51 protein-coding genes, 1 pseudogene and 1 riboswitch (2 of these 53 cut by a window edge) are annotated in these 56,244 nt (G+C 72.5%); of the genes and pseudogenes, 18 read left to right on the top strand and 34 right to left on the bottom strand.

The genetic code is table 11. The features are described from left to right. A protein-coding gene (locus OG867_RS01575) for an MBL fold metallo-hydrolase (RefSeq protein ID WP_406281846.1) crosses the window boundary here: on the bottom strand, window positions 1-1,231 show its 5' portion. Its footprint begins 38 nt before the window's first position; only the first 1,231 of its 1,269 coding nucleotides appear in the window; its start codon is at window positions 1,229-1,231; its stop codon lies beyond the left edge, outside the window. 328 nt (window positions 1,232-1,559) lie between these two features. Here OG867_RS01575 and OG867_RS01580 point away from each other — a divergent pair, with 328 nt between their 5' ends. Together OG867_RS01580 and OG867_RS01585 are read left to right on the top strand one after the other, a co-directional pair. Then, window positions 1,560-2,768, top strand: a complete 1,209-nt coding sequence (locus tag OG867_RS01580; RefSeq protein ID WP_406281849.1) for a Glu/Leu/Phe/Val dehydrogenase dimerization domain-containing protein — start codon at window positions 1,560-1,562, stop codon at window positions 2,766-2,768. A gap of 88 nt (window positions 2,769-2,856) precedes the next feature. After that, entirely contained in the window at window positions 2,857-3,447 is a 591-nt protein-coding gene (locus tag OG867_RS01585; protein WP_328904532.1) for a TetR/AcrR family transcriptional regulator, read from the top strand. Between the two features lie 16 nt (window positions 3,448-3,463). Here OG867_RS01585 and OG867_RS01590 read toward each other — a convergent pair whose 3' ends face one another. After that, entirely contained in the window at window positions 3,464-4,468 is a 1,005-nt protein-coding gene (locus OG867_RS01590) for a DUF6745 domain-containing protein (protein ID WP_406281852.1), read from the bottom strand. Window positions 4,469-4,559: 91 nt separating this feature from the next. Beyond that, window positions 4,560-4,886: a hypothetical protein gene (locus OG867_RS01595; protein ID WP_018100127.1), complete on the bottom strand. Its 327-nt coding sequence runs from the start codon at window positions 4,884-4,886 to the stop codon at window positions 4,560-4,562. A gap of 173 nt (window positions 4,887-5,059) precedes the next feature. On the opposite strand from OG867_RS01595, the gene OG867_RS01600 reads away from it, so the two are divergent. The 6 genes from OG867_RS01600 to OG867_RS01625 are packed head-to-tail and all read left to right on the top strand — an operon-like array spanning window position 5,060 to window position 11,203. Further along, on the top strand, window positions 5,060-6,007 hold the full coding sequence (locus OG867_RS01600; RefSeq protein WP_328903697.1) for an STM4015 family protein: 948 nt from the start codon (window positions 5,060-5,062) through the stop codon (window positions 6,005-6,007). A gap of 7 nt (window positions 6,008-6,014) precedes the next feature. Then, a complete protein-coding gene (locus OG867_RS01605) occupies window positions 6,015-6,986 on the top strand; it encodes an STM4015 family protein (RefSeq protein ID WP_406281857.1) in 972 nt (323 codons plus the stop codon). Then, a complete protein-coding gene (locus tag OG867_RS01610) occupies window positions 6,967-8,112 on the top strand; it encodes an STM4014 family protein (RefSeq protein ID WP_406281860.1) in 1,146 nt (381 codons plus the stop codon). Before OG867_RS01605 ends, OG867_RS01610 begins: the two co-directional genes overlap by 20 nt. A gap of 31 nt (window positions 8,113-8,143) precedes the next feature. Continuing rightward, on the top strand, window positions 8,144-8,956 hold the full coding sequence (locus OG867_RS01615; protein ID WP_328904531.1) for an STM4013/SEN3800 family hydrolase: 813 nt from the start codon (window positions 8,144-8,146) through the stop codon (window positions 8,954-8,956). After that, on the top strand, window positions 8,953-10,302 hold the full coding sequence (locus tag OG867_RS01620; RefSeq protein ID WP_328903694.1) for an STM4012 family radical SAM protein: 1,350 nt from the start codon (window positions 8,953-8,955) through the stop codon (window positions 10,300-10,302). Before OG867_RS01615 ends, OG867_RS01620 begins: the two co-directional genes overlap by 4 nt. A 7-nt stretch (window positions 10,303-10,309) precedes the next feature. Further along, on the top strand, window positions 10,310-11,203 hold the full coding sequence (locus OG867_RS01625) for an STM4011 family radical SAM protein (RefSeq protein ID WP_328903693.1): 894 nt from the start codon (window positions 10,310-10,312) through the stop codon (window positions 11,201-11,203). An 18-nt stretch (window positions 11,204-11,221) separates the two neighbouring features. Here OG867_RS01625 and OG867_RS01630 read toward each other — a convergent pair whose 3' ends face one another. Then, a complete protein-coding gene (locus OG867_RS01630) occupies window positions 11,222-12,076 on the bottom strand; it encodes an SGNH/GDSL hydrolase family protein (protein WP_328903692.1) in 855 nt (284 codons plus the stop codon). 183 nt (window positions 12,077-12,259) lie between these two features. Beyond that, window positions 12,260-13,168 (bottom strand): peptidoglycan DD-metalloendopeptidase family protein, encoded by a 909-nt coding sequence (locus OG867_RS01635; RefSeq protein ID WP_406281865.1) that lies wholly within the window; start codon window positions 13,166-13,168, stop codon window positions 12,260-12,262. Window positions 13,169-13,171: 3 nt separating this feature from the next. Continuing rightward, window positions 13,172-13,327, bottom strand: a riboswitch (cyclic di-AMP (ydaO/yuaA leader). Window positions 13,328-13,734: 407 nt separating this feature from the next. Here OG867_RS01635 and OG867_RS01640 point away from each other — a divergent pair. Continuing rightward, complete coding sequence (locus tag OG867_RS01640; protein ID WP_328903690.1) at window positions 13,735-14,547, top strand: tyrosine-protein phosphatase; 813 nt, start codon at window positions 13,735-13,737, stop codon at window positions 14,545-14,547. Window positions 14,548-14,558: 11 nt separating this feature from the next. On the opposite strand, the gene OG867_RS01645 is transcribed toward OG867_RS01640, so the two are convergent. From OG867_RS01645 to OG867_RS01730, 18 genes are all read right to left on the bottom strand, one after another. Continuing rightward, complete coding sequence (locus OG867_RS01645) at window positions 14,559-14,735, bottom strand: DUF6126 family protein (RefSeq protein ID WP_328903689.1); 177 nt, start codon at window positions 14,733-14,735, stop codon at window positions 14,559-14,561. A 43-nt stretch (window positions 14,736-14,778) separates the two neighbouring features. Next, a complete protein-coding gene (locus tag OG867_RS01650; RefSeq protein ID WP_328903688.1) occupies window positions 14,779-15,387 on the bottom strand; it encodes an XRE family transcriptional regulator in 609 nt (202 codons plus the stop codon). A 62-nt stretch (window positions 15,388-15,449) separates the two neighbouring features. Next, the gene (locus OG867_RS01655) at window positions 15,450-16,847 is read right to left on the bottom strand and encodes an aspartate aminotransferase family protein (protein WP_328903687.1); all 1,398 of its coding nucleotides are present in this window, start codon (window positions 16,845-16,847) and stop codon (window positions 15,450-15,452) included. Continuing rightward, window positions 16,844-18,772, bottom strand: a complete 1,929-nt coding sequence (gene dxs, locus OG867_RS01660; RefSeq protein ID WP_328903686.1) for a 1-deoxy-D-xylulose-5-phosphate synthase — start codon at window positions 18,770-18,772, stop codon at window positions 16,844-16,846. Before dxs ends, OG867_RS01655 begins: the two co-directional genes overlap by 4 nt. Before the next feature lie 82 nt (window positions 18,773-18,854). After that, complete coding sequence (gene hpnH / locus OG867_RS01665; RefSeq protein ID WP_406281871.1) at window positions 18,855-19,874, bottom strand: adenosyl-hopene transferase HpnH; 1,020 nt, start codon at window positions 19,872-19,874, stop codon at window positions 18,855-18,857. Window positions 19,875-19,879: 5 nt separating this feature from the next. After that, window positions 19,880-20,530 carry a 1-hydroxy-2-methyl-2-butenyl 4-diphosphate reductase gene (locus OG867_RS01670; RefSeq protein WP_328903684.1) on the bottom strand — a complete coding sequence of 217 codons (651 nt, stop codon included), beginning with the start codon at window positions 20,528-20,530 and terminating at the stop codon, window positions 19,880-19,882. Beyond that, a complete protein-coding gene (gene shc, locus OG867_RS01675; protein WP_406281874.1) occupies window positions 20,527-22,533 on the bottom strand; it encodes a squalene--hopene cyclase in 2,007 nt (668 codons plus the stop codon). The genes OG867_RS01670 and shc overlap by 4 nt, the downstream gene beginning before the upstream one ends. Window positions 22,534-22,639: 106 nt before the next feature. Continuing rightward, window positions 22,640-23,743 carry a polyprenyl synthetase family protein gene (locus tag OG867_RS01680; RefSeq protein WP_403986402.1) on the bottom strand — a complete coding sequence of 368 codons (1,104 nt, stop codon included), beginning with the start codon at window positions 23,741-23,743 and terminating at the stop codon, window positions 22,640-22,642. Continuing rightward, on the bottom strand, window positions 23,740-25,128 hold the full coding sequence (gene hpnE / locus OG867_RS01685) for a hydroxysqualene dehydroxylase HpnE (RefSeq protein WP_406281877.1): 1,389 nt from the start codon (window positions 25,126-25,128) through the stop codon (window positions 23,740-23,742). The genes OG867_RS01680 and hpnE overlap by 4 nt, the downstream gene beginning before the upstream one ends. A 149-nt stretch (window positions 25,129-25,277) precedes the next feature. Further along, window positions 25,278-26,231, bottom strand: a complete 954-nt coding sequence (gene hpnD, locus OG867_RS01690) for a presqualene diphosphate synthase HpnD (protein ID WP_406281880.1) — start codon at window positions 26,229-26,231, stop codon at window positions 25,278-25,280. Beyond that, the gene (gene hpnC, locus OG867_RS01695) at window positions 26,228-27,148 is read right to left on the bottom strand and encodes a squalene synthase HpnC (protein WP_406281883.1); all 921 of its coding nucleotides are present in this window, start codon (window positions 27,146-27,148) and stop codon (window positions 26,228-26,230) included. The genes hpnD and hpnC overlap by 4 nt, the downstream gene beginning before the upstream one ends. 441 nt (window positions 27,149-27,589) lie before the next feature. Next, entirely contained in the window at window positions 27,590-28,375 is a 786-nt protein-coding gene (locus OG867_RS01700) for an ABC transporter ATP-binding protein (RefSeq protein ID WP_018100148.1), read from the bottom strand. Next, the gene (locus tag OG867_RS01705) at window positions 28,368-29,297 is read right to left on the bottom strand and encodes an ABC transporter permease (RefSeq protein ID WP_328903678.1); all 930 of its coding nucleotides are present in this window, start codon (window positions 29,295-29,297) and stop codon (window positions 28,368-28,370) included. Before OG867_RS01705 ends, OG867_RS01700 begins: the two co-directional genes overlap by 8 nt. A gap of 106 nt (window positions 29,298-29,403) precedes the next feature. Further along, window positions 29,404-30,276 carry a glycosyltransferase gene (locus tag OG867_RS01710; RefSeq protein ID WP_328904530.1) on the bottom strand — a complete coding sequence of 291 codons (873 nt, stop codon included), beginning with the start codon at window positions 30,274-30,276 and terminating at the stop codon, window positions 29,404-29,406. A gap of 8 nt (window positions 30,277-30,284) precedes the next feature. Then, window positions 30,285-31,064, bottom strand: a complete 780-nt coding sequence (locus tag OG867_RS01715) for a CDP-alcohol phosphatidyltransferase family protein (protein WP_026171139.1) — start codon at window positions 31,062-31,064, stop codon at window positions 30,285-30,287. Further along, window positions 31,042-32,103, bottom strand: coding sequence for an iron-containing alcohol dehydrogenase family protein (locus OG867_RS01720; protein WP_403986386.1), 1,062 nt, complete (start codon window positions 32,101-32,103; stop codon window positions 31,042-31,044). Before OG867_RS01720 ends, OG867_RS01715 begins: the two co-directional genes overlap by 23 nt. Beyond that, window positions 32,091-32,828, bottom strand: coding sequence for a sugar phosphate nucleotidyltransferase (locus OG867_RS01725; RefSeq protein ID WP_406281888.1), 738 nt, complete (start codon window positions 32,826-32,828; stop codon window positions 32,091-32,093). The genes OG867_RS01720 and OG867_RS01725 overlap by 13 nt, the downstream gene beginning before the upstream one ends. Then, window positions 32,825-34,648, bottom strand: coding sequence for a DUF5941 domain-containing protein (locus OG867_RS01730; RefSeq protein WP_406290699.1), 1,824 nt, complete (start codon window positions 34,646-34,648; stop codon window positions 32,825-32,827). The genes OG867_RS01725 and OG867_RS01730 overlap by 4 nt, the downstream gene beginning before the upstream one ends. Before the next feature lie 364 nt (window positions 34,649-35,012). Between OG867_RS01730 and OG867_RS01735 the strand changes: the two genes are divergently transcribed. From OG867_RS01735 to idi, 3 genes are all read left to right on the top strand, one after another. Next, window positions 35,013-35,951 carry a cation diffusion facilitator family transporter gene (locus tag OG867_RS01735; protein ID WP_406281891.1) on the top strand — a complete coding sequence of 313 codons (939 nt, stop codon included), beginning with the start codon at window positions 35,013-35,015 and terminating at the stop codon, window positions 35,949-35,951. 101 nt (window positions 35,952-36,052) lie between these two features. Then, window positions 36,053-36,559: a GNAT family N-acetyltransferase gene (locus tag OG867_RS01740; protein ID WP_406281894.1), complete on the top strand. Its 507-nt coding sequence runs from the start codon at window positions 36,053-36,055 to the stop codon at window positions 36,557-36,559. Between the two features lie 126 nt (window positions 36,560-36,685). After that, a complete protein-coding gene (idi, locus tag OG867_RS01745; RefSeq protein ID WP_328903674.1) occupies window positions 36,686-37,279 on the top strand; it encodes an isopentenyl-diphosphate Delta-isomerase in 594 nt (197 codons plus the stop codon). 10 nt (window positions 37,280-37,289) lie between these two features. On the opposite strand, the gene OG867_RS01750 is transcribed toward idi, so the two are convergent. Together OG867_RS01750 and OG867_RS01755 are read right to left on the bottom strand one after the other, a co-directional pair. Further along, window positions 37,290-37,745: an ATP-binding protein gene (locus tag OG867_RS01750; RefSeq protein ID WP_026171141.1), complete on the bottom strand. Its 456-nt coding sequence runs from the start codon at window positions 37,743-37,745 to the stop codon at window positions 37,290-37,292. 133 nt (window positions 37,746-37,878) lie between these two features. Continuing rightward, window positions 37,879-38,523 carry an HdeD family acid-resistance protein gene (locus OG867_RS01755; protein ID WP_406281897.1) on the bottom strand — a complete coding sequence of 215 codons (645 nt, stop codon included), beginning with the start codon at window positions 38,521-38,523 and terminating at the stop codon, window positions 37,879-37,881. A 78-nt stretch (window positions 38,524-38,601) separates the two neighbouring features. Between OG867_RS01755 and OG867_RS01760 the strand changes: the two genes are divergently transcribed. Continuing rightward, window positions 38,602-39,363 (top strand): enoyl-CoA hydratase/isomerase family protein, encoded by a 762-nt coding sequence (locus OG867_RS01760; protein ID WP_406281900.1) that lies wholly within the window; start codon window positions 38,602-38,604, stop codon window positions 39,361-39,363. On the opposite strand, the gene OG867_RS01765 is transcribed toward OG867_RS01760, so the two are convergent. Beyond that, window positions 39,350-39,985: a DJ-1/PfpI family protein gene (locus OG867_RS01765; RefSeq protein ID WP_328903671.1), complete on the bottom strand. Its 636-nt coding sequence runs from the start codon at window positions 39,983-39,985 to the stop codon at window positions 39,350-39,352. The genes OG867_RS01760 and OG867_RS01765 overlap by 14 nt on opposite strands. Before the next feature lie 29 nt (window positions 39,986-40,014). Then, window positions 40,015-40,974, bottom strand: coding sequence for a GlxA family transcriptional regulator (locus OG867_RS01770; RefSeq protein WP_406281904.1), 960 nt, complete (start codon window positions 40,972-40,974; stop codon window positions 40,015-40,017). 134 nt (window positions 40,975-41,108) lie between these two features. Between OG867_RS01770 and OG867_RS01775 the strand changes: the two genes are divergently transcribed. Next, window positions 41,109-41,966, top strand: coding sequence for an SCO6745 family protein (locus OG867_RS01775; protein WP_328903669.1), 858 nt, complete (start codon window positions 41,109-41,111; stop codon window positions 41,964-41,966). Window positions 41,967-42,115: 149 nt separating this feature from the next. After that, complete coding sequence (locus tag OG867_RS01780) at window positions 42,116-44,479, top strand: Tex family protein (RefSeq protein WP_406281908.1); 2,364 nt, start codon at window positions 42,116-42,118, stop codon at window positions 44,477-44,479. 138 nt (window positions 44,480-44,617) lie between these two features. Here OG867_RS01780 and OG867_RS01785 read toward each other — a convergent pair whose 3' ends face one another. From OG867_RS01785 to OG867_RS01795, 3 genes are all read right to left on the bottom strand, one after another. Then, window positions 44,618-45,832 (bottom strand): amidohydrolase, encoded by a 1,215-nt coding sequence (locus OG867_RS01785; RefSeq protein WP_406281911.1) that lies wholly within the window; start codon window positions 45,830-45,832, stop codon window positions 44,618-44,620. Between the two features lie 39 nt (window positions 45,833-45,871). Continuing rightward, complete coding sequence (locus OG867_RS01790; RefSeq protein ID WP_406290701.1) at window positions 45,872-46,540, bottom strand: GntR family transcriptional regulator; 669 nt, start codon at window positions 46,538-46,540, stop codon at window positions 45,872-45,874. 110 nt (window positions 46,541-46,650) lie between these two features. Next, entirely contained in the window at window positions 46,651-48,288 is a 1,638-nt protein-coding gene (locus OG867_RS01795; RefSeq protein WP_328903666.1) for an ABC-F family ATP-binding cassette domain-containing protein, read from the bottom strand. A gap of 16 nt (window positions 48,289-48,304) precedes the next feature. Here OG867_RS01795 and OG867_RS01800 point away from each other — a divergent pair, with 16 nt between their 5' ends. Beyond that, window positions 48,305-49,288, top strand: coding sequence for an FAD-dependent oxidoreductase (locus OG867_RS01800; protein ID WP_328904527.1), 984 nt, complete (start codon window positions 48,305-48,307; stop codon window positions 49,286-49,288). 139 nt (window positions 49,289-49,427) lie between these two features. On the opposite strand, the gene OG867_RS01805 is transcribed toward OG867_RS01800, so the two are convergent. Beyond that, on the bottom strand, window positions 49,428-51,173 hold the full coding sequence (locus OG867_RS01805; protein ID WP_406281914.1) for a BCCT family transporter: 1,746 nt from the start codon (window positions 51,171-51,173) through the stop codon (window positions 49,428-49,430). A gap of 74 nt (window positions 51,174-51,247) precedes the next feature. Further along, window positions 51,248-52,573 (bottom strand): M14 family metallocarboxypeptidase, encoded by a 1,326-nt coding sequence (locus tag OG867_RS01810; protein ID WP_406281917.1) that lies wholly within the window; start codon window positions 52,571-52,573, stop codon window positions 51,248-51,250. 172 nt (window positions 52,574-52,745) lie between these two features. Between OG867_RS01810 and OG867_RS01815 the strand changes: the two genes are divergently transcribed. Continuing rightward, a complete protein-coding gene (locus OG867_RS01815) occupies window positions 52,746-53,786 on the top strand; it encodes a LacI family DNA-binding transcriptional regulator (RefSeq protein ID WP_328903663.1) in 1,041 nt (346 codons plus the stop codon). On the opposite strand, the gene OG867_RS01820 is transcribed toward OG867_RS01815, so the two are convergent. Continuing rightward, on the bottom strand, window positions 53,749-54,648 hold the full coding sequence (locus tag OG867_RS01820) for an oxygenase MpaB family protein (RefSeq protein ID WP_406281921.1): 900 nt from the start codon (window positions 54,646-54,648) through the stop codon (window positions 53,749-53,751). The genes OG867_RS01815 and OG867_RS01820 overlap by 38 nt on opposite strands. A 142-nt stretch (window positions 54,649-54,790) precedes the next feature. On the opposite strand from OG867_RS01820, the pseudogene OG867_RS01825 reads away from it, so the two are divergent. Next, window positions 54,791-55,691 (top strand): annotated as a pseudogene (locus OG867_RS01825) (oxygenase MpaB family protein). 10 nt (window positions 55,692-55,701) lie between these two features. Here OG867_RS01825 and OG867_RS01830 read toward each other — a convergent pair. Continuing rightward, on the bottom strand, window positions 55,702-56,244 hold the 3' portion of the coding sequence (locus OG867_RS01830) for a tetratricopeptide repeat protein (RefSeq protein ID WP_406281924.1). It continues 270 nt past the right edge of the window; only the last 543 of its 813 coding nucleotides appear in the window; the start codon falls outside the window, past its right edge; it ends in the stop codon at window positions 55,702-55,704.

The following is a 56,244-nucleotide window of genomic DNA, read 5'->3' on the forward strand; positions in this document are numbered from 1 at the left end:
CCGGCGCGGGACGGTCCGCCGGTTCGTGGAGCTGTACGTGGACGGGGGGCCAGTTGCCCCAGCCGGGGGCCGGTTCGGCGGCGACGGCGCGCCACCACGGCTCGACGGCCGGCGGATCGGCGGGCTCGAACGGCTGGCCGGGGAGCGGGGCGGCCATGGTGACGCCCACGGACCGGGTGGCGCGCATCGACCACTCGGCGGGCTCGGCCCAGGGGTGCAGCGCGAGGTTGAACGTCCCCCAGTGGATCGGCAGCATGACGCCCGCGCCGGGGTCGTCGCCCTGGAGGTCGAGGTGGGCGCGCACGCCCTCGTCGGGGCTCATGTGGATGTCGGGCCAGGCGCCCGGCTCCGGCATGCTGTCCGTCCGGTCCTTGGGCCAGTACTGGCTGTAGGCGCCGATCTGGATCATGGTCGCGTCGAACGGGCCGTGCTCGGCGCCGATGGTCCGGAAGCCGGGGAAGTATCCGGTGTCGCCGCTGTGGTAGATCCGGTGCACGGGCCCGGCGACGGCCCAGGAGGCCCAGAGCGTGTGCTGCTGGTTGCGCAGGCCGCGTCCGCAGAAGTGGCGGGCGGGGGTGGCGGTGAGGCTGATGCCGCCGACCGTCGTGGTCTCGTTCCAGTCGAGCTCGCGGATCCGGTCGGGCGCGACGCCCCAGCGCTCCAGGTGTGCGCCGACGCCGAGCGGGACCGCGAAGACCGTGTCCGTACGGGCCAGGGCGCGGACCGTCGGGAGGTCGAGGTGGTCATAGTGGTCGTGCGAGATCACCACCACGTCGACCGGCCCCAGGGCGCTGAGCGGCGCGGGGGCCGGGTGCAGGCGCCGGGGCCCGGCGAACGCGAAGGGGGAACAGCGCTCGCCCCAGACCGGGTCGAACAGCACGCGCCGCCCGTCGATCTCGGCGAGGACGCTGGAATGCCCCATCCAGGTGATCCGGAGCCCGGAGGCGGGCGGCCTGGCGAGGTCGGCGACGGTCGTGGCGTGCACGGGCACCGGGGCGGCGGGGGCCCGGAGCGCCCGCTCCTCCTTGCGGAAGTAGACCCGGGCGAACTCAAGGGTGGAGCCGGAGGGTCTGATCCGCGCGCCCACCGGGTTCTGGAAGACACCGTCGGCGAAGTGGGGGGAACGGCGGATGCGCTCCATGCGTGCGCCGTCCGGGTCGGCCCCGAAGGCAGCGGGGCGCAGCGCACGCAGCCGGGTGCGGAGCGGAAGCCTGTGGTCAGCGCCGGTCACGGGGTCTCCTGAGGAGTCGGGGTCGTCCCATTATGGACAAGGGGTACGACAGTGCGAGAGCGGAACACCCGGGTGGGTGGCGTTCCGCACCGACCGCCTTACCCCCGTCGCTGTCCGTACACGTGCTCGCCTCCCGCAATACAGGCGCGTTCCGGCCACCGGGGCCGCGCGGCGGCGGAGGCCGCGTTGACAGGGGCGCCCCGGCTCCCAATACTGACCGACGGTTCAGTAATGTGGCCGGTGACGCCGGCCCGCCGGACCCGCCCGCCCAGGGCCGTGGCCCGCCCGCCCGGGACCGCCCGCCGACAGTGACCGAGGAGCACTCCCGATGACGACGCCTCCGGTGTCCCCGCCCGCCCCGCTCATCTCGCTGACCTGGACCGACCACGCCACCGGCTGCCGGGGCCACCTCGTGGTGGACCGGCTGGTGCGCGGGGTGTCCAGCGGCGGCCTGCGGATGCGCCCGGGCTGCACGCTGGAGGAGGTGGCGGGTCTCGCCCGGGGCATGACGATGAAGGAGGCCCTGCACTTCGACGCCGACCGGCCCGGGGCCCGCTACATCCCGCTGGGCGGCGCCAAGGGCGGCATCGACTGCGACCCGCGCGACCCGGCGGCTTACGGCGTCCTGGTCCGCTACCTGCGGGCGATGCGCCCGTACATCGAGAGCGTCTGGACGACCGGTGAGGACCTGGGCCTCTCCCAGGACCTGGTGGACCGCGCGGCGGCGGAGGCGGGGCTCGTCTCCACCGTGCAGGCCGTCTACCCGCTGCTCGATGACGAGGCCGGGGCCCGGCGCCGGCTGGCCGACGCCTTCGCCCTGGAGGTGGACGGCATCGGCCTGGACGAGCTGGTCGGCGGCTGCGGGGTCGCCGAGGCGGCGCTCGCCGCGCTGGACCGGGACGGGGTCGCGTACGAGGGTGCGCGGGTGGCGCTCCAGGGGCTCGGGACCATGGGCGGGGCGACCGCCCGCTTCCTGTCCCGGGCCGGGCTCCGGGTGGTCGCCGTCGCCGACGTCAAGGGCACGATCGCGAACCCGGCCGGACTCGACGTCGAGGCGCTGCTCGCCGCGCGGGACGCGCACGGCACCGTGGACCGGGGCGCGCTGCGCGCCGGTGACCGGGAGCTGCCGGCCGACGCCTGGCTGGCGCAGGACGCGGAGGTGCTCGTCCCGGCCGCCGTGTCCTACGCCGTGGACGGGGTGAACCAGGCCGGGATCAGGGCCCGCTGGGTGGTGGAGGCCGCCAACATGCCGGTGCTGCCGGAGGCCGAGGCGCTGCTCGCGGCACGCGGGATCACCGTGCTGCCCGATGTGGTGGTCAACTCCGGGACCAACGCCTGGTGGTGGTGGACCCTGTTCGGCGATATCCGGGCCGACGCGGAGGAGGCGTTCGCGCACACCCGGCGCGCGATGCGCGAGCTGGTCGGCCTGGTGCTGGCCCGCGCGGCGGCTGACGGCTGCTCACCGCGGGCGGCGGCGCACGCGGTGGCCGCCGACCGGCTGCCGGTGATGGCGGAGCGCTTCGGCTGGTACCGCTGACCTGGGCCGCCGGTCCGCCTCCGGTCCGCCCGCCCTGATCCGGGCGGGCATTGGTTAGGGTGACCGCGTGGCAAGAGTGCGGTTGGGAGTGGCGGAGCGGCGCGAGGAGTTGCTGCGCGCCGCCGTCGAACAGATCGAGGTGCGCGGTGTCGCGGCCGTGCGGATCGCCGATGTGGCGTCCGTGCTCGGCGTGAGCAACGCACTCGTGCTGTATCACTTCTCCACCAAGGAGAAGCTGGTCGCGGCCGCCTTCGCGCACGCCGCCGAGAGCGATCTCGCCCATCTGCGCAAGCTGTTGGGCCGCCGCACGACCGCCGTACGCAGGCTGCGCGCGGCCGTCCGCTGGTACGCGCCGACGGGCCAGGCCAAGGGCTGGCGGCTGTGGATCGAGGGCTGGACGGCCTCCCTCCGCGACCCGGCGCTGCGCAATGTGGCCGGCGATCTCGACCAGCAGTGGAAGGCCGAGCTGGCCGAGGTCATCGAGGAGGGCGCGGCGGCGGGCGAGTTCCACTGCGACGACCCGATGTCCGTGGCCTGGCGGCTGACCGCCCTGCTGGACGGGCTGGCCGTGCAGATGACCTCGTACAACGGCCCGCTGTCCCGGGCCACGATGCTGGAGTGGACCGAGCAGGCGCTCGCCCGCGAACTGGGCATCGACCACGAGGCCCTGACGGCCTGACCTCCCGCTCCCCCGGTCAGGTCTGCTGAAGCGGCTCGTAGACGTCGCTGTGGAGGCCGAAGGTCCAGGCGACTCCCTCCTTGGCGGTCCTGGTCGTGGGCGGGACCCGGAGCCAGTACGTGCGATGGGCGCCGTCCGGCTCGGGCGTCGAGTTGACCACCTCGACCATGACGACGTCCTCGTCATCGGCGAGCGCGATCCGCCAGAGGATGCCCGTCTCGTCGCGGTGGACCGGTTCGGCGCCCGACTCGGTGAGGTAGCGGTCGTAGCCGTAGTACTCCAGCATCACTCGGCGCAGCTCCGCGTTCTCCTCGGAGCGGATGCGGGCCGGGGTCAGCGCGGCGAGCTCGGCCAGGAACTCCCGGGGCACGGGCATCCCGCGCCAGGCGTACAGCGCGAAGCCGTCCGGGTAGGAGAGCGCCGGTCCGTCGCCCCGGTCGAGGCGGCCCGCCTCGTCGCGGTGCAGGGCCTCCGGACGCTCGCAGATCACCACGACCCGCTCGTAGGGCCACCACCAGCCCGCGTTCCGCGCCACCGCCGCAAGTCCGTCGAGCCGGTTGCCCCGGCCGTAGAAGGCGGCGAGCCACGCCGCGTCGTGCTGCCCGAGCACCGCGTCGAGCAGGACCAGGCGCACCCGGGACTCGGCGTCGGTGTCCTCACCGGCGAGGTCGGCGACCACTCCGGCCCGTATCCGCTCGGCGAGGCCAGCCGTGGTCTCCCAGAGCTGGGCACCGGTGGCCGACCAGAGGGCGGACCAGCCGGCCGGGCCCAACGCGTCGTACACCCGGCGCCGCTCCTCCGCCCAGGGGCGGGTGCGCACCTCGTCGCGGACCGAGCGCCCCTGGCCGGTCAGCTTCCCGACGGCCTCCACGGCTTCCCTGGGCGAGCCGGCCCAGACGAACTCCGCCGGCTCGGCCAGACCCGCGCCGCGGTAGGCGAGCCGCACCCCGTCCTCGGCGGCCGCCCGGTCCGCCCCGCCCGTCGCCGCCGCCACGGCCCGCCAAGAGTCCACGTACTGCATCGGTTTCCCCGTCCCCTGATTCCGCTGTTCCGCTCTGATTCCCTGATCCCGCACCCTGCGGTCCCGCCTGTCCCGCGCGCCCGGCCGTCGCTCAGTCGGCGACGATGCGGACCGCCCCAGGCGCGTACTCCCGCTGGCGCACCACGCGAAACCAGCCCTGGGGCAGCGGGATCGTCGCGTGCTCCTCGTGCACCACGCGCCCGCCCTCGGGGAGGTGAAGCAGCATCGGACCGAACACCCCGCCTTCCCGGATCAGCCGGCCGGGCCCCGGCACGGCGTGCGCGTGTCCGGTGACCTCGCCGAGCGCGAGGACCAGGCGGCCCCGTGCGTCGCGCAGTTCGCCCGCCGCCTCCAGGAGGTGCGCGGGCACCGCCGACTCCTCCAGTGGCACGATCAGTACATCGCCCTGCCGGTACACGGACCTCTCCCCTCCGTGGTGGCACCCGGTGTGCCGGCCACATCGAAAACGCTACGGCGGGGGTCTGACAATCGGCCGCCGAGCCGTCCCGGCGGGGGCGGTCGCGGCATTGTCAGTGGGCCTTGATAGACCTTGCGGACATCAATCCGTCGCCGTCATCAGGAGCTCAGGGCATGTCCGTGGACCACCTTCACGAGTTGCTCGGCCTTCCGGCCGTCGATTTCCAGTCCGGCACGGACGGCGGCCCCCGGCCCGCCGCCGACGCCGCCGCCTGGCGGGTGTCGATCGACGCCTACGAGGACGAGGGCACCTGGGAGGAGGAGTTCGACGCCTTCCTGGCGGAGGTCGATCCGGCGGGCGTCCGGGCCCTGATCATCGGGCAGTGGGGCGAGTCGTACGAGGAGAAGTCCTCGTATCCGATCGGTCTCGTCATCGCGGCCGCCGACCGGCTGACCTCTCTTGAGGCGGTGTTCGTCGGGGATCTGACGATGGAGGAGGCGGAGATCTCCTGGATCGAGCAGAGCGATGTCACCGCGCTGCTCGATGCCTTCCCCGCACTCGTGGAGCTGGGTGTGCGCGGCGGCTCCGAGCTGGTGTTCCCGGCCGCGAAGCACGAACGGCTGCGGGCGCTGACCATCGAGACGGGCGGGCTGCCGCGCGAGGTGGTGCGCGGTGTCCTGGAGAGCGAACTGCCCGCGCTGGAGCGGCTGGACCTTTGGCTCGGCGTCTCGGCGTACGGTGGAGACGCCGATGTGTCGGACCTCGCGCCGCTGCTCGCCGGGACGCGCTTCCCCGCCCTGCACCACCTGGGCCTGCGCAACAGCGAGATCCAGAACGAGATCGCGACCGCGGTGGCCTCGGCCCCGCTGGTGGCCCGGCTGCGCACCCTGGACCTGTCCTGCGGCACGCTCGGGGACGAGGGAGCGGCCGCGCTGCTCGAAGGCCAGCCGCTGACCCATCTCGACGTGCTGGACCTGCACCACCACTTCCTCACCGAGCCGATGGAGCAGCGCGTCACCGAGGCGCTGGCGCCGCACGGGGTCCGGGTGGACCTCTCGGAGCGCTGTGAGCCGTGGGACAACCGGGGCCCGGCGGGCCGGTACGTCACGGTGTCGGAGTGACGACGCGATGACCGGCATCGACCACCCCTGCTCCTTCCACCACCTGCCTGTCTTCACCCTGCCGGGGCCGGGCGACGACAGCCCGTGGCCCGCGACGCTGCCCACGCCGGACGCCATGGCCTGGCGGCTGGACTGCGGCTGGGAGGGGCAGGAGTTCGCCGTGGTCTGGCAGCACTTCCTGGAGAAGGTCGACCCGGCGCAGGTCCGTGCCCTGGTGATCGGCCACTGGTGGGACGGCGACTACACCTCCCTGGCGCCCGTGGTCGAGCTGATCACCTCGGACGCGGCCCGTTTCCCGGCGCTGCGCGCTCTCTTCCTCGCCGATGTCGTGGGCGAGGAGTGCGAGGTGTCGTGGCTCCAGATGTGTGACATCACGCCGGTCCTCCGGGCGTTCCCGCTCCTGGAGGAGCTGGTCGTACGAGGCGGTGGCAGCGGGCTGGACGAGGAGACGCTGGAGCTGCGCCCCGTGCGGCACGAAGCGCTGAAGGCCCTGCGCTTCGAGTCCGGCGGGCTGCCCGGTCATGTCGTGCGCGCGGTCGGCGCCTGCGAACTGCCCGCGCTGGAGCGGCTGGAGCTGTGGCTCGGCTCCCAGTGGTATGCGGGGGACGCCACGGTGGCGGACATGGCTCCCCTGCTGTCCGGGGGCACCCTCCCCCGGCTGCGTCATCTCGGGCTCCAGAACAGCGAGATCCAGGACGAGATCGCCGTGGCGGTCGCCTCCGCCCCGGTCGTGGCGCAGCTGGAGTCCCTGGCGCTGTCGATGGGCACGCTCAGCGACGCGGGGGGCCTGGCCCTTCTCGAAGGACAGCCGCTCACCCATCTGGACAGCCTGGACCTGCACCACCACTACCTCAGCTACGAGGTGAGGGAACGCTTCAAGGAGCTGTCCGGGCGCGACGACGTCCACGTGGACCTCTCCGAGGCGGACTACTGGGACCCCAGGGATGACGAGCCCCGCTATGTCGCGGTCAGTGAGTAGCGGCCCGCCGCGCCTCGCGGTCGTCGGCAATCCGGGCAGCCGCCGGGTGAACCTCTTCCGGGACGCGGTGGCCGCCGCCGGCCTGCCCGAAGCCCGTACGGTGCCCTGGCTCGACGTGCTGGCGGACGGTGCGCGCTTCCTGCCCGGGGAGACCGTGCGCATCGAGTCACCCGGCGAGGACGCGGAGGTGGACCGGCTGCTGCGCGGGGCCGACGAGCCGACCCGGGTGGAGGGTTCGGCCCTCTGGTACGCGCGGTTCACCACCGCCGTACGCGAGGTGGCGCGGGCCGCCGAGGAGGCCGGCGCGCACCTGCTGGACGGCCCGGCGGACATCGCCACGCTCTTCGACAAGCGGCTGTGCCACGGGGTGCTGGACGCATCCGGGGTCCCCGTTCCCGCGTCCCCGACCTCAGGACCGGCCGGGGCCCCCGTGCACGGCTGGGACGACGTACGGGACCTGATGGCCGCCCACCGCATGCCCCGGGTGTTCGTGAAGCCCGCGCACGGCTCGTCCGCCTCCGGGGTGCTGGCCGTGGAGACGGCGGGCGGGGGGAGGATCCGGGCGGCCACCTCCGTCGAGCGGGACCCGGCCGGCCGCCTCCACAACTCGCTGCGGGTCCGCCGCTGCACGACGGAGCGCGAGATCGCGGCGGTGATCGACGCGCTGGCGCCCGACGGGCTGCACATCGAGCGCTGGCTGCCCAAGGCCACCCAGCGCGGCCGGGCCGCCGATCTGCGCGTCGTCGTGGTCGCGGGCCGGGCCACCCACGCCGTGGTGCGCACCAGCGCCTCGCCGATGACCAATCTGCACCTGGGCGGGGCGCGCGGCGACCTGGCCGGGGTGCGGGCGGCGATCGAGGCGGCGGGCGGCAGTTGGGACGAGGCCCTGGCGATCTGCGAGCGGGCCGCCGCCGCCTTCCCGGACACCCTGTGCGTCGGCGTCGACCTGCTGCCCCTGACCGGCTGGCGGCGTTTCGCCGTCGGCGAGGTCAACGCCTTCGGGGATCTGCTGCCCGGGCTCACGGGCCTGCCCGGCAGCGGCGCCGAGGGCCTGGACACCTACGCGGCGCAGATCGCCGCCGTACTGGAACGAGCAAGGAACGACCGTGTCAGCACCACCCCCTGAGCACAGCTCCGCGCACTGCCCCGACCCCGACATGAGCGAGATCGTGGGCAGCCACGACCTGCTGTTCGTGACCCTGGACACCCTGCGGTACGACGTCGCGGCCGAGCTGGCCGCCGCCGGGCGCATCCCGCATCTGGCCCGCCATCTGCCGGGCGGCGTCTGGGAGAAGCGGCATGCCCCGGGCAGCTTCACCTATGCCTCCCACCAGGCGATGTTCGCGGGGTTCCTGCCCACCCCGGCCGCGCCCGGGCCGCACCCCCGGCTGTTCGCCGCCCGGTTCGCCGGCAGCGAGACCACGGCGGAGCGCACCTTCGTGTTCGACACCCCGGACCTGGTGTCGGGGCTCGCGAAGGAGGGCTACCGCACGGTGTGCATCGGTGGTGTGGGCTTCTTCAACCTTCGGGGGCCGCTCGGTTCGGTGCTCCCCGGGATGTTCCAGGAGGCGCACTGGGAGCCGGAGTTCGGGGTGCCCTCGTCCACCTCGTTCGAGGCGCAGGTGACCCGCGCCGAGGAGGTGGTCGCCGCCCTGCCGCCCGAGCAGCGGCTGTTCCTCTTCGTCAACGTCTCCGCGCTCCACCAGCCGAACTGGTTCCACCGGGCCGGGGCGACCCGCGACGCCGGTGACAGCCGGGCGACGCACGCCGCCGCCCTGGAATACGTGGACGCCCACATCGGCCGGCTCTTCGCCGCCGCGAGCAGCCGCCGCCGCGCCTTCGCCATCGTCTGCTCCGACCACGGCACGGCCTACGGCGACGACGGCTACACCGGCCACCGGCTCGGTCACGAGTCCGTCTGGACCGTCCCGTACGCCCACTTCTTCCTGGAACCGGGGGCCGTCCGATGACCGTGACGCACACCGTCCGCCCGTACGAGAGCTATGTGTACGCCTATCCGCACAAGACGGCGTACCGCCCGCTCGCCGAGCGGCCCGGCGGGCGGCCCGGGCTGAGCGAGCTGTGGGCCGGGGAACGCAAGGACGCGCTCTCCCTCTATCTGCACATCCCGTTCTGCGAGGTCCGCTGCGGCTTCTGCAACCTCTTCACCCGGATCGGTGCCCCCGACGAGCTGACCTCGCGGTATCTCGACGCGCTGGACCGGCAGGCGGGCGCCGTACGGGACGCGCTGGGCGACGCGGAGCCGGTACGGTTCGCCGCGGCGGCGTTCGGCGGGGGCACGCCCACCTTCCTGACGGCGGGCGAGCTGGAGCGGCTGTGCGACATCGCGGAGAAGCGGATGGGCGCCGATCTGCGGTCCGTCCCGCTGTCCGTGGAGACGTCCCCGTCCACCGCGACCGCCGACCGGCTCGCCGTGCTCGCCGAGCGGGGCGCCACCCGGATCAGCATCGGGGTGCAGTCCTTCGTGGAGGCCGAGGCCCGCGCGGCGGTGCGCCCGCAGCACGCCGCCGACGTGGAGCAGGCGCTCGGCCTCATCCGGGACACCTCCATACCCGTGCTCAACATCGATCTGATCTACGGCATAGACGGCCAGACCGAGCGGACCTGGCAGACCTCGCTGGACGCCGCGCTGCGCTGGCGTCCGGAGGAGCTGTACCTCTACCCGCTCTACAAGCGTCCGCTGACCGCGCTGGGCCGGCTGTCGGAGAGCGAGTCCGACGCGGCCTGGGACGAGCAGCGCCTGCGCCTCTACCGGGCCGGCCGCGACCACCTCCTGGCCCACGGCTACGAGCAGGTGTCGATGCGGATGTTCCGCCGCGCCGACGCCCCGCGCGCGGAGGGCCCCGACGACTACGCCTGCCAGACGGACGGCATGATCGGCCTGGGCTGCGGCGCCCGCTCCTACACCTCGCGGCTGCACTACTCCTTCGACTACGCGGTCCGGATGAGCGAGGTGCGGGGCATCATCGACGCCTACACGGCCACCGCGGACTTCTCCCGCGCCGAGGTCGGGCGGTACACCGACGGGGACGAGGCGCGCCGCCGCCATCTCCTCCAGTCGGTGCTCCAGGCGCAGGGCATGGCCGTGGACGAGTACCGCGAGCGGTTCGGCACCTCGCCGTACGAGGACTTCCCGGAGGAGCTGGCCCGGTTCGAGGCCCGGGGCTGGCTGGACGCGGGGGCGCAGGGGCTGCTGCGGCTGTCGCCGGAGGGGCTGGCGTACTCGGACGCGCTGGGCCCGGAGCTCTTCTCCCCCGCCGTGCGGGCCGCGATGGCCGCCTACGAGCTGAAGTGAGGGACCCGTGGACCTGACGATTCTCTACCGGGGCCCGCTCGCCTCCTGCGACTACGACTGCCCGTACTGCCCCTTCGCCAAGCGGCGCGACAGCCCGGATCAGCTGCGGGCGGACCGGGCGGCGCTCGAACGGTTCACCGCGTGGGTGGCGGCGCAGACCGGTGACCGGATCTCGGTGCTGTTCACGCCGTGGGGCGAGGGCCTGGTGCGGTCCTGGTACCGCAGGGCGATCGTGGAGCTGGCGGGCCTCCCGCACGTACGCCGGGTCGCGATCCAGACGAACCTGAGCGGCCGTACGCGGTGGCTGGCCGAGGCTCCGGAGGCGGCCCGCGAACGGATCGCGCTGTGGTGCACGTACCACCCGGGGCAGACGCCGTACGAGCGTTTCCTCGGCCGGTGCGCGGAGCTGAGGGACCTCGGGGTCCGGCACAGCGTGGGCGTCGTCGGGTTCGACGCCCATCTCGGCGAGGCGCGGCGGCTGCGCGCGGCGCTCCCGGAGGAGGTCTACCTCTGGGTCAACGCCGCCGAGGGGCACACCTACACGGACGAGGAGGCGGAGCGGTGGACGGCGATCGACCCGCTGTTCCCGTACAGCCGCCATCCGCACCGCTCGGCGGGGCTGCCCTGCCGGACCGGTGAGTCGGTGATCTCGGTGGACGGGGAGGGCACGGTGCGCCGCTGCCACTTCGTCCGGGCGGAGCTGGGCAATCTGTACGACGGGAGCTACCGGCGGGCGCTGGGGCCGCGGGCCTGCCCGCTCGCCGTCTGCGACTGCCACATCGGCTATGTGCACCTGGAGACGCTGCCGCTGTACGACGTCTTCGCGGGCGGGGTCCTGGAGCGGGTCCCGGAGGTGCTGCCGCTGTCCCCGGTCGCCGCGACGCGGTCACGGGGCGACTGAGGACAGCGGAGGGGCCGGTCAGAGCGGCAGCAGGTCCGGCCGCTTCGGCTCGACGTGGTCCCCGGAGGACTCGCCGCGCAGCCGCCGCCCGATCCACGGGACCAGGTATTCGCGCGCCCAGTGGATGTCGTCGCGGCGGATCTCCAGCGTGCCGCGCGGCGGCTGCGGCGGCCACGGCTGGTCCGGGTCGGCCGGCACGTCGAGGCCGAGGACCTGGGCGGCGCGGAGCGCGACCCGGGTGTGGCCCTCGGGCGACAGGTGGAGCCGGTCGCCGTCCCAGGCGCGCCGGTCCTGCACGGAGCGCAGCGACCACAGGTCGAGGACCGGGCAGTCGTAGCGGTCGGCGATGGCCCGGACGTGAGCGGTGTAGGTGGCGATCTTGCCGCGCAGATGGCGCAGCACGGGGACGCCGCGGGTGTCGAAGCCGGTGGTGACCATGACGGTGCCGACCGACCGCGTGAGGTCGGCGACCGCCCGCTCGAAGCGTTCGGCCACGTCGTCCGGGTCGGTGCCCGGCCGGATGATGTCGTTGCCGCCGGCGCAGAAGCTCACCAGGTCGGGGGCGAGTTCCTTGGCGCGGGGCACCTGCTCCTCGACTATCTGGTCGAGGAGGCGTCCTCGTACGGCGAGATTGGCGTACCGGAAGTCCCCGTGCGCGGAAACGGGTGAGCCCTCGGCCCGGGTCGCCGGGCCGGGCTCCGGGAGCCGGTCCGCGAGAAGTACCGCGAGCCGGTCGGCCCAGCCGACGAACGTTCCGTCCGGGCCGGCGTCGCCGACTCCCTCGGTGAAGCTGTCGCCAATCGCCGCGTACGACCCGATGGCGCCCTGTCGGTCGATGGCGCCCTGTTGAAGGTTGTTCGAATCGTCTGCCACAACCGCATATCCTGCACCCCGGAATGTGACCTACGCGACCGTAATAAGGGGTTGACGGGTGGTGAGATAAACCACCCGGTCAGTTTTCGGTAAAGGGGGAATAAGCAGAGGGACGGCGCACCGCCGTGCGCCGTCCCTCTGTGTCGTTCAGCGACCCGGATCACCGGGCCGGTGGTGCCTGGATCAGACGGTGATCCCGTGCGACGCCAGGTAGGCGATCGGGTCGATGTCCGAGCCGTACTCCGGGCCGGTGCGGACCTCGAAGTGGAGGTGCGGGCCGGTGGCGTTGCCGGTGGAGCCGGAGAGGCCGACCTGCTGGCCCGCGGTCACGGTCTGGCCCGCCGAGACGGAGAGCGAGGACATGTGGCCGTACTGGGAGTAGTGGCCGTCGGCGTGCTTGATGACGACCTGGTTGCCGTAGGCGCCGCCCCAGCCGGCGGTGACGACGGTGCCGGAGGTGATGGCCTTCACGCTGGTGCCGGTGGAGACGGGGAAGTCGATGCCGGTGTGGCTGCCGCTGGACCAGCTGGCGCCGGAGGCGCGGTACGCGGTGGTGTGGTTGCCCGGGACCGGGTGGACGTAGCCGGAGGCGTTGTCCTGTGCGGCCGGAGCCTCGGTCTTGGCCTCGGTCTGCGTCTCGGTCTTGGTCTCGGCCTTGGGCGCGGTCTTCGTCTCGGCCTTCGGCGCGGCCTTGGCGGGGGCCTCGGACGTGGTGGCGGCGGGGGCCGCCTTGGCGCCGAGGGTCAGCTTCATGCCCGGGAAGATCAGGCTCGGGTTCTCGCCGACGACCTCGCGGTTGTCCTGGTACAGCTTGTGCCAGCCGCCCTCGACGTGGTGCTGGGCCGCGATCTTCGACAGGTAGTCGCCGGAGACGACGGAGTACGTGGTGGTGCCGGCGCTCTTCGCGGGCTTGGCCGGGGCGGTGTGCGCGGCGGCCGACTTCGACGTGGCCGGTGCGGACTGCTCCGCGGCGTGGGCACCGGTGGCGCCGAGCAGCGGAAGCGCGATGACGGCTCCGCCGGCGCTCGCGGCGACGACGCCACGGGCAATGGTGCTGGACTTGGGACGGCGGTGCTTACCCGAATTGGGCATGAAGAATTTCCTCTCCGGCGCCTGCGAGGTGAGCTGTCGGGTTCGGGCTGGAGATGCCCGGCCGCGCCTGGCGCGACTTCACCCCTAGCCGTCCGGTCGTCCCGGTCGGCGGCTTACCTGGTTCCCCCGCTCCTGCCACACGGTGAGTGAGTGCGAATTCCGGACGGCGGCAGGATTGGGCGTTCCATCCGGATGGCATGGAACGTAAGCGAGCCGGGACGGCGGAAACAAGCCACATGTTCGGCGCCGGATTCCGCACCGGAATTGCGGCTCGGAATTCCGGTCACACTCCGTGGATTACGGATCTTGGCTTTCCGCGCGGCGCGGGGAGTACCCAGCCGGGGCGCCACCACACACCGTCACGGATATGATCCCGCTCACGAGCGGGTGATCATCTCCCGCACAACCAGGGCAAGTTCTACATAATCCGGCAATACGGACATGTCGTGGCCATCGTCCGCACCGGAGCGGGCGGCCGAGATGATTGCCCCAGGAACCGATGTCGTATCGTCGCGGTCGTGGGCCCGTCGGCGACACGCGCCGGGGCAGAGCCTCCAGGAGTGACCGTGACGCAGCAGCTGCCGCAGACCCCGCCGACGGAGCCCGTTCTCACCGGTGTCCGCAACTTCCGCGACGTAGGCGGTCTGCCCACCACCGACGGCCGCCGGGTGCGCCACGGCAGGCTCTACCGCAGCGGGCACCTGGCGCACGCCACGGCCGAGGACGCGGCCTTCCTCGGCGGGCTCGGCCTGCACACCGTCTTCGACTTCCGCAACGCGGCCGACCACAAGCTGGACGGCCTGGACATCGATCTGCCGGGCGTACGGAATGTGAGCATCCCGCTCAGCGACCCGGCGGACGGCGCCGAGTTCTGGCGGATGGTGCGCGACGGCGACATGGCGGAGCTGCGCTCGATCCTGGCCGACGGCAAGGGGACCAGCCGCATGGTCGCCTCGTACCGCTCGATCATCCTGGAGCGCACCGCCGAGCACAGCCGGGTGCTGCACGCCCTGGCCGAGGACAGCGTCCCCGCCCTGATGCACTGCGCGGCCGGCAAGGACCGGGCGGGGCTCTCGATCGCGGTGACGCTGCTGGCGGTGGGCGTCGGGCGGGAGACCATCGAGGCCGACTACCTCAAGTCGAACGACGCGCACCGCCGCTACCGCATCCGGCGCAGCGACACCTCGTCGGCCGGGATGTCCCCGGAGGTGCTGGAGCTGCTCAACCCGCTCTTCGGCGCCCAGCCCGACTACCTCGCCGCGGCCTTCACCGCCATGGACGAGACCTGGGGCGGCACCGACCGCTATCTCACCGAAGGGCTGAAGCTCACGCCCGCCACCCGTGAGCAGCTGCGCGAACGGCTCCTCGACGAGAGCTGAGGCGGCCCCGCCTACTGGTTGTGCATGCCGACCGCGAAGAGCAGATAGAGGAACGCGGCGATGACATGCCCGGCCACCAGGTAGGCGAAGAGCCGGATGACGAGTCCGCGCGGCATCTTCTTCTCCTGGCTGTCGGCGCCGGGGCGCGGGGCCGGGGTGAGCGGGTCGTAGTGCTCTGAATCAGGCATGACTGGCCTCTCTGGCTGCCGGGGCTCCGGCGGCGGGAACGTCTCAGCCGCGGTGGACCTGGCCGCCGAGGCACAGGTCGGCGGCGGGGCTCTGCAGCAGGGTGTGGACGAAGAGCAGCTCGGCGCCCTCGGGTTCGGGGGCCGCGATCCGGTGCGGGGTGAGCGAGTCGAAGTGCGCGCCGTCACCGGGCGCGAGGTCGTGCACCGTCTCGCCGAGCGTCACCCGGAGGCGGCCGGTCAGGACGTACAGCCACTCCTCGCCGGGGTGGACGCGGACCAGGTCGCCCTGGGCGCCGTACGGAACGCGGACGCGCAGCGCCTGCATCGCCCGGCCGGAGCCGCCGGCCTGCTGGTACAGCCAGCCGTCGGCGGCCGCGCCCTCGAACGGGCGGCCGCGGACGATCGCGTCCCGTTCCGGGGGCGTCTCGCCGAGGAGCTCGGAGACCGTCGTACCGTAGATCCTGGCCAGCTGGAGCAGCATCGGCAGCGAGGGCTGGCGTCGGCCCGTTTCGAGCCGGGAGAGATGGGCGGGCGAGAGCCCGGCCCGCTGGGCCGCGGTCTCCAGGGTGAGACCACGGCCTCGGCGCAGATCGCGCAGGCGTGGCGCGACACCGGGCAGCTCACCGGCCGCCAGGTCGTCCGGAGGGTTCATGCCTCCATTGGGCCAAAGACTTTCCCCTGAGGCAAATTTATTGCCTCAGGGGCAAAAACGCCTCAGCGGTTGGCGACGGCCTGCTTCACCAGGGTCCGCCCGAAGTCCCACATCAGTCCCCCGCCGCTGTGCGCGTCGTCCATGACGGCGGTGAACGCCTCCACGAAGCGGTCGACGTCCGCGTCATCGATGACCAGCGGCGGGATCAGCTTGATCACTTCGAGGTGGTCGCCGGAGACCTGCGTGAGGATGCGGTGCTTCTGGAGCAGCGGCACGACGACCATCTGCGCGAAGAGCCCCTTGCGGGCCGCTTGGAGCATGGTCCAGCGGCTGCGCAGCTTCAGCGAGGTGGGGCGGCCGAACTCGATGCCGATCATCAGCCCGCGCCCCCGCACCTCGTGCAGCAGCTCGTAGCGCCCGACGAGCGCGGACAGCCGCTCCCGGAGCAGGTCGCCGGTGCGGCGCGCGTGCGCGACGGTCTCCTCGTCCTCCATCACCGACAGCACCGCGAGCCCCGCCGCCATCGCCTGGGCGTTGGAGCCGAAGCTCGCGGAGTGGACGAGGACCCGGTCCATCGAGGAGTAGACGCGCTTGAAGATCCAGTCCTTGCCGAGCGTCGCCCCGACCGGGACATAGCCGCCGGAGAGCGCCTTGGCGACGCAGACGAGGTCCGGTTCCACCCCTGGCTCGTGCTGGTACGCGTAGAAGTCGCCGGTCCTGCCGAGGCCGGTCTGCACCTCGTCGGCGATGAGGAGGGCCTTGTGCTTGCGCAGCAGTTCCTGGGCCTCGCGCAGATAGCCGGGCGGCGCGGCGAGCACCCCCTTGCCCTGGATCGGCTCCACCACCAGGGCCGCGACATCACCCCGCTTCAGCTCCCTGCTCAGCGCCGCGAGGTCGCCGAGCGGGATCGCGGTGTCGGGCAGCAGCGGCGCGAAGCCGTCCCGGAAGCCGCCCTCGCCGTTGACCGAGAGCGAACCGGTGGTCAGCCCGTGGAAGGCGTGGTCGCAGTAGAGGACGCGGGGCCGGCCGGTGGCGTACCGGGCGAACTTGAGAGCCGTCTCGACGGCCTCGGTGCCGCTGTTGCCGAAGAACACCCGGTCCAGGTGCGGGCTGTGGCTCAGCAGCTTCTCGGCGAGCAGCCCGGGCAGCGGCTGGCAGTCGAAACGGGTCAGGTCGGCGAGCGAGGCGTCGAGGACGTCGTGCAGCGCCTTGCGTACGACGGGGTGGTGCCGGCCGAGCCCCATGACGCCGAATCCGGCGAGCATGTCGAGGTAGTCGTTGCCGTCCGCGTCCCAGAAGTGCGCGCCCTCGGCCCGCTCGTAGACCTTGTCGAAGCCGATGGTGTGCAGCATGCGCGGGAGCTGGTGGTTGAGGTGTCTGGTGTGCAGCTCGTAGCGTTCGGCGCCGCGCTCGGCGAGAAGCCGCGCCAGATCGAAGCCCTTGGGCTCGTCGTCCTTCATGCCCCGCTCTCCTTGTGCCCGTTGCCCGGAGCGTCCTGCCCCGTGCCGCCGGCCGCCTTCCGGGCGGCCGTGACGGCGCTGATCCGGCCCGCGATCTCGACCGGTGTGAGCCCGATGTCGGCCAGCACCTCGGACCGCTTGCCGTGCGCGAGGAACTGCTCGGGGATGCCGAAGGTGCGCAGCGGTACGTCGACGCCCGCGTCCCGGAGCGCCTGCCCGACCGCCGAACCGACGCCCCCGGCCCGGCTGTTGTCCTCGACCACCGCGACGAGCCGGTGGGCGGCGGCGAGCGGCGGCAGCGTCGCGTCGACCGGCTTGACCCAGCGCGGGTCCACCACGGTGCAGCGGATGCCGGCGCCCGACAGGAGTTCGGCGGTACGCAGGCAGACGGAGGCCATCACACCGACGGCGACGAGGAGCACATCGGCGTCCTCGTCGCGCCGCAGCACGTCCATCCCGCCGATCCGGGCGACCGCCTCGAACGCCTCCCCGACCGACTCCTTCGGGAACCGCACCAGGGTCGGCGCGTCGTCCACCGCGACCGCCTCGCGCAGTTCCTCGCGCAGCCGGTCCGCGTCGCGCGGGGCCGCGATCCGCAGCCCGGGCACGACCTGGAGCACGGACAGGTCCCACATCCCGTTGTGCGAGGCGCCGTCGGGCCCGGTGACTCCGGCCCGGTCCAGGACGAAGGTGACCCCGCACCGGTGCAGGGCGACGTCCATCAGGAGCTGGTCGAACGCCCGGTTGAGGAAGGTGGCGTAGACGGCGACGACCGGGTGCAGCCCGCCCGTGGCGAGCCCCGCCGCACTGACCGCGGCGTGCTGCTCCGCGATGCCCACGTCCCAGACGCGGTCCGGGAACGCCTCGGCGAACCTCGTCAGCCCGACCGGGTCCAGCATCGCGGCGGTGAGCGCGACGACGTCCGGGCGCTCCGCCCCGATCGCCACGATCTCGTCCGCGAACACGGAGGTCCAGGACGGGCCGGCGGCGGGCACGAGCGGGACGCAGGTCAGGGGGTCCATCGCGCCGACGGTGTGGAAGCGGTCGGCCTCGTCGCGCAGGGCGGGGGCGTAACCGCGGCCCTTCTCGGTGATGCAGTGGACGAGGACCGGGCCGCGGAAGCCCTTGGCGCGGTGCAGGGCGGCCTCGACGGCGGCGGTGTCGTGCCCGTCGACCGGGCCGATGTACTTGAGCCCCAGGTCCTCGAACATGCCCTGCGGGGCGACGAAGTCCTTGAAGCCCTTCTTGGCCCCGTGCAGTGCTCCGTGCAGCGGCTGCCCGATGACGGGGGTCCGTTCCAGGAGGCCCTTGCCCCAGGACAGGAAGCGTTCGTAGCCGTCGGTGGTGCGCAGGGTGGCGAGGTGGCGGGCGAGACCGCCGATCGTGGGTGCGTACGAGCGCTCGTTGTCGTTGACGACGACGATCAGCGGGCGGTCCTTGGCGGCGGCGATGTTGTTCAGCGCCTCCCAGGCCATCCCGCCGGTGAGGGCCCCGTCCCCGATGACGGCGACGACGTGGCTGCCGCGTCCGCGCACCTCGTTGGCCTTGGCCAGGCCGTCGGCCCAGCCGAGGACGGTGGAGGCGTGCGAGTTCTCGATGACGTCGTGCTCGGACTCCTCGCGGGACGGGTAGCCGGAGAGCCCGCCCTTGCCGCGCAGCTTGGAGAAGTCCTGGCGCCCGGTGAGCAGTTTGTGTACGTAGCTCTGGTGGCCGGTGTCCCACAGGATGCGGTCGACGGGCGAGTCGAAGACCCGGTGCAGGGCGATGGTCAGCTCCACCACCCCGAGGTTGGGGCCCAGGTGGCCCCCGGTCCTGGCCACGGCCTGCACCAGGAACGTGCGGATGTCATCGGCGAGTTCGCCGAGTTGTGACGCGTTCAGTGCCTTCAGATCGTGCGGCCCCCGGATGCTCTGCAGCAGCGCCATTCCCGGGCCCCCTCTCTGTGGTCCTGTTCCTGCTCAAGGTGAGGGCCGGGCTCCGCGCGGGAGCCCGGCCGGGTGCCGCGGCTCAGCCGTTGCCGCCGACGGTCTCGCGCATGGCACGCAGGGACTCCTTCAGGGAGCCCATGGTGGCGAGGACGGCGGTGGGTTCGTAGCCGCAGTGCGCCATGCAGTTGGCGCAGCGCGGGTCCTTGCCCCGGCCGTACTTGTCCCAGTCGGTGTCCTCGATGAGCTGCCGGTACGTCGGCACGTAGCCGTCACTCATCAGGTAGCAGGGCCGCTGCCAGCCGAACAGGGAGTAGTTGGGGATGGCCCAGGCGGTGCACGGGAAGTCGGCCTTGCCCTCCAGGAAGTCCAGGAAGAGCGGCGAGTGGTTCAGCCGCCACCGGCTCCGGTTGCCGCCGGCGAAGGACTTCTTGAACAGCTCCCGGGTCTGCTCGACGCCCAGGAAGTGCTCCTGGTCGGGAGCCTTCTCGTACGCGTAGGCGGGCGAGATCATCATCTCGTCCACCTTGAGGTCGTCGTTGAGGAAGTTGAGCACCTCGATGATGGTCTGCGGGGTGTCGGTGTTGAAGAAGGTGGAGTTGGTGGTGACCCGGAAGCCGCGCCGCTTGGCCTCCTTGATCGCCGCCACCGCCTCGTCGAACACCCCTTCCTTGGCGACCGACTCGTCATGCCGCTCACGGAGTCCGTCGATGTGCACGGCGAACGCGAAGTAGGGCGAGGGCGTGAACTTCTCGATCTTCTTGCGCAGCAGCATCGCGTTGGTGCAGAGGAAGACGTACTTCCTCTTCGCCACCAGCTGGCGCACGATCTCATCGATCTGAGGGTGCATCAGCGGTTCGCCGCCGGCGATGGAGACCATCGGGGCGCCCGATTCGAGCACGGCGCCGACGGCCTGGGCCACGGGCATGCGCTGCTTGAGGACTCCGGCCGGGTGCTGGATCTTCCCGCAGCCCTCGCAGGCGAGGTTGCAGGCGTACAACGGCTCCAGCTCGACAATCAGCGGAAACTTGTCCCGCTTGCGGAGCTTTTGTTCAATGAGGTACGTCGCAACCTTGATGGACTGACGAAGCGGCATGGCCATCTAGCTCACCTCCTGGGGAGCAGCAAAGATCGGTGCCATTCATAGAAAGCCGGCAGGACGGCACGAAGAACGCGGAAGGCCGATATTCCACCGCGGAACGTGCCGATGCGGACGAGCTCATGCTCCGGAGCGTCCACGACCACCCGTACGGCGGCAACCGGGCGCGGCCCGGACCGCAGGGCGGTGCGCAGGGTGGCGGCGGACTCCATGTCCACCGCGATCGCCCCGGTGGCCCGCAGTTCGGCCCGCTCATGTCCCCGGACGACATGGTCGGACCCGGTGAGCGGGCCGGTGTGCACGGTGCGCCCCGGTACGGCCCTGGCCAGTGCCTCGGCCAGCAGCTCCGCACCGGTGCACGGGACGGGGTCCCCGGCGGCCCGGGTCTCCTCGGCCACCACCAGGTCGCCCGGGTGCATCCCGGGCGCGAGACCGGCGCAGAACCCCGAGGCGATGACCGCGGTGTCCGGCGCCCCGCCGTCCTGGCCGAGCGCGCGCGCCACGGCGGTCTCGGCCGCCCTGGGGCCCATGCCGGTACGGAGCACGGTGACCCGCTCCGGGGCGTCCACCGCCCTCCGCCGGCCGGTGCGCAGGGCGAACTGTTCGATGCCGAGCGCGCAGGCGATCAGCAGCGGGGCGGCCGGCCCGGCCTCTGTCATCGGGCCCCCTCGCGCGTCGGCGTGCGGCCCGCGAACGGGTCGCCGTGCACGTACCGCCCGAGTGCGGTGAGCGGGAAGACCTGCCGGTAGAGGTGGTAGTTGATGGAGAAGTCCCAGGGGAACCCGGTGCCGGTGAAGTAGGGCTCGTCCCAGGAGCCGTCGGCCTGCTGGGTCTCGGTGAGCCAGGCGATGCCCCGGGTCACGGCGACGGTGTCCCGCCGCCCCGCGGCGAGCAGCGCGAGGAGTGCCCAGGCGGTCTGGGACGCGGTGGAGGCCCCTTGGCCGATCCACTTCTCCTCGCTGTAGGAGCGCAGGTCCTCGCCCCAGCCGCCGTCGTCGTTCTGGACGGACTCCAGCCACTCGACCGCGCGCCGGATCGCCGGGTGCGACGGGGGCAGCCCGGCGGCGGTCAGCGCGGGGACCACCGACCCCGTCCCGTAGACGTAGTTGACGCCCCAGCGCCCGAACCAGCCACCGCTCACGTCCTGTTCGGACAGCAGCCACTCGATGCCGCGCCGGGTGACGGGGTGTTCGGCGCGGCCCTCGACGGCCAGCATCTCCACCACGTGCCCGGTGACGTCGGCGGACGGCGGGTCGATGACCTCGCCGAAGTCGCAGAAGGGCAGCCGGTTGGGGAAGGGGCTGGTGTTGTCCGCGTCGAAGGCGCCCCAGGCCCCGTTGCGGGACCGCATGCCGATGTTCCAGCGCACACCGCGCTCGATCGCGGCGTCCACCCGGGCCTGGTCGGGGTGGCGGACCCGGCGCAGGGCGAGGACCACCTCCGCGGTGTCGTCGATGTCGGGGTAGTTGTCGTTGTGGAACTCGAACGCCCAGCCGCCGGGCTCCAGTCCGGGCCGGCGCACCGCCCAGTCGCCCGGCCGGACGATCTCCTCGGCGAGCATCCAGTCCGCCGCCCGCACGAGCGCCGGGTGGTCGGGGGCGACCCCGGCGTCGGCGAGCGCGATGGTGGCCAGGCAGGTGTCCCAGACCGGGGACTGGCACGCCTCGATCATGCGGGTGCCGTCCTCGCGCCACACGGCGAAGCGGTCCAGCGATTCGAGGCCCGCCCGCATCACCGGGTGTTCGAGGTCGTAGCCGAGGAGGTGCAGGGCGATGACCGAGTAGACGGCGGGTGGCTGGATGCCGCCCCAGCAGCCGTCGTTCTCCTGGCGTTCGATGATCCAGCGGGCCGCGGCGTTCATCGCGACCCGGCGCAGCCGGCGCGGCGCGAACCGGTGGTAGACGTGCAGCGCCTTGTCGAGCCGCTGAAAGAGTCCGTCCCAACTCCGTGCCGGCGCGGGGCGCTTGGGCGGATTCGGGTTCGCGGGGTCGGTGTGCAGCTCGTCCAGGGCGAAGGGGGCGGGCCGGACCGGCCGCTTCGCCGACACGATGGTGAGCGGCACGATGGTCTGGCGGGCCCAGCAGCCGAAGTCGTAGATGTTGAGCGGGACCCACTTCGGGAAGAACATCAGCTCCGGGGGGAGCTCCGGCAGGTCGTCCCACTTCCACCAGCCGAAGAGGGCCAGCCAGATCCGGGTGAAGACCCGGCTCGCGGCGATGCCGCCCTGTTCCCGGACCCAGCCCGCGGCGCGGGCCATGTGCGGGTCCTCCGGCCGGTCCCCCGCCAGCCTCAGCGCGACGTACGCCTCGATGGTGGTGGAGAGGTCCGCGGAGCCGCCGTGGAAGGTCGCCCACGTCCCGTCGCCGAGCTGTTCGCCGCGGATGAATCCCGCGGCCGCCCGGACCGTGGCGGGGTCCTGGATGCCGAGGAACTGACGGAGCAGAAGGTCCTCGGCGTCCATCGTGACGTTGGTGGCGAGGTCCCCCTTCCACCAGCCCTGCTCGTCCTGCCTGCCGAGGAGATGCTCCACCGAGCGCTCCGCGGCCCGCCGCGCGGCGGCGAGTACACCGTCCGCGGCGATCGTTGATTCGGTTGTCTTTCTCCTGGCCGAGGCTGCGCGGGGGTCAACGGCCCCGGTGCTTCCGTCGGTCGTCGCTGTCATGGCTTCCCCTTCGTGCAGGTGGTCCTCTGCTGTGCTGGGGTCTCCGTCGGCCGGCGCCCGTGCGGGCACCGGCCGGCGACTGCGAGTCATATGGACCAGATAGTGATCATCTCTTTCGTACGACGACGAAGTCCGCGAGCGCGGTGAGCTGCGCCCGCACGGGTTCCGGCATGTCGACACCGTGCAGCACCTCTATGGCGACCGCATGCTGACGACGCGCCTCCTGGGCGGTCCACTCGCGGCCGCCCGCCTCCTCGATGAGCGCCGCACGGGCGGCGAACTCCTCCTCGGAGAAGCTGTCGAAGTCGCTGCTCTTGGCGTCGGCGGCGAGCAGCTCGCCCAGGCGCTCGGAGGCCGGTCCGCCCGCGGCGAGCGCGGCGACGACCGGCAGGGACTTCTTGCGCTGGCGCAGATCGCTCCAGGTCTGCTTGCCGGTGGACTCGGGGTCGCCCCAGATGCCGAGCAGATCGTCGACCGCCTGGAAGGCGAGCCCGAGGTGGTGGCCGTACGCCTCCAGGACGTCGGCCGTGCGGTCGTCGGCGCCGCCGAGCACCGCGCCGATGGAGCAGGCGCAGGCGAGGAGGGCGCCGGTCTTGTTGCCCTCCATCTCCAGGCACTCCTCGACGGTGACGCGCTCGCGGTGCTCGTAGGAGATGTCCTGGGCCTGCCCGTCGATGAGCTTGCGGGTCGCCGTGGTCAGCCGCCGCGCCGCCCGGCCCGCTTCGGCCGTGCCGAGCTCCAGCAGTATGTCGTAGGCCAGGGCGAACAGGGCGTCGCCGACCAGGATGGCCTGGGCGGGGCCGTGCACCTTCCACACGGTGTCGCGGTGGCGGCGCTGCTCGTCGCCGTCCATCAGGTCGTCGTGCAACAGCGAGAAGTTGTGCACGAGCTCGACGGCTACGGCGCCGGGGATACCGGCCTCGGCCGAAGCGCCGGCCGCCTCGGCCGACAGCAGGGCCAGGGCCGGGCGGACGGCCTTGCCGCCGTCGCCGTCGGCGGGCCTGCCCTGGGCGTCGATCCAGCCGAAGTGGTAGGCGGCCACGGTGTCCATGGGCGGTGCGAGCCGGTCGACGGCGGCCCGGAGCACCGGCGTGGAAAGGGCCCGTCCGCGCTCCAGAAGCGCGGTGACGTCCGTGGTGTCCGCCACGGTGTCGGAAGCCGGATTCGCCGGGGTCACTGACTCTCCTCTTGTTCCGGTGGTACTGCTCATGCCGCCTCCTGCAGCGGATGTTCATGGGGGCGGCCGAGCGCCAGGAGCGCGGCGTCCGCGGCACCCGCGCCACTGCGGACCGCACCCTCCATCGTGGCGGGCCAGCCGGTGGCGGTCCAGGCACCTGCCAGGAAGAGTCCGGGGGCGCGGGTGAGCGTCCCGGGACGCAGCCGGCCGACGCCGGGTGCGGGCGCGAAGGTCGCGGTGCGCTCGCGGGTGACGAAGAAGTCCCGGATGCCGGCGCCTCGGGCGGCGGGCAGCAGCCGTTCCAGCTCGGGCAGGTAGCGGGCGCGCAGTTCGGCGACGGGCAGGTCGATCTCCTCGTCGGCCGCGGACTGGGACACCGCGAGGTACTGCCCGGGTCCGGTGAGGCCGGACGCCTCGGTGCGGTCGAAGACCCACTGGACCGGGGAGCCGAGCGCGGCGAAGAAGGGCCGCTTGAGCACCTTGCGGTCGTAGACGACGTGCACGTTGAGGATCGGGGACGTACCGATCTCCAGGAGCTTGTCCGGTGCGTCGAGCGCGCCCTCGGGCAGCAGGTCGTAGGTCTCGCGCTGCGGCACGGCCAGGACGACGGTGTCCGCCTCGATCCGTTCGGCGCCGGTGTCCACCACCCAGTGCCCGGCCTCGGTGCGGGCCAGACCGTGGGCCTTGGTGCGCAGTTCGGTGCGGACGCCGGCGGAGTCGAGGGCCTTGCGGCTCATCGTGTCGTGGATGTCCCCGAGCGGTACGGCGGCCCAGCCGATGTCGGCGGCGCCCGGTTCGGAGAGCAGCCCGGTCTTGAAGACCTTCGCGGCGAGCCCGAGGGAGGCGTGGGGGGCGGTGGCGTTGAGGGTGGCGACGCCGACGAGGTCCCACAGCGCCTCGATGGTGCGCGGCGACTGGCCGTGCCGGGCGAGCCAGCTGCCGAAGTCCTCGGCGTCGAGGGCGGGGTCGTCCGGGTCGAGCCGGCCGAGGGCGAGCGCGGCGCGGGCGACGCCGGCGCGTTCGACGAGCGAGAGGTGCGGGTATCCGGCGAGGCCGGCGGCGAGGTGCAGCGGGACCGGGAGCGCGTTGCGGCGCAGCCGTCCGAGCCGGGGGCCCGTGGGCCGCCCGACGTCCAGAACGGGCACGTCCAAACGGTTTTGCAGGGGTGCCAGGCGGGTGCCGTCGACCCGGTCGAGGAACCAGCGGTAGGCGGTGCAGCAGCGCAGGTAGACGTGCTGGCCGTTGTCGACCGTCAGCTCTCCCCGGCGGAACGAGAAGGCGAGTCCGCCGAGCCGGGGCCGTCCTTCGAGCAGGGTCACGTCAAGCCCGGCATCGGCAAGCCGCAGCGCCGCCGTGACACCGGCGAGCCCGCCGCCGATCACGACCGCGCGGGACGGACGCGTCGCGTCGTCGTTCATGCCTCCCCCTCTCGCCGGCTGCTTGCCCATCGGTCCTGCTCGGATCGGTCCTGCCCAGACAGGGACGCGGCGGCCCGGGCGGGGGTTGCCCGCCGTCCGCCGCGTTCGTCCTTGATGCACATGGTGCGCGAGATGTACCTGAGGCGCATTCAGACACGCCCTCGGGCCGTGCGCCGTGAGATGTGCCGGGCGTCGAGACCGGACAGGCCGCGCACCGCGACGTACGCCTTCTCGTGGCCCGGGAGCGAGACCCGGCCGCGCAGCACCGCCTCGGGGTCGCGCTCGATGCGGTCGAGGAGCCTGCGGTAGATGCCGGCCATGGCCGCCACGCAGGCACCGCTGCGCCGGTCGAGCATCGGCAGCAGCCGGTAGCCCTCGGCGAACAGGGCGCGGGCGCGCCGGACCTCGAAGTGGACGAGGCCCGCGAAGTCGGAGCCGGGCGGCGGGGTGGCCCGCTGGAAGCCCGCGGAGCAGCCGAACTTGGCGAGGTCGTCGGCGGGCAGGTAGGTGCGGCCGTTGCCGGCGTCCTCGCGGACGTCGCGCAGGATGTTCGTCAGCTGGAGGGCGAGGCCGAGGGTGTCGGCGTACTCGGGGGCGCGCTCGGCGCCGGGGGCGCCGGGCTCCGTACCGAACACGCCGAGGCTCAGGCGCCCGATGGCTCCCGCGACGCACCGGCAGTAGACCTTGAGATCGTCCCAGGTCTCGTAGACGGCACCGTCCACGTCCATCAGGACGCCGTCGATGAGCTCGTCGAGTCCGTCGAGCGGGAGCGGGAACCTGCGGGCGGCGTCGGCGAGCGCGACGGCGACCGGGTCGGTGTCGTCCTCCGCGACCTTGCCGGCGCGGACGCGGTCGAGCAGGGTGCGGGTGCTCTCCAGGCGGACGCGCTTGGTCTCCGGCTCCAGTTCGCCGTCGCCGATGTCGTCCACCCGGCGGGAGAGGGCGTACAGGGCCGACATCGCCTGCCGCTTCTCGGCCGGCAGCAGCCTGATGCCGTACGCGAAGTTGCGCGCCTGCTGTCCGGTGACGGCCTCGCAGTAACTGTAAGCGGCCTGTACCGGTGCCGACATGTACGTCGTCTGTCCCTCCACGGTCCGGCTCATCCCTCTCTACGCGCTTTTCGCAAGACAACTCCCACTTCGCGCAGCAGGCTGGGCTTGGTGGGTCCGGGCGGTCCGGGCAGTACGTCGAATCCGGCGGCCGCGATCGCGGTGAGGGCGGCGCGTCCTCCTCCCACGAATCCGGCGAGAAGCAGCCTGAGCCTGCCGTGGACGCTACCCACCAGGGGGGTGCCTTCATTCAGCAGATCCCGGGCGCGTTCCGCTTCGTACGCGATCAGGGAGCGGACCGACGCGTTCGCGGTGGGCGCCGCGAGGTCGGTCTCGCCGACGTGGAACCGGGCCATGTCCTCGGCCGGAAGATAGATGCGGTCGCGGCCGAGGTCCTCGGCGACGTCCTGGAGGTGCTCCACGATCTGCAGTGCGGTGCACACGGCGTCGGAGCGGCGCAGCCGTTCGGGGCTCGCGGTCCCGGTGAGCTGGAGGACGAGGCGGCCGACGGGGTTGGCGGAGAGCTCGCAGTAGGCGAGCAGTTCCTCGTACGTGCCGTAGCGGCGGACCTTCTGGTCCTGCCGGTTGGCCTCGATGAGGCCGATGAACGGCTCGGGGGTGAGCGCGCGGCGCCGGGCGGTGGGGCGGAGCGCCCGCATCAACGGGTGGTGCGGGGTCTCGCCGGTGGTCGCGAAGACACGGTGCAGGTCGCTCTCGAGCGCGTCGAGCATCGCGAGCCGGTCGTCGCTCTGAGCCGGTTCGAGCCCGAGGTGCACGGCGTCGGCGCCACCGGGGGCGAGGTCGCCGTCGCCGATGTCGTCCACGAGCCGGGCGAAGCCGTAGACGGCCATGAGGTCGTCGCGCCAGGCGCGCGGCAGGAAGAAGGGGGCGACCGGAAAGTTCTCGTGGGCTGCCTTGTCGAGGGTTCCGGATGCGGCGGTATCAAGCCGCGCCTGCCGGGTACGGGTCACTGCGGACCGCCCTGCGCGGGGACGGCGTGAGCACCTCGGAGCGGGAGATCTTCCGTCATAGCCGTCACAACTCCCGTTCTACACTGCCGACCCAAAATACCCCATTCCGGACACGCCGCCCGCCCATCCGAGTGCCGAGGACGACTCCCGGCCGCCCCCCAGGCGGTATCGCCCCACTTGCGGCGAATCAGCACCGGTACAGCTTACGTTGTACAACGCTCATCCAAACGCCGGGGTACGGGCCTTGCGGCACCGGCCCCGGGGCCCGCGTCAACTTTCCCCCCGCCGGAGCCCGTTCACGTCATCCGGCGGTAGGAGATCGTGACGGCCGCCGTACGACGAGGCGCGGAGGTCCGGGCGCCGGTCCACACTCCGGACGCGGAACGGCCCCCGCCGGAAGGGTCTCCGGTGGGGGCCGAGTGCCGTGCGACGCGGGGCGTCCTACTTGCCGGTCTCCCGTTCGTAGGCCCGCAGGACCTCTTCGGTCGGGCCGTCCATCAGGAGTTCGCCCTTCTCCAGCCACAGGACCCGGTTGCAGGTGTCCCGGATCGACTTGTTGCTGTGGCTGACCAGGAAGACCGTGCCGGCCTCCTTGCGCAGCTCCCTGATCCGCGCCTCGGAGCGGATCTGGAACTTGCGGTCACCGGTCGCCAGCGCCTCGTCGATCATGAGGACGTCGTGGTTCTTGGCGGCCGCGATGGAGAAGCGGAGGCGGGCGGCCATGCCGGAGGAGTAGGTGCGCATCGGCAGGGTGATGAAGTCGCCCTTGTCGTTGATGCCGGAGAACTCCACGATGTCCTCGTAGCGCTCGCGGATCTCCTCGCGGCTCATGCCCATCGCGAGTCCGCCGAGCACCACGTTGCGCTCGCCGGTCAGATCGCTCATCAGCGCGGCGTTGACGCCGAGCAGCGAGGGCTGGCCGTCCGTGTAGACGCTGCCGCTCTCCGTCGGCAGGAGGCCCGCGATGGCGCGGAGCAGCGTCGACTTGCCGGAGCCGTTCGTCCCGATGAGCCCGATCGCCTCGCCCCGGTAGGCGGTGAAGGTGACCCCGCGCACGGCGTGCACCTTGCGCACCCCGCGCTCCTGGCCCTTCTCGCGGCGCATGATCCGGCTCAGTGCGGCGGTGGCGCTGCCCTTGCCACCGCCGCCGCCGTTGACCCGGTACACGATGTGCACGTCGTCGGCGATCACGGTGGGGACGCGCCCCGCGGTGTTGTCGTCAGCCACGGCCGTACCGTTCCTCTGCCTTCCAGAAGTACACGAAGCCCACGATGCCCACCACGATCGACCAGGCGAGGGCGACCGCCCAGACGTGGTCCGGCAGGTTCTCGGAGCCGTATCCGTCGATCAGGGCGAACCTGACCAGGTCCATGTAGATGGCCGCCGGGTTGTACTGGAGCACGTCGGTGATCCAGGCCGGCTTGTTCGCGAGCATCACCGGGATGGAGAACATGACCCCGGAGGCGTACATCCAGGTGCGCATGACGAACGGCATCAGCTGTGCCAGGTCGGGGGTCTTGGCGCCCATCCTGGCCATGGCGAGCGCCAGTCCGGTGTTGAAGAAGAACTGCATCACCAGGGCGGGGATCACCAGCAGCCAGGACAGCCGGGGATAGCTGCCGAATCCGACCGTGACCGCGATCAGCACGATCATCGAGTACAGCAGCTGCTGGAGCTGCTGGAGCGAGAAGGAGATGGGCAGCGAGGCACGGGGGAAGTGCAGGGCCCTGACCAGGCCGAGGTTCCCGGAGATCGCGCGTACGCCGGCCATCACGGAGCTCTGCGTGAAGGTGAAGACGAACACCCCGGTCACCAGGAACGGGATGAAGACCTCCTGCGGTATCCCCTTCTTCGTGCCGAGGATCAGCCCGAAGATGAGGAAGTAGACCGCCGCGTTCAGGAGCGGGGTCGCCACCTGCCACAGCTGGCCCAGCTTCGCCTGGCTGTACTGGGCGGTCAGCTTGGCCCGGGAGAACGCCAGGATGAAATGGCGTCGCCCCTGGAGCTGGCGCACGTACTCGCGGAGTCCGGGCCGGGCACCGCTGACCGCGAGGCCGTACTTCGCGGCCAGCTCGGCCGCGCTCAGGCCGTCGTCGGCTGATGGCGGGCTGCTCACCGCAACCGCGCCGCCATGGGTTGTGTCACTCACCAGAAGAAACTCTCGTATTCGAAATGCGCAGCCAGTCGCGGGCGCGGCTCAGGGCGGACAGGTCCCGACAAGAAAAATACGCCTCATGCTCCCAGAGGGGAGCCTCTCAGATGACCGGAGGGCGGCCCAGCCTGGTCAGTCGCCACACCGTACGCCACTTCATCGGGCGGCGCGGTCCGCAGGGCGTCCGCCAGCCCTCCCGGAATCCGCCGAACCACGCCTTCAGCGCCTCGCCGGACGGCCTGCGCAGCAGGGTCAGCAGCATCCACACCCCGAGGTACACCGGGACGAGGGGCGCGGGGAGGTTGCGCCGGGCCAGCCAGACCCGGTTGCGGGCCACCATGCGGTGGTAGACGGCATGGCGGGACGGGGCCGTGGTGGGGTGGTGCAGCACCATGTCCGCGCGGTAGTCGATCAGCCAGCCGGCGTCCAGCGCCCGCCAGGCGAGGTCCGTCTCCTCGTGCGCGTAGAAGAAGTCGCCCGGCAGCGGGCCGACCTCGGCCAGCACCCGGGTGCGCACCGCGTTGGCGCCGCCCAGGAACGTCGTCACGCGGGACGAGCGCATCGGGTCGGCGGCGCGCAGCCGGGGCACGTGCCGGCGCTGGGTGACCCCGGTCTCGGGGTCCGCGATGCGGAAGCTGATGATGCCGAGCCGGGCGTCCTCGGCGAACGCCTTCCGGCACAGCTCCGCGGTGTCGGTGAGGGGCAGCAGCCCGTCGTCGTCCAGGAAGAGCAGGGCGTCCACATCGGCGCCGGAGGGCCCGAACGCCTCGATGCCGACGTTCCGGCCGCCGGGGATGCCGAGGTTCTCGGGCAGCTCGACGGTGCGGACGCCCGCGGGGACGTCGGGGACGGGCGAGCCGTTGCCGACGACGACCACCTCGATCCGGTCGCCCTCCTGGGCGGCGACCGAATCGAGCAGGGCGCGCAGCTCGGCCGGGCGGTTGCCCATGGTGATGACGACCGCGCCGAGTTTCATGGGTGTGCTCACTTCAGCCTGCTCGATGCCAGGACCGACACGAGGTGCAGCAGGGTCTGGAGCAGGGCGATGCCCGCCAGGACCGCGACCGCGAGACGGCTGAAGAAGAAGTCGTCCCGCACCTCGTCGAGGATCGCGGCGACGAGGATGACCAGGGACGCCTCGACGCACAGGATGAGCCGGTGGAACTTGAGCGCGCCGGCGGCCCGGCGGGCGAACGCCATGCCGGAGGAGCGCGGCTCGGAGGCGGACTCCTTGACCGGCGGCAGTCCGCCCTGGTGGCGGGCGACGCCGACCAGGTCCGTCTCGGCCTTGATCAGGATGGCGCCGAGCGCGGCGAGCGTGCCGAGGAAGGCCCACAGCCAGTCGATGCGGCCGGTGCCCCACAGGTCGGCGGCGCGCAGGCCGAAGCCGACGAGGACGGCCGCGTCGCAGAGGTAGGCGCCGACCCGGTCGAGGTAGACGCCGCCGAGCGAGAACTGCTTCTTCCAGCGCGCGATCTCGCCGTCCACGCAGTCGAGCAGCAGGTACAGCTGGACCATGACGACGCCGAGCACCGCGCCCCAGATGCCCGGGACGAGCAGCGCGGGGGCGGCGAGCACACCGGCCAGCGTCATCAGGTAGGTCAGCTGGTTGGGCGTGACCTTGGTGTTCACCAGGTACCGGTCGATGCGCAGGGAGACCTCGCGCATGTATATCCGGCCCGCCCAGTGCTCACCGCTGCGCCGGTCCTTGACGCCCGGCGGGTGAACGACCGGGCGGAGTTCAGCTACTGATGGTCTTGGCATAGTCGGCGTACGCGTCCCTGATCTGGTCGGTGGAGAGGCTGAGGTGTTCCAGGACCGTGAAGCGTCCCGGGCGGGTCTGGGGCGCGTACTCGACGGCCTGGACGAATTCGTCGGCGGTGAAGCCGATCTCCTCGGGCGTGACCGGCAGGCCGTGCCTGCGCAGTACGTCGGCGAAGAGGCCGGACTCGTCCACGGCCCCGCGCAGGTGCATGGCGAAGGCGGCGCCGAGGCCGACCTGCTCGCCGTGGCTGGCGGCCCGCTTCGGGAAGAGCAGGTCGAACGCGTGGCTGATCTCGTGGCAGGCACCGGACGAGGGCCGGGTGTCGCCGCTGATCGAGATGGCGATGCCGGAGAGCACCAGCGACTCGGCGAGGACGGTGAGGAACTCGTCGTCGGCGACGGTGCCGGGGTGGCGCAGGACGGCCTCGCCCGCGGTACGCGCCATGGCGGCGGCGAGTCCGTCGATCTGCTCGCCGTTGACCTGGTGCGAGAGCTCCCAGTCGGCGATGGCGGAGATGTTGGAGATCGCGTCGCCGATGCCGGACCGCACGAAGCGGTCGGGGGCGGTACGGATCACCGACAGGTCGATCACCATGGCGATGGGCATGGGGACGCCGTAGGAGCCCCGGCCGTTGTCGTTGTCCAGGGTGGCGACGGGCGAGCAGAGGCCGTCGTGGGCGAGATTCGTGGCGACCGAGACCAGCGGCAGGCCGACCCGGGCCGCGGCGTACTTCGCCACGTCGATGATCTTGCCGCCGCCGAGGCCGACCACGGCGTCGTAGCGCTTGCCCTTGATGTCGTCGGCCAGCTGCACCGCGGCGTCGATGTTGCCGCCGGCGACGCAGTACCAGTCGGCGCCCGGCAGGGCCGGGGCCAGCTTCTCGCGCAGGGCGAGCCCGGATCCGCCGCTGATCGCGATGGCGAGCTTGCCGGAGGCGGAGATCCGCTGGTCGGCGAGGAGACCGGCCAGGTCGTGCATGGCACCCCGGCTGATGTCCACGAAGACCGGGGACGGGATGAGTCGGGTCAGTACCGGCACGCGATCTCCCGGCCCTTCGCGAGGTCGTCGTGGTTGTCGATCTCGACCCAGCTCACGTCACCGATGGGAGCGACGTCCACGGTGAAGCCGCGGTTGACGAGCTCCTGGTAGCCGTCCTCGTAGTAGAGGTCCGGGTCGCGCTCGAAGGTGGCCTTCAGGGCGTCGGCCAGCTCCTCGGCGGCCTCGGCCTCGATGAGGGTGAGACCGATGTACTCGCCGGTGGCCTCGGCCGGGTCCATCAGCTTGGTGATCCGCCGCACGCCCTTGCCGTCCTCGACGACGACCTTCATCTCCTCGTCGGCGAGGTTCTTCACCGTGTCGAGGGCGAGGATGATCTTCTGGCCCTGGCCGCGCGCGGCCAGCAGGGTCCTCTCGACGGAGACCGGGTGGACGGTGTCGCCGTTGGCGAGGAGCACGCCCCGCTTCAGCTGCTCACGGGCGCACCACAGTGAGTAGGCGTTGTTCCACTCCTCGGCCTTGTCGTTGTCCACGAGGGTGAGCTTCAGGCCGTAGGTGGCCTCCAGCTCCTCCTTGCGGGCGTAGACGGCCTCCTTGCGGTAGCCGACGACGATCGCGACCTCGGTGAGCCCGATCTCGGCGAAGTTGGCCAGCGTGAGGTCGAGGATCGTCTTGTCGCCGTCCACCGGCACGAGCGCCTTGGGCAGCGTGTCGGTGTAGGGGCGCAGGCGCCGTCCTGCGCCGGCTGCCAGTACGAGGCCGATCATGCGGGTTCTCCTTCGTCGTGAACGGCGGGCGCCCCGGAGGACACCCAGAAGCGGATGGACTCCACCAGCACGATCACGGTCACAGCCACGGCGAGCACGGTGAGTGCCGTGGTGAAACCGGTGGCTCCGGTGAGTGCGGCGGCGAGCACGGCCACGACCAGGGTCCGGCCCTCGTGTCCGCCGATCGTGCGCACCAGCCACTGGGGCGGGGCGCCGGTGCCGCCTCGGATGCGGTACACCGTGTCGTAGTGATGGTAGGCGACGGCCGAGACCAGGCCGAAGGCCGCGGGGAGCGCCCCGTCGATGTCGCTGCGGGCGGCCAGGATCAGGACCGTGCAGTACTCGGCGGCCCGGAAGACCGGGGGCACGAGCCAGTCGAGTGCGCCCTTGAGAGGGCGGGCCACGGCTATGCCGGAGCAGACCGCGTAGAAGACGGCGGCGATGATCGTCTGGCGGCTGCCGAAGGGCTGCTGGAGCGCGGCGGCGATCAGCGCGCCGGTGCCGACGAGGGCGACCACGGGGGCGGTCCAGGCGCCGCCGATCCTCGGGCCCCGGGCGGCGATCAGCTGGGCGACCGGGCCGGAGTCCGCGAGGTCGGCGAGGGCCTGGGCGGCGCGGTCGGTGCGCCGGGCCTTGCGGGTCAGGGAGCGCAGGAGGCGGCCCGCGGTGGTGTAGCAGGCGGCGAGGGCGCAGCCGATGAGCAGGGCGTAGAAGACGATGCGCGGGGTGGTGACCGCGGTGAGGACGGCGATCATCGCCCAGCGCTCGCCGATCGGGAGCACGATCATGCGGCGCAGCCAGACCGTCCAGCCGACGCTGTCGAGCTTGTCGGAGAGGGCGGCCGTGGGGCTGCTGTTCGCCACCGCGTCGTGGTTGGCCTCGTTGAACGAGAAGTCGATGATGTGGCGGCAGGACTGGAGGACCATCGCGCCGAGCGCCAGCGCCCAGACGTCGTCGCCGTTGCGGGCGGCGCCGAGGGCGAGGCCCGCGTAGTAGGCGTACTCCTTGGCCCGGTCGAAGGTGGCGTCCAGCCAGGCGCCCATCGTGGAGTACTGGAGCGAGTAGCGGGCGAGCTGCCCGTCGGTGCAGTCCAGGACGAAGGAGAACAGGAGCAGGATGCCCGCCGCGACGTAGCCGCCCCGGGTACCGGTGGCCGCGCAGCCGGCCGCTATCAGCGCGGTGAGCAGGGACGCGGTGGTGACCTGGTTCGGGGTGAACCCCCGGCGCGCGCACCAGCGGGCGATGTAGCGCGAGTACGGGCTGATGAAGTGGGTGGTGAAGAAGCCGTCGCGGGCCTTCACCGCGCTGCGCAGCCGGACCGCCTCGTCGTCCACGGCCTCGACGTCCGCACGGGCGGCGGCGCGGCCGGTCTCGTCGGTGGGCACGGCGGCGACGAGCGAGCCCAGCTCGGGGCGCTGCACCTCGGTGCCCCCGGCCTCCATGGCCGCGGCGAGCCTGCCGGGCACCGTGCGGTCGGTGACCGTGGCGGTGCCGCCCGCGGGCACTCCGGCGCCGACCGCGTCGGTGGTGGCGCGCAGGGCGCCGACCAGGGCGGGGCGCACCTCGGCCTGTGCGGTGAGGGCGCCGGGCACGGCCGCCGCGGGGAAGCGGGGGTCGGTCAGGGCAAGCCGCAGGGCGTGGCGGTGGCCGATGAAGCGGGGGTCGACGAGGGCGACGCGGTGGGCCGGCGGGACGGCGGCCAGCAGGGTGGCGGCTTCGGTGACGTCGGCGGCTGCCCGGACGTCGAAGCCCAGCGACCGAAGATCGTCCTCCAGGGACGATCCGGGCAGCGGAGCACCTGTGAGAATGGCGGTCGACAGACGAACTCACTCCTTGGGTGCTGACACGGATCGGCACGCGACAGTGCGGCCAGAAGCGGCCGGCGGCATGTCGGCAGAGGCTATCGGATGAACGGAAGCGCGAGTTCACTGCCCGTTCGCGCCCCGTTCCGGGTGGGGCCGGACCACGCGCTCCGTCCGCGATCATCATTGTCGATGGCCGCCCCACCTGACAAAGCCGGGTGGTCCTCCGCCGTGAAAGGGCTCTGACCTGCACACGTTTCCGCAGGTCAGAGACGTTGATAACGGTGTTCAGTGCCGTGTTGCCCGATACCCCCCACCCGTAGTTGACTGGCAGGGCCCGGGCCGGAAGCCCGGGTCCGCGAGACGACCGGGAGGCGTCCCCATGGGGGCAGGGCACGATCACGGACACACACACGGCCCGGCGCTCACCGGCACGGCGGCCGCCGCGCACAGAGGGCGGCTGCGCATCGCTCTGGGCATCACGCTGGCCGTGACGGTCATGGAGATCGTCGGCGGTGTGCTGTCCGGCTCCCTCGCGCTGATCGCCGACGCGGCCCATATGGCCACCGACTCCCTGGGGCTCGGGCTCGCCCTGCTCGCGATCCATTTCGCCAACCGGCCGGCCGGCCCGAACCGTACCTTCGGCTACGCCCGGGCCGAGATCCTGGCGGCCCTCGCCAACTGCTGCCTGCTGCTCGGGGTGGGCGGCTATCTCCTCTTCGAGGCGGTGCAGCGCTTCATCGACCCGGCCGAGACCCGGGGCGGGCTCACGATCGCCTTCGCCCTGGTGGGTCTGGTGGCGAACGCGGTGTCGCTGTCACTGCTGATGCGCGGGCAGCAGGACAGCCTCAATGTGCGCGGCGCCTATCTGGAGGTGCTGGCGGACACGCTGGGCTCGGTGACCGTGCTGGTCTCGGCGGGCATCGTCATGGCGACGGGGTGGCAGGCGGCGGACCCCATCGCCTCGCTGATCATCGGGCTCATGATCGTCCCGCGTACGGTGCGGCTGCTGCGCGAGACGCTGAACGTGCTCCTGGAGGCGGCGCCCCCGGGCGTCGACATGGGCGAGGTACGCGACCACATCACGGCGCTGCCCGGGGTGCTGGACGTCCACGATCTGCACGCCTGGACGATCACCTCGGGGATGCCGGTGCTCTCCGCCCATGTGGTGGTCCAGCAGGACCTGCTGGACTCGATCGGCCACGAGAAGCTGCTGCACGAGCTCCAGGGCTGCCTGGGCGACCACTTCGACGTGGAGCACTGCACCTTCCAGCTGGAGCCGAGCGGGCACGCGGAGCACGAGGCGAGGCTCTGCCACTGAGCCCCGGGGCCGTGCGGCCCGAGGTGTAGGGTTTCCCGGACGTGTACGAACCGGCCCGCCGGCCGGTGCCCGCCCACCCGAGGGTCCCCACGTTGACCGACATGACCTGGCGCGTCCGCCCCGAGATGCGGGACGACGCCCCCGCCGTGCGCGCCGTGATCGCCGCCGCGTTCCCGACGGAGGCGGAAGCCACGCTCGTGGACACGCTGCGCAAGGACTCGCTGATCTGGCTGCCCGGCCTCTCGTGGGTCGCCGAGTCGCCCGACGGTTCGATCGCCGCGTACGCCCTGCTCAGCCGGTGCTGGGTCGAGGGAGTGCCCACCCTGGCCCTGGCCCCGGTCGCCACCGCTCCTGAGCACCAGCGCCGGGGTGCGGGCTCGGCCGTGGTGCGGGCGGTGCTGGAGGCGGCGCGGTGGTACGGGGAGCGGCTGGTGCTGGTGCTCGGGCACCCGGAGTACTACCCGAGGTTCGGTTTCGTACCGGCCTCGCGGTACGGGATCCGGCCGACCTTCGAGGTTCCGGACGAGGCCATGATGGCGCTGGTGCTCGATGATTCCGCGCCCGTCCCGAGGGGCACGATTGAGTATCCGCCCGCCTTCGGGGTCTGACGGACCGGCCGGGGCGGGGCGGACATGCCAGGACCCTAAGTACGAACAAGCCGCTTTTGTACGGCAGACTTGAGCAGACTCGACGGGACCGGCTGCACGGGGCCGGGACCACAGCGAAGGATGGGTATGCCGACCACACCAGTCACCGCGGCGAACACCTCGTCGAACGGCACAGCGGAAGCGATCATGCTCGAACTGGTCGATGAGAACGGCACCACCATCGGTACGGCGGAGAAGCTCGCCGCCCATCAGGCGCCCGGCCAGCTGCACCGCGCGTTCTCCGTGTTCCTCTTCGACGAGCAGGGCCGGCTGCTGCTCCAGCAGCGCGCCCTGGGCAAGTACCACTCCCCCGGCGTCTGGTCCAACACGTGCTGCGGCCACCCCTACCCGGGTGAGGCGCCCTTCGCCGCCGCCGCCCGGCGTACGTACGAGGAGCTGGGGATCTCGCCCTCGCTGCTGGCCGAGGCGGGCACCGTCCGCTACAACCACCCGGACCCGGCGTCGGGCCTGGTGGAGCAGGAGTTCAACCACCTCTTCGTGGGCCTCGCGCAGGAACGGCTGCGGCCCGATCCGGAGGAGGTCGGCGGGACGGCCTTCGTGACGGCGGCGGAGCTGGCCGGGCGGCATGCCCGTGAGCCGTTCTCCGCGTGGTTCATGACCGTGCTGGACGCCGCCCGGCCGGCGATCCGCGAGCTGACCGGGGACGGCGCCGGCTGGTAGTACGGCGGGGTCAGAGGGCGGTGCTCAGCGGCAGGGCCGCCCAGATGACCTTGCCGCCGCCCGCGGTGTGCTCGACGTCGCAGGTGCCGCCCGCTTCCCGGGTGATCTCCCGGACCAGCAGCAGGCCCCGGCCGCCGGTCTGCGCGTAGTCGGTCTCCAGGGCCGTCGGGCGGTACGGGTGGTTGTCCTCGACGGACACTCTGACCCAGTCCTCGCCCACGGCCACCTCCACGGCGAGCTCGGGCGAGAGCAGCGCGGCGTGCTTGACGGCGTTGGTGACCAGCTCGGAGACGATGAGCAGCAGGCCCTGGGCGATGTCGTCCTCGATCGGCACGTTCTGGCGCTTCAGCAGATCGCGTACGGCGTGCCGGGCCTGGGGTACGGAGACGTCCGAGGCCGGGGCGGTGAAGCGCCAGACCCCTTCGTACGGCACGGGCCGGGCGGGGGTACTCCCGCGGCTCTCCATGGTCCGGTACCCGCTCTCCACTCGAAGTGACTTCACGTCGAGTACAGGGTGGCGGGCGAGGTTGCTCCGGTCCGTACTATTGAACAGAAGTCGACTCCTATTGACGGAACTCGACTTCATTCGCGCGACAGTGTCAGTTTTCGGACCGCTTCTGACCGTCCTGGCTGAGCGGGTCCGTTCCTTCTCCCTGGTTCCCCTTGTCTTGCCCCGGCGTCATCTGCTCGGAGACCATCGAGACGATGCGCCGGCCGCCGATCCCGATGGCGATGAGCCCGAGTCCGTCGAAGAGCAGGGCCAGCGAGAAGAAGCAGCCGAGTACGTAGAGGCTGCTGTGCGGCCAGTCGAAGAGGACGAGCAGGCCGAGGAGCAGCCCGAAGGCGCCCTGGAGCAGCGTCCAGCCGAACTGCGGTCCGCGCACCACGAAGCTGCCGACGAGCCGGAAGATCCCGCCGGTCAGGAAGAGCAGCGCGGCGAACATGGTCAGTGCCTCCGCGGTGCCGTGCGGGTGGCGGATGACGACGACGCCCGCGGCGATGTTCAGCGCGGCGACCACCACGCCCAGCCAGAAGTAGTTGGTGCCGCGCGACTGGACGGCGTGCACCAGGCCGACGAGGCCGCCGACGAGGAGCAGCCAGCCGAACAGGATCATCGAGGTGAGCGTCGCGACGCCGGTGTAGACGAGGCCGACCAGGCCGGCGATGACGAGCAGGATGCCGAGCAGGGCGAGACCGCCGAAACTGCGGTGGAGCTTCCTGCCTTCGCGTTCGGGACCGTCCACGTGGGGCTCCTCGGGTGCGTGCCTGTTGCGCGGCCCCTTCTTGATCGTAGGTTCGAACACCACGGATAGCATCCGGCCATGGACCGTACGGAACCCCGGCTGGAGCACACCGTCGCGGACGGCGTCGCCACCGTCGTCATCAGCAACCCCGCCAAGCGCAACGCGATGACGGCCGCCATGTGGGAGGCGCTGCCGGTCCTGCTCGAAAAGGTGGCCGCCGATCCTTCCGTGGGCGCCCTGGTCCTGACGGGCGCGGGCGACACCTTCTGCGCGGGCGCCGACATCTCCTCGCTCCGGGACCCCGGGAGCGATCCGCAGAGCCTGGCCGTGGCGGCCGAGGAGGCGCTGGCCGCGTTCCCGCTGCCGACCCTCGCGGCGGTGCGCGGGTACTGCGTGGGCGGCGGGAGCCAGCTGGCCGCCGCCTGCGATCTGCGCTTCGCGGCGGAGGGCGCCCTGTTCGGGGTCACCCCGGCCAAGCTGGGCATCGTCTACCCCGCGTCGTCCACCCGCCGGCTCCTCGCCCTCACGGGTCCGGCGACGGCCAAGCACCTGCTGTTCTCCGGTGAGCTGATCGACACACAGCGGGCGCTGCGGACGGGCCTGGTGGACGAGGTGCTGCCGGCCGACGGGCTGGACGAGCGGGTCGCCGCCTACGTACGCACCCTGGTGTCCCGGTCCCGGCTGACCCAGGCCGCCGCCAAGGAGTTCGCGGCCGGGCACGAGGACCGGGACGCGCACTGGGCCGGGCAGGCGCGGGGCAGCGGCGACACCGCGGAGGGGGTCGCCGCCTTCCTGGAACGCCGCGCGCCCCGCTTCACCTGGGCGCCTACTGAAGGATGAGGCGGCTCCGGCCCCGCCACTCCTCGACCAGGTCGGCCGGCGCCTTGTCCGGCGATCCGGCGTCATAGGGCGGCTGGGGGTCGTACTCCGCCAGGAGCTGTACGGCCTGGGCGGTCCGGTCGCCGGCGATGCGGCCGAGCAGGGTGAGGCCCATGTCGATGCCGGACGAGACACCGGCGGCGGTGACGTACTTGCCGTCGAAGACGACGCGTTCGCCGGTGGGCTCGGCGCCGTGGTCCCTGAGCGTGTCCAGGGCGAGCCAGTGCGAGGTGGCGCGCCGCCCCTTCAGGAGCCCGGCCGCCGCCAGCAGCAGCGATCCGGTGCAGACGGAGGTCGTCCAGGTGGTGGACTCGTCCGCGCGGCGCAGCCACCCGAGCAGGTTCTCGTTCTCCATCTGGTGGTGCTGTCCGGGGCCGCCGGGGACGATCACCAGGTCGGGGGCGGGGACCTCGTCGAACGTCCGGTGGGCGACCAGGTCGAGGCTGCTGTTGTCGTTGCGTACGGCGCCCGTCCGTTCGGCGACGAAGACGGTCTCGGCGCCCGGGGTGCGGGACAGGATCTCGTAGGTGCCGACGGCGTCCAGCGCGGTGAAGCGGTCGAAGAGGACGATGGCGATCTGCATGGGCTGCTCCCTGTCTGCCTTACGGGTGGTCAGGAGTGGTCGGTGGTGCCGAAGCGGCGGCGGTATTCGGCCGGGCCCGCGCCGAGCGCCTTGATGAAGGCCCGGCGCATCGCCTCCGGGGTGCCGTAGCCGCAGCCGCGGGCGATCCGGGCGACCCCGTCGGTGGTGTCCTCCAGGAGCCGGCGGGCGTGTTCCAGGCGGACCCGGTCGACGTACCGGCCGGGCGTGGTGCCCGTCTCCGCCTGGAAGGCGCGGGCGAAGTGGCGGGGCGAGAGGCGGGCGCGGGCGGCCAGGGCCTCGACGGAGAGGTCGGCTCCGGGGTGCTCGGTGATCCAGTGCTGCACCTCGCGCAGCGGTTCACGGCGCGCCGTCTGGGCGCTGAGCTGCGCGCTGAACTGGGACTGGCTGCCCGGCCTGCGCAGGAAGACGACCAGGTGCCGGGCGACCGTGAGGGCGACGTCCCGTCCGTGGTCCTCCTCGACCAGGGCCAGCGCGAGGTCGATGCCCGCGGTGACCCCGGCGGAGGTGGCGATCCTGCCGTCGCGTACGAAGATCGGCTCGGGGTCGACCTCGACGGCGGGGTGTTCCCGGGCCAGCTTCTCGCACACGTTCCAGTGCGTCGTCGCCCGGTGCCCGTCCAGCTGTCCGGCCGCCGCGAGCAGGAGCGCCCCGCTGCACACGGAGACCAGGCGCTCCGGCAGCGGCCCGTGCAAGCGGAGCCAGTGGACGAGTTCGGGGTCGGGGTCACGGGTGCCCCCGCCGCCGGGGACGAGGAGGGTGTGGGGCGTCGGCGCGTCGGCGAGGCTGCCGTCGGGGACCAGGGTGAGGCCGCAGGAGGAGCGGACCGGGGCGCCGTCCAGCGAGGCGGTGCGCAGCTCGTACGAGACGTCAGGGAAGCTGGACGCCCCGGCGAAGACCTCCATGGGGCCGGTGACGTCGAGGCTCTGGATGCCGTCGAAGAGGACGACGAGCACGGATCGCTGCTTCATGTCCGCCATCCTGGGCGACCACCGGAATGGCCGCAATGACGGGTTCCCCACCTTTCCTGCCCTCGCCCGCTGCGGCACAGCTCACGTGGGCCCAGGGGTTCCTGCCCGTACCGACCAGTCGGTAACGTGCGGGTATGAGTACTCTCCCGCCCCGTGCCGGCCGGCGTTGCCACAACGCCCTGAACCCGCTGCACTCCTCCCTCTACTTCTCCCCCGACCTCGGCAAGGAGCTCGGCGGGATCGGGATCGAGGATCCCTCCGCCGCCTACTTCGCCACCCGCGCCGCCGCCATGGGCGCGGTCGGGGCGGACACGGTGACCGCGACCTTCTACAACTTCAACCACGCGCTCGTGGCCCAGCACGTGCCCGCGATCTGGGACATCGCCTCGCCCGCGAAGGTCCTGGACGCGCGGCTGCGCGCCGCCGACGCGACGCTGCGCCGGCTGCTCGGCGAGGAGATCATCGCCTCGCCGGAGATGGCCGAGGCGGCGCGGCTCGCCCTGCGCGCCACGGAGGGATGCGCCCGACACGCCCGGCCGCTGTACGCGGCGCACGCCGGTCTGCCGGTGCCCGGCGAACCGCACCTGGCGTACTGGCACGCGGCGACGCTGCTCCGCGAGCACCGGGGCGACGCCCACCTCGCCGCGCTCCTCACCGCGGAGCTCGACCCGCTCGAAGCGCTGGTCAGCCACACCGCGACGGGCAAGGGCATGGCGATCCGCTGGATCCTGGCCAGCCGGGGCTGGCGGCGCGCCGACTGGGAGGACGCGTCGGAACGGCTGCGCGGGCGCGGGCTGCTCACGGCGGAGGGCGAGCTGACCGAGGCGGGCGCCGCGCTGCGCACGGAGGTGGAGGAGGCCACGGACCGGATGGACCTGGGCCCGTACGAGCACCTGGGCGGACCGGGTGTGGCCCGGCTGACCGAGCTGGGGCGCGGCTTCCTCGCCACGGCCGCGGCGGCGGGCGCCTTCCCGGCGAGCGCGACGGGCTGAACGTAAAACCGCGGCCTCTCCCTGGGTGGCCGGGCGACACATGGCCCGGCCACCCGGCACAATGCAGGGCGTGTGGCTCCGGGACCGTCCCCGTGGCGGTCCGGGGCCCGACCAGCACAGCCAGCAGGAGAAGGCGAGTCGGTAGAACCGTGACGACGTCCATCGAAGGCAGGATCGCCGAGGAGCTCGGCGTACGCGAGCGACAGGTGAAGGCGGCCGTCGAGCTGCTCGACGGCGGGTCCACCGTGCCGTTCATCGCGCGCTACCGCAAGGAAGCGACCGAGATGCTCGACGACGCGCAGCTGCGCACGCTTGAGGAACGGCTGCGGTATCTGCGGGAGCTGGAGGAGCGCCGGACGGCGGTCCTCGAATCCGTGCGGGAGCAGGGCAAGCTGGACGAGGCGCTGGAGGCGCGCATCCGGGCCGCCGACACGAAGGCGCGGCTGGAGGACATCTACCTCCCGTTCAAGCCGAAGCGGCGGACGAAGGCGCAGATCGCCCGGGAGGCCGGCCTCGAACCGCTCGCCTCGGGCCTGCTGGACGACCCCTCGGCCGAACCGCTCGCCGCCGCGGCGGCGTTCGTGGACGCGGACCAGGGCGTCGCGGACCCGGCGGCGGCCCTGGAGGGCGCCCGCGCCATCCTCACGGAGCGCTTCTCGGAGGACGCCGACCTCACCGGCGAGCTGCGCGAGCGCATGTGGACGCGCGGGCGGCTGGTGGCCCGGGTGCGGGACGGCAAGGAGGAGGCGGGCGCCAAGTTCGCGGACTACTTCGACTTCGCCGAGCCGTTCACCGCGCTGCCCTCGCACCGGGTCCTCGCGATGCTCCGGGGCGAGAAGGAGGACGTGCTCGACCTGGTCCTGGAGCCGGAGGAGCCCTCCGAGGCGCCCGGCCCGTCCTCGTACGAGAACATGGTCGCCCGGCGCTTCGGCGTGAACGACCGGGGGCGCCCCGGTGACAAGTGGCTGGCCGACACCGTGCGGTGGGCCTGGCGGACCCGGATCCTGGTGCACCTCGGCATCGACCTGCGGCTGCGGCTGCGTACGGCGGCGGAGGACGAGGCGGTACGCGTCTTCGCGTCGAACCTGCGCGATCTGCTGCTCGCCGCGCCGGCCGGGACGCGGGCCACGCTGGGGCTCGACCCCGGTTTCCGTACCGGGGTCAAGGTCGCCGTCGTGGACGCGACCGGCAAGGTCGTCGCCACCGACGTCATCCACCCGCACGTCCCGGCCAACAAGTGGGACCAGTCGCTGGCGACCCTGGAGCGGCTGGCGCGCGAGCACCACGTCGACCTCATCGCCATCGGCAACGGCACGGCGTCCCGCGAGACGGACAAGCTCGCGGGTGAGCTGTGCGCGAAGCACCCTGAGCTGAAGCTGACCAAGGTGATGGTCTCGGAGGCGGGCGCCTCCGTGTACTCCGCCTCGGCGTTCGCCTCGCAGGAACTGCCCGAGATGGACGTGTCGCTGCGCGGCGCCGTCTCGATCGCCCGCCGGCTCCAGGACCCGCTGGCCGAGCTGGTGAAGATCGACCCGAAGTCGATCGGTGTCGGGCAGTACCAGCACGACCTGTCCGAGGTGAAGCTCTCGCGGTCGCTGGACGCGGTCGTGGAGGACTGCGTGAACGGGGTCGGCGTCGACGTCAACACCGCGTCGGCGCCGCTGCTCTCCCGGGTCTCCGGCATCGGCTCGGGGCTCGCCGAGAACATCGTGGCGCACCGCGACGCGAATGGGCCGTTCCGGTCCCGCCGGAGCCTCAAGGACGTGGCCCGGCTGGGTCCGAAGGCGTACGAGCAGTGCGCGGGCTTCCTCCGCATCCGCGGCGACGACCCGCTCGACGCGTCGAGCGTGCACCCGGAGGCGTACCCGGTGGTGCGCGCCATGGTGAAGAAGACCGGCGGGGACGTGGCCGCGCTGATCGGCAACACGGGTGTCCTGCGGTCGTTGCGGGCCGACGACTACGTGTCCGAGAAGTTCGGGCTGCCGACCGTGAGCGACATCCTGAAGGAGCTGGAGAAGCCGGGGCGCGACCCGCGTCCCGCCTTCAAGACCGCCACCTTCAAGGAGGGCGTCGAGAAGATCGGCGACCTGGAGGCCGGGATGGTGCTGGAGGGCGTCGTGACGAACGTCGCCGCGTTCGGGGCGTTCGTGGACATCGGGGTGCATCAGGACGGGCTGGTGCATGTGTCGGCGATGTCGCGGACGTTCGTGAAGGATCCGCGGGATGTGGTGAAGCCGGGGGATGTGGTGCGGGTGAAGGTGATGGAGGTCGATATTCCGCGGAAGCGGATTTCGTTGACGTTGCGGTTGGACGACGAGGCGGCCGGGGGCCGCGCGGCGCCCTCGGGGAGTGAGCGGGGCGGCCGGCCGCCCCGGCCTCGGCAGGGGGGCGGGGGTGGCGGTCGCCAGTCCCGTGGCGGTGGCGCTGGGGGTCGGTCTGCGTCTGCGGCGGCTCCGGCCAGTGGGGCCATGGCTGACGCGTTGCGGCGGGCGGGGTTGTTGAAGGGCGAGTAGGGGGTGGGGGCGGGTAGGGCGGGCCTTGTCCCCTACCCGCCCCTTCCCGAAACCGGGGCTCCGCCCCGGACCCCGCGCCTCAAACGCCGGCGGGGCTGGATTTCCGCGGCGGGGTGGGTTTACGCAGCGGAGTGGGTTCTACGCAGCGGGGCTGAGGGTCAGGCCGTCCGACACCACGCGGCCCTCGTGCAGCACCGTACGGTCCTCGCTGCGGTCCATCACCGCCGATGTCACCGTCTCGCCCTCCAGCAGGAGCAGGTCCGCCCTCGCGCCCACCGTGACGCCCGGGCGGTCCGTCGTGGAGGTCAGGCGGGGCGGTCCCCCCTGGAGGATGGACGCGCCGCCCATCGTCGCCACGGCCACGGCGTGTTCGATCAGGTCGTCCGCGCGGTAGCCGTTCGTGAAGGCCAGTTGCCAGGTGCGGTCCAGCATGTCGCCGTTGCCGTACGGGGACCAGAAGTCCCGCTGGCCGTCCTCGCCCAGGCCCACCCGGACGCCCGCGGCGGTCAGGTCGGCCAGGGGCAGGGAGTGGTGGCGGGCGGGGGCCACGGTCGCCATCGCGATGTCCAGTTCGGCGAACTCCTCGATCAGGCGGCGCGTCGTCGCCTCGTTGACCGAGCCCAGGTCGTAGGCGTGCGAGATCGTGACTTGGCCGGCCATGTCCAGGGCCCGCACCCGCTCCAGGATCAGGTCGACGCTGAACACCCCGAGGGCGCCCGGCTCGTGGAGGTGGATGTCGACCGGGGCGTGGTGGCGCTCGGCGAGGCCGAAGACGATGTCCAGGTGGCGTACGGGGTCGCGGTCCAGGGTGCACGGGTCGATGCCGCCGACCACGGCGGCGCCGGAGGACAGCGCCCGGTCCATCAGTTCCGGCACGCCCTTCTCGCGCAGCAGGCCCGCCTGCGGGAACGCCATGATCTCGACCTCGCACCGCCCGGCGTGCGCCTCCTTCGCCGCGAGGACGCCCTCGAACCGCTCAAGGCCGCAGTCCGCGTCGATCTGCGCGTAACTCCGTACGCGGGTGGTGCCGCGCTCGATCATCCGGCCCAGCGTGTACGTGGCCCGGCGGGCGACGTCCCACTCGTCCTGGCGCCAGTGCTCGCGGTCGTTCAGCATCATGCCCCAGACGCCGGGGGCGCCCGTGTGCGGGCGGAAGGGCAGGCCCATCCGCGTGGAGTCCAGGTGGCAGTGGACGTCCGAGAACGACGGCAGGGCGAGCCGCCCCCGGCCGGCCACCGTGTCCTCCGTGGCGGCGCGGGCCGGGTCGTGCGGGGTGATCGCGGTGATCACCCCGTCCTCGACGGTGAGGTCACTGGACTCTCCGCCCCACGGACGGACGTCGCTGATCAGCATGTGGCGTATCTCCTGTGTGGGTGTGTGGGTGCTACGGGGTCACTCGGCCGGGAGCGTCCCGGTCAGGGCGGTCAGGGACGGCTCCCTGCCCCGTTCGATGTGCGCGTACGCCAGTGCTGCCGCCAGGTCCGGCTTGCCCGCGTGGATCGCGGCGCAGATGTCCCGGTGCTCGGCGCACTGGACGCGCGGGTCGCGGCCCCCGGTGAGGCTGAACAGCCACTGCACCAGGCCGAGCGAGGGCTGCAGCGCGTCCCGGAGCAGCCGGTTGCCGGTCATCGCGACGATCTCCGCGTGCAGGGCGGTGTTGGCCGCCGGGATCTCCTCCGCGTCGCCCCGCGCGGTGGCGGCCTCCGCCGCCTCCATCGCGGCCCGCAACGGCTCCCCGTCTCCCCCGGCCGCGCATGCCTCGGCGGCCCTGCGGGCGGCGAAGACCTCCAGGCTGAGGCGGAGGTCGAAGAGCTCGGCGACGTCCCGCAGCGAGAGGTCGCGCACGGAGGCACCCCGGCGCGGGGACAAGACGACCAGGCCCTCGCCGGTCAGGCGGGTGAGCGCCTCGCGGACCGGGATGCGGGAGACGCCCAGGCCCTCGGAGAGCTCGCGTTCGCGCAGCCGTGAACCCGGTGGGTGCGCGCCGGACAGGATGCCGGCGCGGATCGCCCGCTCGGCGTGGTCGGCGTGCGAGGCGCCGGGGTCGCCCGCTTGAGTCATCACCCCGCGACCGTAGCACTTGGTATGCCAAGCACTACGGTCACGGGGGCGATTCAGCGATTGTTCAGGTTCGATCGACCTTGATGCGCCGTTTGGTATGCCAGATGGCGTCAGACCTCCGTCACACGGCCCTCCGCCACCTCGATCCGGCGGGTCGTACGGACCGCTTCCAGCATCCGGCGGTCGTGCGTCACCAGGAGCAGGGTGCCGGTGTACGAGTCGAGCGCCGACTCCAGCTGCTCGATGGCGGGCAGGTCCAGGTGGTTCGTGGGCTCGTCCAGCACCAGGAGGTTGACGCCCCGGCCCTGCAGCAGCGCGAGCGCCGCCCGGGTGCGCTCCCCCGGCGAGAGGGTCGTCGCCGGGCGCATCACGTGGTCGGCGCGCAGTCCGAACTTGGCGAGCAGCGTACGTACGTCGGCGGGCTCCGTCTCCGGGACCGCCGCGCAGAACGCCTCCAGGAGCGTCTCCGAGCCGTGGAAGAGCTTGCGCGCCTGGTCCACCTCGCCGACCACCACGCCGGAGCCCAGGTTCGCGTTCCCCGCGTCCAGCGGGAGGCGGCCGAGCAGCGCGGCCAGCAGGGTCGACTTGCCGGAGCCGTTGGCGCCCGTGATGGTGACCCGGTCCGCCCAGTCGATCTGCAGCGAGGCGGGGCCGAAGACGAAGTCGCCGCGCACGACGCGGGCCTCGCGGAGGGTGGCGACGACCGAGCCGGAGCGGGGCGCGGAGGCGATCTCCATACGCAGCTCCCACTCCTTGCGCGGCTCGTCCACCACGTCGAGCCGTTCGATCATGCGCTGCGTCTGCCGGGCCTTCGCGGCCTGCTTCTCGCTGGACTCGCTGCGGAACTTGCGGCCGATCTTGTCGGAGTCGGTGGCCTTGCGGCGGGCGTTCTTGACGCCCTTGTCCATCCAGGAGCGCTGCATCAGGGCGCGGCTCTCCAGCGACGAGCGCTTGTCGGCGTACTCCTCGAACTCCTCGCGGGCGTGCCGCCGGGCGCGCTCGCGCTCCTCCAGGTAGGCCGCGTAGCCACCGCCGTACAGGTTGATCTGCTGCTGGGCCAGGTCGAGTTCGAGGACCTTGGTGACCGTGCGCATCAGGAACTCGCGGTCGTGGCTGATGACGACGGTGCCGGAGCGCAGTCCGGAGACGTACTTCTCCAGGCGTTCCAGGCCGTCCAGGTCCAGGTCGTTGGTGGGCTCGTCCAGCAGGAAGACGTCGTAGCGCGACAGCAGGAGCGAGGCGAGTCCGGCGCGGGCCGCCTGGCCGCCGGAGAGCGCGGTCATCGGCAGGTCGAGGCCGACGGTGAGGCCGAGTTCGGCGGCGGTCTCCTCGGCGCGCTCGTCCAGGTCCGCGCCGCCGAGGGACAGCCAGCGCTCCAGGGACTCGGAGTACGCGTCGTCCGCGCCGGGGGCGCCCTCGACCAGGGCCTCCGTGGCGGCGTCCATGGCGGTCTGGGCGTCGGCGACGCCGGTCCGGCGGGCCAGGAACTCCCGTACGGTCTCGCCGGGGCGCCGCTCGGGCTCCTGGGGCAGGTGGCCGACGGTGGCGGTGGGCGGGGAGAGCCGCAGCTCGCCCTCCTCCGGCCGGTCGAGGCCGGCGAGCAGCCGGAGCAGGGACGATTTTCCGGCGCCGTTGACTCCGACGAGACCGATCACGTCACCGGGGGCGACCACGAGGTCGAGCCCGGCGAACAGCGTGCGGTCGCCGTGTCCGGCGGCGAGATCCTTGGCGACGAGAGTGGCAGTCATCAGGGTGCAGATCCTAATGTGCCGGGGGCGGCGCGCCGGGCGGGCGCCCAGGCAGGCGGACCGGGAGGCGGCAGTGGTGGCGGACGTGATCGTGGTGGGCGGCGGGGTCAGCGGACTGACCACGGCGAAGGTGCTGGCCGAGCGGGGCCACCGGGTGCGGGTGTGGTCGCGGGAGCCGGCCGGCGACACGACGTCGGCCGTGGCGGGCGCCCTGTGGTGGCCGTACCGGATCGAGCCGCTGGACCGCGTCGGCGACTGGTCGCTGGCCGCGCTGCGGTGGTACGAGGAGCTGGCCGTACGCCCGGAGGAGACCGGCGTACGCCTGGTGGAAGGGGTCCACCGGGGCGAGCGCCTGGCGAACCTCGGGGCGTGGGCCGGGGAGCTGAAGGACGCCGTGGAGACGGCGGAGGGTCTGCGGTGCCGGCTGCCGTTGATCGACATGCCGGCGCACCTGGCGTGGCTGGAGGACCGGGTGCGGGCGGCCGGGGGCGCGGTCGAGCGCCGCACGGTCGCCTCGTTCGCCGAGGCCGCTGCGGAGGCGGGGACCGTGGTCAACTGTGCCGGGCTCGGTGCCCGCGAGCTGGTGCCCGATTCCGGGGTGCGCCCGGTGCGCGGGCAGTTGGTCCTGGTGGAGAACCCGGGGATACGGGAGTGGTTCACGGAGGCCGACCCGGCGTCGAGCGCGACCACGTACTTCTTCCCCCAGCCCGGCCGCCTGGTGCTCGGCGGCACGGCGGTGGCCGACGACTGGACCGCGTCGCCCGACCCCGGTACGGCCGCGGAGATCGTGGCGCGGTGCGCCCGGATCCGCCCGGAGATCGCCGACGCGAAGGTCATCGGCCACCGCGTGGGCCTCCGCCCGGCCCGCGACGCGGGGGTCCGCATCGAGGCGGAGTCCCTGTCCGGGGGCGCCCGGCTGGTGCACAACTACGGACACGGGGGCGCGGGCGTGACGGTGGCCCTGGGCTGCGCCCGGGAGGCGGCGCGGCTGGTGGGGTGAGGGGCCGGCGGAGGCGGCGCCTTCCACCGGCACGCGCGCCGCGATCCGGGCAGCGGCATCGGGCTCCGGGGCGCCGCCCGGCCGCCTCTCCGGGCGACAGCCGAGGACGGCGGCCGGAGGCGGCGGCCGACGACAGGGCCTACGCCGGGCTCGAACCCCCCGGCTTGTCGCCGTCGTGGCGCTCCGTCGTGATCTGGCTGCCGCCCGGGCCGATGCGGATCTCGAAGTCGCCGTCGTACTTGGCGTGACCCTCGATGACCGCCGACTCCACGGCCTCCACGCCGAATTCGCGGCGCACGATCAGGGGGTCCTGGCGCAGGTCGCGCAGCAGGGCCACGCACATGCCGATCATGACGATGGTGAAGGGTGCCGCGACCAGGATCGTCAGGTTCTGGAGGCCCGCCAGGGCGTCGCCCTTGCCGTTGCCGATGAGCAGCATGACGGCGGCGACCGCTCCGGTGACGACGCCCCAGAAGATGACGACCCACTTGGCGGGCTCCAGGATGCCCTTCTGGGACAGGGTGCCCATCACGATGGACGCGGCATCCGCGCCCGAGACGAAGAAGATGCCGACGAGGACCATCACCAGGATGCTCATCAGCGTGGCGACGGGGAACTGCTGGAGTACGCCGAAGAGCTGCGCCTCCTGCGTTTCGGCGCCGCCCAGCTTGCCGGCCTCCTGGAGCTTGATGGCGGTGCCGCCGAAGACGGCGAACCAGATCAGGCTGACGGTGCTGGGCACCAGGATGACGCCGCCGATGAACTGGCGGATGGTGCGGCCCTTGCTGATGCGGGCGATGAACATGCCGACGAACGGCGTCCAGGAGATCCACCAGGCCCAGTAGAAGACGGTCCAGCTGCCGAGCCAGTCGGCGACCTCACCCTCACCGGTGGCCTCGGTGCGGCCCGCGAGCTGCGGAAGATCACCGAAGTAGGAGGCGATCGAGGTGGGAATGAGGTCGAGCACGATGATCGTGGGGCCCGCGATGAAGACGAACACGGCCAGGATCAGGGCCAGCACCATGTTGATGTTGGACAGCCACTGGATGCCCTTCTCCACCCCGGAGACCGCCGAGGCGATGAACGCGACGGTCAGCACGGCGATGATCAGGACGAGCAGACCGGTGCCGGTCTTCTCCTTCCAGTTCAGCTCGTGGAAGCCACTGCCGATCTGCAGGGCTCCGAGGCCCAGCGAGGCGGCCGAGCCGAAGAGCGTCGCGAAGATGGCCAGGATGTCGATGAACCGGCCGAGGCCGCCGTGGGCGTGGCGGGGGCCGATCAGCGGCTCGAAGACGGCGCTGATGGTCTGCCGCCTGCGCCGCCGGAACGTGCTGTACGCGATGCCGAGGCCGACCACCGCGTAGATCGCCCACGGGTGCAGCGTCCAGTGGAACAGGGTGGTGGCCATGGCCGTCTGCATCGCCTCGGCCGCGTCCGCGGGTCGGGTGCCGGGCGGCGGGTCGGTGAAGTGGGCGAGCGGCTCGCTGACCCCGTAGAACATCAGACCGATGCCCATACCGGCGCTGAACATCATCGCGACCCAGGAGACCGTGCGGAACTCCGGCTCCTCGCCCTCCTGGCCGAGCGTGATGTTTCCGTACCGGCTGATCGCGAGCCACAGGGCGAAGACCACGAACCCGGAGGCGGCCAGCATGAACGCCCAACCGCCGTTGTGGATGAGGCCGTTGAGGGCCTTGCCGGAGACGTCCTCCAGCGAGTCGGTGGCGGTGGCCCCCCAGATGACGAAGGCCAGGGTGAGGCCGGCCGTCACGCCGAACACCACCCGGTCGGTGACGGGGCGCCGGCCGTGGCCCGGTTCGCCGGGGAGGTCGGCCGTCACCGGCGAATCCCCTCTGCCGCCCGTTCTCTGATCGTCCTGCGACACGAATGGCACCTTTCACGGAAACGGACAAATCGCTCTCCGTAGGCAGTACCACACCCCACATGGATCTTTCGGGATCAACAAGCGGTATCGGGTTGACCGTTTGTGAGGTGATATGCGGCCCGTACGTCCAGCAGCAGCGGGATCAGCTTGCGGGCCGGCTGCCGCAGGGGTACGTAGACCCCGTCGCCGTCCGGCCGGGAGGTGACGGCGTGCAGTGCGAGTTCGTCCCGGACGCGGACGAACTGCTCCTGGGTGAGGCGGTAGCCGCAGGGCGGGTCGGTGAGGGTGTCGCCCGGCGCCGGGGCCTCGTCGTCCGAGCCTCCGAGGAACACGGGCCCCCGGTCGTCGGCCCCGGCCGTGCGGGAGGCGGCGGTGGCGGCGGCGATGCCCGCCCGCTGCTCGTCCGCGTACCGGAAGAGCGCCTTGAGGACCACACGTTGGGAGGTCACGCGGCGGCGGGCGTTGAGGGCGGGGTCGGCGCGCTCCTCGGTGGAGAGCGCGTCCGTGCGGGATTCGGCCAGCAGTCCGACCGCGTGGGTGAGGCCGGCGAGGTTGCGCAGGATGCGCTCCTGGCCGTCGCCGGCGGTCCGCTTGACCGGGTGGCCGGTGGCCGGGTCGGTCCAGACGCCGTACAGACCGGTGCCGAATCCGGCCTTCCCGGCGGCGGGCCGCACCCGGTCCAGGGCCAGGGCCCGCGCCTCGTCGTGCAGCCGTGCGTCGGTGTTGGGGTTGCGGGGCCACAGGACGAGCAGGTCCTTGTCGTAGTACGGCGCGTTCGCGGCGTACTCGTGCAAGTCCTCGATCACATCGGGCTCGTGGTCGCGCAGGACGGCGGCGACGGCACGGGCCTCCGGACTCCGCAGGGCGAGGTGGTCGCGGTTGATGTCCACGCCGTCGCCGTTGGTCCGGGTCCCCGCGGCCAGGCCGTCGGGGTTGGCGGTGGGCACGACCAGGACCTCGGTCCGGGCGAGGAGGGCGCGGGTGCGGGCATCGGTGGCGTACGCGAGGTCCCGGACCGTGGTCAGGCACGCCTCGCGCGCGGCCGGTTCGTCGCCGTGCTGGCCGCAGACCAGGAGCACGGTGAGCGCGTCGGGGTCCGTGCCGCCGATCCGGACGAGGCGCAGGGGGCGGCCCCGGGCCGTGGTGCCGATCCGTCGCACGGAGACCTTGTCCCCGCGCCGGGCGAGGCCCGTGAGCAGGGACGCCTCCTCGGACTGCCGGGTCCAGCGGGCTCCGCCGGAGACCTCGAAGCCGGTACGGGGCGCGGCGGTGCGGGCGGCGTCCGAGGGGACGCCGAGCAGGGGGACGGTCAGCGCGGCGGAGACGACCGCCAGGGCGAGATCGCGGGCACGGCCGCGCCGGGGCAGCCGCCGTCCCCCGGCCGTCGGCGCGATCGGCATGGGCGGAAGGTACTGCGGCGCCGCGGCACGCGGTAGCCCCGTGCACGCGCGATGTCCGGAACCGGGCAGGAGGTTCCGGCCCAGGTGGGCCGGTCCCGGCCCACCTGGGCCGGGACTAGGCTGGCGGGGCCGGCCGACCGGCCGGACCCGATGTGCCACAGAGGAGCGTCCCTTGCCCGGTCCGTCCCCCGATGCCCCGCTCCACGCACGTCCCACGCTGGAAGCGGTGGCGGCCCGTGCCGGAGTCTCCCGGGCGACGGCCTCCCGGGTGGTGAACGGGGGCGCGGGTGTCCGGCAGCCGCTCGTGGACCAGGTGCGCAAGGCGGTCGAGGAACTGGGCTACGTCCCGAACCACGCGGCGCGCACCCTGGTGACCCGGCGCAACGGGGCGGTGGCGGTGATCATCGACGAGCCCGAGGTGCGGATCTTCTCCGACCCGTTCTTCTCCCAGCACATCCGGGGCATCAGCCGTGAACTGAACGCGCACGACGCCCAGTTGGTGCTGCTCCTGGTGGAGGGCCGCGGCGACTTCGAACGGGTCAGCCGCTATCTGGGCGGCGGCCATGTCGACGGGGTGCTGGCCTTCTCCCTGCACACCGACGACCAACTCCCGGCCGCCATAAGGCGTTTCCGCGTTCCGGTGGTCTACGGCGGCAGGCCCGGCCGGCCGGGCGCGCCGACCGAAGCGGTGCCCTTCGTGGACTGCGACAACCGGGGCGGCGCCCGGGAGGCGGTACGGCATCTGGCCGGGCTCGGCCGCTGGAACATCGCGCACATCGCGGGCCCGCGTGACCAGACCTCGGCCCTGGACCGGATCGACGGCTACGCGGACATCCTGCCGGACGCCGACCCGGCGCTGTTCGCGGAGGGCGACTTCACCGTGGAGGGCGGCGCCCGGGCCATGGCCGAGCTGCTGGAGCGGCGGCCGGACGTGGACGCGGTGTTCGCGGCGAACGACCTGATGGCCTCGGGCGCGCTGCGGGTGTTGCGGGAGCGGGGACGGCGGGTGCCGCAGGACGTGGCGCTGGTCGGCTTCGACGACATGGAGTCGGTGGCCGAGGCGACGGACCCGCCGCTGACGACGATACGTCAGGACGTGGTGGGCATGGGCCGGTTGATGGTCCGGCTGCTGATGGAGCGGCTGGAGGACGGGGGCGCGGGTCCGGAGTCGGTGATCACGCCGACGCGGCTGGTCCGCCGCGTCTCGGCCTGAGCCCGCCCGCGCGCGTCGCCCGGTACGCCGCCCGCGCCCGGCGGGCTCGGGGCAGGTAGCGCAGGCGCTCCGGCAGGGCGGGGACGACCAACCGGACCACCGTGCAGAACCTCCGCAGGGCGCGCTCCTGCGCTTCGGTCCACTCCAGCCCGATGGCCTCGCGGGCGTCGGGCGGCATGAGTCCGACGGTCAGGAACGAGCGGAACCGGGCGAGCGGCGGGAGCAGCACCGGCCACACCGCCCTGAGCAGCAGCCGCAGCGCCCACGGTCCCCGGTCCGGCGGCGGGACGGGGGTGCCGGTGGCGACGAGCTCCGCGACGACCGGGGTCTTCTCGATCTCGTCGGCCAGCATGGCGTGGTAGTACGGCCAGAACTCCTCGATCGTCTGCGGCATGTCCCGGTCCTGGATGCCGAGCACCCGGCCGACCTGGAGCCATTCCGCGTACAGGGCGCGCTCCTGCTCGTGGCTGAGCGGGCGCAGCAGGTAGCGGGCGCCGTGCCGGTAGACGGGGTAGCCGGTGGCGTGCACCCAGGCGTAGTTGGCCGGGGTCAGGGCGCGGTAGGGGCGGCCCCGGGTGTCGGTGCCCTGGATGGTGCGGTGCAGGCGGCGGAGCCTGCGCCCCTCCTCGGCGGCTTCCTCGCCTCCGTACACCCAGAGCTGGAGCGAGCCGAGGGAGCGCTCGCCGCGTCCCCAGGGGTCCGTACGGAACACCGAGTGCTCGTCCACGCCCGCGCCGACGGCGGGGTGGGCGACCTGGAGGGTGAGGGCGGCGGGCAGCATCAGCAGGGCCCGCACATCGCCGGACAGGCTCCACAGCACACCGCCGGGCGGGGGCGGCACGGGGTCGGTCCTGTTGCTCATGCGGTGCTCCCGGCAGTGGTGTTGACGGCGTCGATGAAACAAGTCGATAGTATTTGTAACTTTGACTCTCCGGAACAGACGTGCCGTCACCTCGCTCCGAAACAGGCGCGCTGACGCCGGGACACGGGCAGGAGGGCGCACCATGGGCCGGTACAGCCGCCTGCGTGAGATCCGCCGGATGGACCCGGCGCGGGACTGCGCCGAGATCCTTCGGCTGATCTCCCAGTACGAGTTCCCGTGGGACTACCGGCAGGGCGTGAGCGTGGCGTTCCTGCGTGATTACGGTGTCCCCCGGATCTCCGTGCTCCTCGACCGCGCCCAGGAGTTCGAGCGCCACGGGCAGAAGCAGTACGACGACACGGTGCTGATCGGGTACGAGATGGCGGCCGACGGCTTCGACTCGGAGCGGGGGCGGGCGGCGGCGCGGCATCTGAACCGCATCCACGGCAAGTACCGCATCGGGAACGACGACTTCCGGTACGTCCTGGCGCCGACGGTCGTGGGGCCGAAGCGGTGGATCGACCGGTACGGCTGGCGCCCGCTGTGCGCGCAGGAGGTGCGGGCGCCGGCGGAGGCGGGGCGGCGGACCGGAGCGATGATGGGCATCGCGGACGTGCCCGACACGTACGAGGGGTTCGAGCGGCTGCTCGACGCGTACGAGGAGCGGATGTTCGCGTACGACCCGGCGGACCGGCGGGTGGCCAGTGCGACGTTCCGGGTGATGGCGAGCTGGTACCCGCGCCCGCTGCGGCCGTTCGTCGCCCGGTTCGCGCTGGCGGTGCTCGATGAGCCGCTGCTGAGGGCGCTGGGCTTCCGTCCGCAGCCCCGGTGGGTGCGGACCTCGGCATCGTCGGCGCTGCGGCTGCGGGCGCGGTGCGTACGCGGGATGCCGGCCAGGCCCCGCCGCCTCCCGGCCCGGCCGCGGCCGCGTTCGTACCCCTTCGGCTGGCGGCTGGACGACCTCGGGCCGCACTGGGCGCGGCCGGCCGCTGGAACCGCTGCCGGACGAGGGCGCCGTCCGCCCGGGGCCCGAGCGCGGCTGAGGGCGCACGGTCAGGCGGGATCGAAGCGGGCCTGCAGCTCCCGGGCCTCCTGGGTGCGGTGGTGGTCCGGGCCGAAGGCGGCCAGGCAGGCGGCGTGGCCGGCGTCGGCCCGGGCGCGGGCTTCCGCGACGCGGCCCAGGCCCAGCAGGGCGGTGCCGGCGGCCAGGTCCACGGCGCCCGCCTCCGGGCCGGGCCGCCCCTCGGTGAGGGCGCGGTGCAGTTCGCCGGCGGTCGTGGCCTCGGCGAGCGCCTCCCCGTGGCGTGCCTGGCCGTTGAGGCTGCGGGCGAGGGCCAGTTGCAGCACGAGGCGGACGCGGTGTGTCTCGGTCATCCGCGTCAGCGCGTCACGGGCCAGCGCCTCGGCCCTCACGTGGTGCCCCTGTGCGTTGAGGGCGTAGGCGAGCCCGTTCGTGGCGGCGGCCGCGACGAGCCGGGTGTCCTCGTCCGTGGCGTCGGCCGTGGCGCGGACGATCTCCTCGGTCTCCGTCTCGCTCTCGGCGTAGCGGCCCAGCGAAGCCAACTGCTGGGCGCGGTCGGAGCGGAGTTTCAGGGT

This window comes from Streptomyces sp. NBC_00209, assembly GCF_045206345.1.
GTDB lineage: Bacteria > Actinomycetota > Actinomycetes > Streptomycetales > Streptomycetaceae > Streptomyces.

Coding starts and splice junctions, on each gene's coding strand:
- dxs (WP_328903686.1), bottom strand. CDS start 18,772: ATGGCGCTGCTGCAGAGCATCCGGGGGCCGCACGATCTGAAGGCACTG.
- OG867_RS01775 (WP_328903669.1), top strand. CDS start 41,109: ATGAGTACTCTCCCGCCCCGTGCCGGCCGGCGTTGCCACAACGCCCTG.
- hpnH (WP_406281871.1), bottom strand. CDS start 19,874: ATGGCCATGCCGCTTCGTCAGTCCATCAAGGTTGCGACGTACCTCATT.
- OG867_RS01600 (WP_328903697.1), top strand. CDS start 5,060: ATGTCCGTGGACCACCTTCACGAGTTGCTCGGCCTTCCGGCCGTCGAT.
- OG867_RS01785 (WP_406281911.1), bottom strand. CDS start 45,832: ATGCTGATCAGCGACGTCCGTCCGTGGGGCGGAGAGTCCAGTGACCTC.
- OG867_RS01735 (WP_406281891.1), top strand. CDS start 35,013: ATGGGGGCAGGGCACGATCACGGACACACACACGGCCCGGCGCTCACC.
- OG867_RS01770 (WP_406281904.1), bottom strand. CDS start 40,974: ATGAAGCAGCGATCCGTGCTCGTCGTCCTCTTCGACGGCATCCAGAGC.
- OG867_RS01610 (WP_406281860.1), top strand. CDS start 6,967: ATGTCGCGGTCAGTGAGTAGCGGCCCGCCGCGCCTCGCGGTCGTCGGC.
- OG867_RS01670 (WP_328903684.1), bottom strand. CDS start 20,530: ATGACAGAGGCCGGGCCGGCCGCCCCGCTGCTGATCGCCTGCGCGCTC.
- OG867_RS01710 (WP_328904530.1), bottom strand. CDS start 30,276: ATGAAACTCGGCGCGGTCGTCATCACCATGGGCAACCGCCCGGCCGAG.
- OG867_RS01765 (WP_328903671.1), bottom strand. CDS start 39,985: ATGCAGATCGCCATCGTCCTCTTCGACCGCTTCACCGCGCTGGACGCC.
- OG867_RS01740 (WP_406281894.1), top strand. CDS start 36,053: ATGACCTGGCGCGTCCGCCCCGAGATGCGGGACGACGCCCCCGCCGTG.
- OG867_RS01795 (WP_328903666.1), bottom strand. CDS start 48,288: ATGACTGCCACTCTCGTCGCCAAGGATCTCGCCGCCGGACACGGCGAC.
- OG867_RS01580 (WP_406281849.1), top strand. CDS start 1,560: ATGACGACGCCTCCGGTGTCCCCGCCCGCCCCGCTCATCTCGCTGACC.
- OG867_RS01590 (WP_406281852.1), bottom strand. CDS start 4,468: ATGCAGTACGTGGACTCTTGGCGGGCCGTGGCGGCGGCGACGGGCGGG.
- hpnD (WP_406281880.1), bottom strand. CDS start 26,231: ATGAGCCGGACCGTGGAGGGACAGACGACGTACATGTCGGCACCGGTA.
- hpnE (WP_406281877.1), bottom strand. CDS start 25,128: ATGAACGACGACGCGACGCGTCCGTCCCGCGCGGTCGTGATCGGCGGC.
- OG867_RS01760 (WP_406281900.1), top strand. CDS start 38,602: ATGGACCGTACGGAACCCCGGCTGGAGCACACCGTCGCGGACGGCGTC.
- OG867_RS01820 (WP_406281921.1), bottom strand. CDS start 54,648: ATGAGCAACAGGACCGACCCCGTGCCGCCCCCGCCCGGCGGTGTGCTG.
- shc (WP_406281874.1), bottom strand. CDS start 22,533: ATGACAGCGACGACCGACGGAAGCACCGGGGCCGTTGACCCCCGCGCA.
- OG867_RS01635 (WP_406281865.1), bottom strand. CDS start 13,168: ATGCCCAATTCGGGTAAGCACCGCCGTCCCAAGTCCAGCACCATTGCC.
- OG867_RS01615 (WP_328904531.1), top strand. CDS start 8,144: ATGAGCGAGATCGTGGGCAGCCACGACCTGCTGTTCGTGACCCTGGAC.
- idi (WP_328903674.1), top strand. CDS start 36,686: ATGCCGACCACACCAGTCACCGCGGCGAACACCTCGTCGAACGGCACA.
- OG867_RS01750 (WP_026171141.1), bottom strand. CDS start 37,745: ATGGAGAGCCGCGGGAGTACCCCCGCCCGGCCCGTGCCGTACGAAGGG.
- OG867_RS01725 (WP_406281888.1), bottom strand. CDS start 32,828: ATGATCGGCCTCGTACTGGCAGCCGGCGCAGGACGGCGCCTGCGCCCC.
- OG867_RS01650 (WP_328903688.1), bottom strand. CDS start 15,387: ATGAACCCTCCGGACGACCTGGCGGCCGGTGAGCTGCCCGGTGTCGCG.
- OG867_RS01645 (WP_328903689.1), bottom strand. CDS start 14,735: ATGCCTGATTCAGAGCACTACGACCCGCTCACCCCGGCCCCGCGCCCC.
- OG867_RS01655 (WP_328903687.1), bottom strand. CDS start 16,847: ATGAAGGACGACGAGCCCAAGGGCTTCGATCTGGCGCGGCTTCTCGCC.
- OG867_RS01800 (WP_328904527.1), top strand. CDS start 48,305: ATGTGCCGGGGGCGGCGCGCCGGGCGGGCGCCCAGGCAGGCGGACCGG.
- OG867_RS01810 (WP_406281917.1), bottom strand. CDS start 52,573: ATGCCGATCGCGCCGACGGCCGGGGGACGGCGGCTGCCCCGGCGCGGC.
- OG867_RS01715 (WP_026171139.1), bottom strand. CDS start 31,064: ATGCCAAGACCATCAGTAGCTGAACTCCGCCCGGTCGTTCACCCGCCG.
- OG867_RS01680 (WP_403986402.1), bottom strand. CDS start 23,743: ATGAGCAGTACCACCGGAACAAGAGGAGAGTCAGTGACCCCGGCGAAT.
- OG867_RS01605 (WP_406281857.1), top strand. CDS start 6,015: ATGACCGGCATCGACCACCCCTGCTCCTTCCACCACCTGCCTGTCTTC.
- OG867_RS01620 (WP_328903694.1), top strand. CDS start 8,953: ATGACCGTGACGCACACCGTCCGCCCGTACGAGAGCTATGTGTACGCC.
- OG867_RS01790 (WP_406290701.1), bottom strand. CDS start 46,540: ATGACTCAAGCGGGCGACCCCGGCGCCTCGCACGCCGACCACGCCGAG.